Raw genomic sequence first — 56002 nt, 5'->3', positions numbered from 1 at the left:
GCCAAGGCCGAGACATCGCGCCCGACGCTGATTATCGTGCATTCGATCATTGGCTGGGGGTCGCCGCACAAGGCGGGCACGGCGGACGCGCATGGCTCGCCGCTGGGCGCGGAGGAAATCCGCGAGACCAAGAAATTCTATGGCTGGCCGGAGGACAAGAGCTTTTATGTCCCCGATGGCGTGCCGGAGCATTTCCAGGCCGGCATCGCAACGCGTGGCGCCGCGGCAAGCAAGGCATGGGATGCGCTGTTCGCAGCCTATCGCAAGGAATATCCCGAACTTGCGGCACAGCTTGACACTATCCTTGCCGGAAAGCTGCCCGAGGGATGGGACAAGGACATCTCCACGTTCCCCGCCGATGCCAAGGGCATCGCCTCGCGTGCCAGTTCGGCCAAGGTGCTGAACGAGGTTGCGGTGAATTTCCCGTGGATGATCGGCGGGTCGGCCGACCTGTCGCCGTCGACCAAAACCCATCTGACGTTTGATGGCGCGGGCGATTTCCAGCCGCCGCAGTGGGGCGCGACCTATGGCGGGCGCAACCTGCATTTCGGTGTGCGTGAACATGTCATGGGCTCGATCTGCAACGGCCTCGCGCTGGCGGGGCTGCGGCCGTACTGCTCGGGCTTCCTGATCTTCTCTGATTACATGAAGCCGCCGATCCGCCTGTCGGCGCTGATGAAGCTGCCGGTGCTGTATATCTTCACCCACGATTCCATTGGCGTGGGCGAAGACGGGCCGACCCACCAGCCGATCGAACAGCTGGCGCAGTTGCGTGCGACGCCGGGCGTCACCCTGATCCGTCCGTCCGACGCGAACGAGGTGGCCGAGGCGTGGCGCACGCTGATCCCGCTACAGGACCGGCCGTCCGTGCTGGTGCTGAGCCGGCAGAACCTGCCGACCATCTGCCGCAAGACCTATGCGCCTGCGTCGGGGCTGGCAAAAGGGGCCTATGTCCTTGCGGATGCCGATGGCACACCCGATGTCATCCTTATGGCGACAGGCAGCGAGGTCGGTCTGGTGGTGAAGGCGTACGAACAGCTCAAGGCCGAAGGCGTAAAGGCACGCGTCGTGTCGATGCCGTCGTGGGATCTGTTCGAAGCCCAGCCCAAATCCTATCGCGACAGTGTGCTGCCCCCCGGCATTACCGCCCGCGTGGCGGTGGAACAGGCGGCGCAGCTTGGCTGGGACCGTTATGTCGGGCTGGAGGGTGCGACCCTTGTCATGCATTCGTTCGGTGCGTCCGCCCCGGCGGAGGAGCTGGAGGTCAAGTTCGGATTCACCGTGGACGCCGTCGTGGCGGAGGCGCGCAAGCAGCTTGCCCGCAAGGCGTCATAAACCGTCATTCACAGCGCGACAGGGCCTGACGGCTCTGTTTCGCGTTTTTGTCAGGACCAAGGCGGATGGCCGCCGCGATGCAATATGCGCGCCATCCGTCCAAGATGAGGGGAATGCACAGAAATGAGTGTGCACGAAACAGGTAAGGACGGCGCGGCCAACCCGCTGAAGCAGCTTGCGAAATATGGGCAGTCGCCGTGGCTGGACTTCATCCAGCGCTCCTATACGGCGGATGGCAGCCTGAAGAAACTGGTGGATGAGGACGGGTTGAAGGGGGTGACCTCCAATCCCGCTATTTTCCAGAAGGCCATGGGGCAGGGCACGGATTACGACCCGCAGATCCGCTCCATCCTTGAACACCACATCGTCGATGCCGGAACCTTGTACGAGACGCTGGCCATCACGGATATCCGTGATGCGGCCAAGGTGCTGCATCCCGTCTATGAACAGACAAAGGGCGTTGACGGTTATGTCAGCCTGGAGGTCTCTCCCTATCTTGCCCGTGACACGCACGGCACCATTACGGAAGCGCGGCGCCTGTGGGCGGCGGTTGATGCCGCCAACCTGATGATCAAGATCCCCGGCACGGACGAGGGCACGCCCGCCGTGCGTACCGCCATTTCCGAAGGGATCAACGTCAACGTCACGCTGCTGTTCTCCAACGAGGCGTACAAGAAAGTCCTCGAAGCCTATATCGCAGGGCTTGAGGACCGTCTGGCCAAGGGGGAAAGTGTTGCGGGCATCGCCAGTGTCGCATCCTTCTTCGTCAGCCGCATCGATGTGAAGATTGATGGCGAAATCGACCGCCGCGTTGCCGCCGGCGACAAGGATGCCGCCGCCCTGAAGGCCCTGCGCGGCAAGGTCGCGATCGCCAATGCCAAGCTGGCCTATGAATACTGGCAGGGCGTGGTGAAAAGCGCACGCTGGCAGAAGCTGGCCGCGGCCGGCGCACGTCCGCAGCGCCTGTTGTGGGCCAGTACGGGTACGAAGGACAAATCCTTCAGCGACGTGCTGTATGTCGATGCCCTGATTGGCGAAGAAACGGTCAACACCATCCCGCCCAAGACGTTTGATGCCTTCCGCGACCATGGCACGGCTGCCCCCACGTTGACGGATGACGTCAAGGGCGCGCATGCCATCCTTGCCGAGGCAAAGCGCCTTGGCCTCGACCTCGACGGTGTAACCGGCGTTCTGGTCGATGAGGGGGTGAAGTCGTTCGAGGACGCATTCGACGACCTGCTTGGTTCCGTCGCGGCAAAGCAGGCGGCCTTTGTGGGCAAGAAAGTCACCACCACCACGCTGAACCTGCCCGCCGAGCTTGACACCGCCGTCAAGGCGGAGCTGGAGGCATGGCGCAAGGGAGGCAAGGTCCGTCGCCTGTGGGCGAAGGATGCCACCTTATGGACCGGCAAGGACGAAGCGAGCTGGCTGAAGTGGCTGACGATCGTTGACGATCAGGTGCAGGACCTGTCGAAGTTCGAGAAATTCCAGGCTGAGGTGAAGGCCCGCGGATTCCGCGACATCCTGCTGCTGGGCATGGGTGGATCGAGCCTTGGCCCCGAAGTCCTGTCGGAGACGTTTGGCAAGCATGAGGGCTTTGCGCACCTCTATATCCTTGACAGTACCGACCCGCAGCAGGTCAAGGCGTTCGAGGACAAGATCGACATTTCCAAGACGCTGTTCATCGTTTCGTCCAAGTCGGGCGGCACGCTGGAGCCGAACATCCTGAAGGCCTATTTCTTTGACGCGGCCAGGAAGGTGCTGGGTGAGAAGGCCGGGTCGCACTTCGTCGCCGTGACCGATCCCGGATCGCATATGGAAGCCGTGGCAAAGGCCGACGGGTTCTGGAAGATCTTCTATGGTGAAAAGCAGATCGGCGGGCGTTATTCCGTTCTGTCCGATTTCGGCATGGTGCCTGCCGCAGCAGCCGGCCTGCCGCTGAAGCTGCTGTTGGAATCGGCGCTGCGGGGCGAAAAATCCTGCGCGGCCTCTGTCCCCCCGGCGCAGAATCCCGGGGTCCTTCTCGGCAGTGTGCTGGGTGTGGCGGCAAGGTCGTTCGGACGTGACAAGGTGACGATCCTTGCCTCCCCCGCGATTTACGACATGGGCGCATGGCTGGAGCAGTTGCTGGCGGAATCCACCGGCAAGAACGGTCGCGGCCTGATCCCCATTGATGACGAGACGGCAGGCCCGGCCTCTGCCTATGGCAAGGACCGGCTGTTCGTCTATCTGCGCCTGGCGGAGAAGCCGTGCGCAAAGCAGGATGCGGCGTTCAAGGCGCTGGTGGCGGCGGGTGAGCCGGTCGTGACCATCGAACTGCATGACAGGCGCCAGATCGTCGAGGAGTTCTTCCGTTGGGAATTCGCGACAGCGGTGGCCGGGTCGATCATCGGCATCAACGCCTTTGACCAGCCGGATGTCGAGGCCTCGAAGATCGAGACCAAGAAAATCACCACCGCCTATAACGAGACCGGCAAGCTGCCGCCGTACGAACCCTTTGCCAAGGATGCAACGTTCTCTTTCTATGCCGATCCGAAAAATGCGGCGGCGCTGAAGGATGGCAAGACGGCCGAGGGTATCCTCAAGGCCCATTTCGCCCGTGCGAAGGCGGGGGATTATGTCGCGCTTCTGGCTTATATCGAGCGTGACACGGCAACGCGCGAATGGATCCAGACGGTACGTCTTGGCATCCGTGACACGCTGAAGCTGGCGACGGCTGCGGAATTCGGCCCGCGGTTCCAGCATTCCACCGGCCAGGCCTACAAGGGTGGGCCTGACACGGGCGTGTTCGTGCAGATCACGGCCGATGACGCGGTCAACCTGCCGGTTCCGGGGGAAAAATATACCTTCGGCATCGTGAAGGAAGCACAGGCCCGTGGCGATCTGGAGGTACTGGGCGAACGTGGCCGCCGCGCGGTGCGGGTGCATATCCATGGCGACCTGAAATCCGGCCTTGAAAAGCTGGGGCAGATCATCAAGGCGGCGGTCTGATCCACCGCAATGCGCTGTCGCGTCGCTGATTGTATCGGCGGTGCGGCAGATGCCCACGCCGTCGTTCGCGCCGCACATGCCGGCCGTGCGCGGTGGGGCGGGATTTTACATCAGGAGTATCAGTTATCATGCAAATCGGTATCGTCGGCCTGGGCAAGATGGGGGGGAACATCTCCGTCCGCCTGACGCGTCACGACCATGACGTGGTCCTTTTCGATCGTGACCCCGATGTGGTGTCCAAGGTGGGCGCCCGTGCCGAGGCGGGCAGGACCAAGCCCGCCACCGGCCTGAAGGACATGGTGGGAAAGCTGACGGCGGAACGCAGGATCATCTGGCTGATGCTGCCCGCCGGTGAGGTGACGGAGGCTGCGGTTACGGAGCTTTCGGGCCTGCTGGGCAAGGGTGACATCCTGATCGATGGCGGCAACTCGTTCTACAAGGATGATATTCGCAGGGCCGCGGAGCTGGCGAAAAAGGGCATCCATTATGTCGATGTCGGCACATCGGGTGGTGTCTGGGGGCTGGAGCGCGGGTACTGCATGATGTACGGCGGCACCAAGGATGCCACCGACCACATCGACCCGATCCTGCGGGCGCTGGCGCCGGGGCTGGGGGATGTCGTGCGCACGCCGGGCCGGGACAAGCCGGGCATGGACCCCCGTGCGGAACTTGGCTACCTGCATTGCGGTCCCGCCGGGTCGGGCCATTTCGTCAAGATGGTCCATAACGGCATCGAATACGGCATCATGCAGGCCTTTGCCGAAGGCTTTGACGTCATGAAGTCAAAGAACTCCACCGCCCTGCCAGAAGATCAGCGCTTTGAGCTGAACATGCCTGACATCGCCGAGGTCTGGCGTCGTGGCAGCGTGGTGTCGTCATGGCTGCTTGACCTGTCGGCGCAGGCGCTGGCGGGGAATCCCGACCTGTCGAACTATACCGGCGAAGTCGCGGATTCGGGCGAAGGACGCTGGACCATTGATGCCGCGATCGAGGAAGCGGTGCCTGTGCCTGTCATCACGGCGGCGCTGTTCACGCGCTTTCGCTCACGCACCGGCAACAACTATGCCGAGAAGATGCTCTCGGCCATGCGCTTCGGCTTTGGCGGCCACGTGGAGGGGACCAACAACTGACGCCTCGCGTCTGATCGCACGCCCGGCTGCCATGATCGAGACGGCAACAACAAGACCGCAGGCTGGCGGCCGGGTTTCTACTGGATGGAAACGGTTCATGGAGCAGCCTGATGGAAAATATCGTCGCATCGGCATCATCGCAGATTGCCGACGCGGGGCATGAAAATGCCCCGCGTCGCAGCCCCCCCGGAACATTTGTCATATTTGGCGGCGGCGGCGACCTGACACGCCGCCTGCTTGTCCCCGCGATCTACAACCTTGCCTGCGCGGGCCTTGTGGATGACCATTTCTCCATCGTGGCCGTTGACTGGACAGACATGTCCACCGGTCAGTTACAGCAGAATTTTCATGATGCGCTGAAGAACTTCGTCAACAGTCGCGGGACGGAGGCCGTAGCCCTGCGCGAGGACGTGTGGGCATGGATGAGTACGCGCATCCGCTATGTCCGTGGTTCGTTCGAGGACGAGGCGACCTATACCCAGCTTGCGGCGGAAGTTGGGGATGAAAACTGCATCTTCTACCTTGCGGTGGCGGCGCGTTTCTTTGGGGCCATCGTGGACCGGCTGGGCCATAGCGGCCTTGCACACGAGACGGATGGCATGTTCCGCCGCGTCATTATTGAAAAGCCCTTCGGCAGCGATCTGGCTTCCGCCGTGGCGTTGAATGCGCGCCTGCTCAGAAGCCTGCGTGAGCGCCAGATTTATCGTATCGACCATTATCTGGGCAAGGAAACGGTCCAGAACATTCTGGCGCTGCGGTTTTCGAACGGGTTCTTTGAACCGTTATGGAACCGTGACAATATCGACCACATCCAGATCACGGCGGCCGAGACGGTGGGCGTGGAACAGCGCGCCAAGTTTTATGAGGGCACGGGCGCGGTACGCGACATGGTGCCCAACCACGTCATGCAGCTTCTGGCGATGACGGCGATGGAGGCCCCGACATCCTTCGACGCCGACGCCGTGCGTGACGAGAAGACCAAGGTGCTCAAGGCCATTCATGCCGTCGGGCGCGAGGATGTGGTGCGCGGCCAGTATGGCGCAGGCACGATCAAGGGTGAACCGGTCGCCGGATACCGTGAAGAGCCGGGGATCAATCCGCAGTCACGCACCGAAACCTATGTCGCGATGAAGCTGCGGATTGATAACTGGCGCTGGGCCGGGGTGCCGTTTTATGTCCGCACGGGCAAGCGGCTGGCGGCGCGCAAGACGGAAATCGCCATCCATTTCAAATCCGCGCCCTATGCCCTGTTCCGCGATACGCCGGTGGAAAAGCTGACGCCGAACATCATGATGCTGCATATTCAGCCCACCGAAGGCGTGACGATGCAGTTTTCCGCGAAAATCCCCGGTCCCACGGTGCATCTGGGTGGGGTACGGATGAAGTTCGATTATTCCGAATGGTTCCGCGAGGGGCCAAGCACGGGGTATGAAACCCTGATCTATGACTGCATGATCGGGGATGCGACGCTGTTCCAGCGCGCTGACAATATCGAGGCCGGGTGGCAGGTGGTCCAGCCCGTTTTGGAATGGGAACGCGATCCGGGCTTCCTGCATTTCTATCCCGCCGGGTCGGAAGGACCAAAAGCCGCCGATGACCTGCTGGCCCGCGACCACCGGCACTGGCTCAAGATAGGGTCGTGACATACAGGATGACACACGCATGACAGTAAAACGCCCGCCGTCCGACAGGATACGTCTTGTGGTCTCGGATATCGACGGCACCCTCGTGCCCCAGGACAAGAGGGTGACGCCTGATGTGCTGGCGGCGGCGGCGGCCCTGCGCAAGGCGGGAATCGCGCTGTGCCTTGTCAGCAGCCGTGGCCCCGTGGGCATGCAGCCGTTCCTTGGCCCGCTGGGCATTGACCGCCCGATCGCGGCCCTGAATGGCGGGCTGATCTGCACCCCCGATGGCAAGATCATGTCGCGTCATTCGCTGGCGCCTGAGACCACGCGTGAAGCGGTGGAGGAACTGCTGTCGCGCGATGTCGATCCGTGGCTGTTCATTGATTATGACTGGCTGGTACGTGATGGCGATACTGCCCAGGTCCGGCACGAGGCAACGGTGGTCAAGACCGTCCCCGTCGTTGCCCCTGACCTGTCGCACCATTATGACGGTGTGGGCAAGATCATGGGCGTTTCCACCGATGTGGCGCAGTTGCGTACGGTGGAACGTGAACTGAGCGTGCAGCTTGCGGGGCGGGCGAATGTCCACCGTTCGTCTGAATGGCTGGTGGATGTCACCCATCCGCTGGCGAACAAGGGCCATGCCGCGCAGGAGCTTGCGGCCCTGATGGGGATTGAGATTCACGAAGTGGCCTGCATCGGGGACATGAACAATGATATCCCGATGCTGGATGTCGCCGGTGTGGCCATTGCGATGGGCAACGCCCCGGCAGAGGTGCAGAAACATGCCCATTTCGTGACGGATGCAAACACGCATGACGGCTGGGCGCGGGCGATGGAACGTTTCGTCCTGCCGCGTGCCTGACGCCTGATGATGCACAAGGAGAAGGTTATGCAACCAGTGGGGACACAGGCTGCGGGTTCGCGGGCGACACCGGCCACGGGCCAGCAGATACGCCTGGTACTGGCCGATGTCGATGGTACGCTGGTCACGAAGGACAAGATCCTGACACCGCGTGCGATCCGCGCGGTCGAACGCCTGCGTGAACGCGGGATCGTGTTTGCCATCACCAGCGGTCGCCCCCCCAAGGGGATGGAAATGCTGATCGGGCCGCTGAAGATTGACCAGCCGATCGCCGGTTTCAATGGCGGCATGATGGTTCGGCCCGATTTTTCGGTGATCGAGGCACGGACCCTGACGGCCGACGTCGCACGCACGGTGATCGGCATCATCCGCGATCACAAGGCCGACCCGTGGGTCTATAACGGCAATGACTGGATCGTTTCCGACATCAAGGCGCCGCATGTCGCGCGTGAACAGTGGACGGTGAAATTCCCGCCCAAGGTCGGCGTGATTGGCGAGGATCTGGACCAGGTGGTCAAGATTACCGGCGTCAGCGATGACCTCGACCTGATGAAGCGGCTGGAACATGACCTGCAGCAGGCGCTTGGCGATACCGCGTCCGCCGCGCTGTCACAGCCGTACTATGTCGATGTCACCAATCGCGATGCAAACAAGGGCGGCGTGGTCATGACGCTGGAGCGGTTGCTGGGCATCCCTGCGGTGCAGATGGTGACGTTGGGCGACCAGCCAAATGATGTGCTGATGTTCCGCAAGAGCGGGATGTCGATTGCGATGGGACAGGCCAGTCCCGAAGTGCAGAAACAGGCGACCCATGTCTCCACTTCGTGCGAGGAAGAGGGATTCGCCAACGGGATCGAGAAATTCGTGCTGGGGGATGCAGGCTGATGGCCGGACATGACGTCAAGACGGGCGAGATGATCGTCCTTGCCGATGGGGAAGCGATTGCCCAGTACATGGCGAAATGGCTGACGCAACAGGCGCTGGCGAAGAAAGACGGCCCGTTCGTCCTGGCCCTGTCGGGGGGATCGACGCCAAAGCGGCTGTACCAGATCCTGGCGTCGGAGGAATATGCCGAACGTTTTCCATGGGCGAACACGCAGTTCTTCTTTGGCGATGAACGTTTTGTCCCCGCCGATGACCCGGCCAGCAATTACAATATGGTCGAGACCGAAATGCTCGAACATGTGCCTGTGCCGATCCACAATATCCATCGCATGCCCACATCGGGTGATCCGGCGGCGGCGGCGGCGCAGTACCAGGCCGCATTGCAGAAGGTGTATGGCGCGGACACATTGCAGCCGGGGCGCCCGCTGTTTGATGTCGTGATGCTGGGGCTGGGCGATAATGGCCATACCGCCTCTTTGTTCCCGCGCCAGCCCGTGTTGCAGGAGCGTAAGCTGTGGGTTTCGCATTGCGTCCCTGATGATGCCCCACATACGCGCCTGACGCTGACCTATCCCGCCATCCATTCCAGCCGCCATGTTGTGTTCATGCTGGCAGGTGCGGGCAAGAAGGACGCCTTTGCAAAGGTGCGCGCGGGCGACCCGGCCGAACCGGCCAGCCATATCACCACAGAAGGCGCGCTCATCTGGCTTCTGGACAAGGCGGCCGCCGGGCAATAATCCAACCATGTCGTGCGTTCATGGATGCGTTCATTGGCGCACGGCACAACAATAACGAGGGGCCGCCGCACAGATGCGCAAACGGCCCACGCGGGGGGAGGAAACAGGGCAATGTCAAGCCAGAGTGGCGATCCGAGGGCGAAACTCAAGCGTCAGGCCGCGATTGAGGCCGCATCCATGGTACAGGAAGGTATGGTGGTTGGCCTGGGGTCAGGCAGCACATCGGCCTATATGATCGAGGAACTTGGCCGTCGCTGGGCGGAGGGGCTGCGATTCTGCGCCATCCCCACCTCTGAACATTCCGCCGAGCAGGCCCGCGCGCATGGCATAAAGCTTGTCACGTTCGCCTCCCACCCGCAGATCGACATCGACATTGATGGCGCGGACGAGGTGGAACTCGGCACGCTCAACCTCATCAAGGGGCTGGGGGGGGCGCTGTTTCGTGAAAAGATCGTCGCCGCCGCATCGCGCCGCTTTGTCGTTGTGGTGGATGAAAGCAAGCTGGTCGAACATCTGGGTCATCACGTGCCCGTCCCGGTAGAGGTCACGACCTTTGGCTGGGAAAGCACGGCGCGCCAGATTGAAGCCCTCGGCGCGCGCATCACACAGCGTCTGGACCGCAGCGGCAACCTGTTTGTGACCGATGGCGGGAACATGATCCTGGATTGCCATTTTGGCGCCATCACCGATTCGGTGGCCCTGTCGCGGCGGTTGCGCGCCATTGTGGGCGTCATTGAAACCGGCCTGTTCATCGGCCGTACGTCCGAGGTGATCGTGGCCGCGCATGATGGCCTGAAACATCTGGAGCCGTCATGACCTCCACCATTCTTCAGGATCAGGGTATCCGTCCGCTTGTTCTGGTGGTCATGGGGGTGTCGGGGTGTGGCAAGACCACGCTGGCGGCGGGCCTGCATAACCTGCTGGGCTGGCCGTATCAGGAGGGCGACCTCCTGCACCCCAAGGCGAACGTGGACAAGATGGCGGCGGGCATTCCCCTGACCGATGCCGATCGCCTGCCATGGCTGCAACGCTGCCACGACTGGCTGAAACAGCGCGTGGAATCGGGGCAGGGGGGGATTCTGACCTGCTCGGCGCTGAAGCGTTCCTATCGCGATATCCTGCGTGCCGGGGCACCGGGGATCGTGTTCGTCTATCTCCAGATCCCGCCAGATATCCTGCGTGCGCGGCTGGAACGGCGGCGCGGTCATTACATGCCGCCAAGCCTGCTGCCAAGCCAGCTTGCCACGCTGGAGCCGCCGACACCTGACGAGCATCCGGTGATTGTCACGCTGGAGGAAACGCCAGCGGACATGATCGCAAAGACGATTGGCATCCTGGCCGAACGTTACCCCGAAAAAGGCGCGCCTGCATCCGCCTGAAAAGGGGCATTGAGAGGTTTGGGGGCGTAGTGTTCCCAAAAATATCGCGGGACGCCGGATTTTTGTAAAAAGTCAGCGTCCCGCGATGTTGGTGTTCATGAAACTGGCATCGCCATGTCGCGGGGCACGCAAAACATGGAACATGGGGTTTCGGTCCTGTTTGTCTGCATGGGAAATATCTGCCGCTCCCCTCTGGCGGAGGCCGCGTTCCGGCAGGCGGCGGCACGACATGGGCTGGAGGTGCGGGTAGAGTCGGCAGGCACCGGCAACTGGCATGTGGGCGAGGCGCCGGATCCGCGTGCCCGTGCCATGGCGGCCCGGCATGGGGTTGATCTGGACCAGTATCGTGCCCGCGTCGTGACCGGGCAGGATTTTTACCAGTTCACGCATATCATCGCCATGGACCACGCGAATATGGCGCACCTGTCGCGGATGCGTCCTGTGAACGGTGTGTCGGAACTGTCGCTGTTGCTGGATTATGTGGCGCACCGGCATGGAACGGCGGTGGTTGATCCCTATTACGGCACGACAGAGGATTTTGCGGCCACCTGGCGTGATGTCAGCGAAGGGGCGGAGGCGCTGGCGTTATATTTGAAGAAGCAGGCCTGCTGACCCCTGATACAAAGAAAGCATTGGGTGTTTGGGTGGGGGCGCATCAGAAGCTTTTGGTAAAGGAGCTTCCCCATCAATACCTGCGACTATGTGAGAGATTGTCTGAAAACAACTCATTGATAAAAAACAGGAAAAGTTTTTGGGTGCCGCCTTTTTTGAAAAAGGCGGCGTCTTCTGAAGCTTTTTGGAAAAAGCTTCACCAAAAACCCTTTATAATTTCAGGATGTTATTGAGCCTGACTTTTTAAACAGCCCCTGAAGGAAGCTGTGCGGGGGCGGCCAGCGCCCCCCGTCATGATTGTTATTCTGAACGGTAACGCCCCAACCAGTGGGCATAGGGTTCAGGCAGCACATGGGCCGCGTCGGGCCGCCCCAGCGCCCGTGCGGCAGCATAGGGCCAGTGCGGGTTTTCAAGGAATGGCCGCCCCATCATCACAAGGTCCAGCGATTCATCGTGGATCAGGCCGTTGGCCTGGTCAGGCTTGCTGATGTACCAGCTTGTGGCTACGGGCAGGCCGCTTTCGTGGCGCACACGTGCGGCGATGGGGGCCATGAAGGCCGGACCCCAGGGAATCTTGGCTGTAGGTGTGGAAAAGCCGATGCTGACATCCAGGAAATCCAGCCCCAGCGTGCGGAAGTGACGCGCCAGCGTGATCGCATCCTCCAGCGTTTCCGTATCGCGGCCGTCGAATTCGATCATACCCAGACGTGCGCTCAGCGGCCTGTCCTCAGGCCAGACAGCGCGGACATCGCTCAGGGTTTCCAGCAGGAAACGCGCCCGGTTTTCAAGGCTGCCGCCATACAGGTCGGTGCGCTGGTTGGAATAGGGGGAGAGGAAACTCTGTCCCAGATATCCGTGCGCGAAATGCAGCATCAACCATTCGAACCCTGCGTCGCGGGCGCGAATGGCACTGGCGACGAAATCCTGCCGCACGCGGGTAATGTCCTCCGGCGTCATGGCGCGCGGTACCTTGGGCAGGTTGGCGCCGAATGCGATGGCGGACGGTGCGATGGTTTCCCATCCACGCGGGTCATCGGGGGCGATATGGTCATCACCTTCCCACGGGCGGTTCGCGCTGGCCTTGCGCCCGGCATGGGCAATCTGGATGCCAGGCATCGCGCCTGCATCACGGATGGCACGGGCGATGGGGCGCAGGGCATCGGCCTGGGCATCGTTCCACAGCCCCAGACACCCCGGCGTGATGCGTCCTTCGGGGGAGACGGCGGTCGCCTCCACCACTACCAGCGCGCTGCCCCCACGGGCGAGCGAGGCATAATGAACATTATGCCAGTCCCCCGCGACACCATCCACGGCAAGATACTGGCACATCGGGGAAACGGCGATGCGGTTGCGCAACGTGCGCCCCTTGAGGGTATAGGGCGTAAAGAGGTCAGGCATCCGGTCCTCTGGCGTATGGGAAAACAACAGAACACCATCCTGCCGCCGATGAGGGCACGATGCAATCAAAGCCATCCATCCGCCACGCATAACTGCGTATCCGGGATTGGCAGGTCATATATTTTCTGGAATGCACCGTGAAATGGCGCGAGTGACGGGGCTCGAACCCGCGACCTCCGGCGTGACAGGCCGGCGCTCTAACCAACTGAGCTACACCCGCATAAGCTTTCGGGAAGAAGAAACCCCGACAACCATTCGGTGGATGGGCAAATAACAGGGTTCGGCAGGTCTGGCAACGGCCATATGCAAAAAAACGGCATCTTTTTCATGAAGATGCCGTTTTTCGCCCGGATCAGGTGGCGGCAGGTGACTTGACCCCATCAAGGGCCACGGCCACGCCATGCACGGTCGCGGCGATGCGTATGGAGGTCTGGATTTGTTCTGTCGTCAGTCCCGCCTTGCGCAGGGCGTGTTCATGGCTTTCCATGCACATCCCGCATCCGTTGATGGCCGACACGGCAAGCGACCAGAGTTCGAAATCAACCTTTTCCACACCCGGCCGCCCGATCACGTTCATCCGCAACTGTGCCGGGATCTTGGCATAATCGCCGCCCACCATATGCACGAAGCGGTAATAGACATTGTTCATGCCCATGATGGCAGCAGCGGCCCGCGCGGCGTCAAGCGCCTCTGTCGACAGGGTATCGGCGAAATGCGTGCTTAGCAGTTCGGTGACAAGCGGGTTGCGCGATGCAATGGCGGAGGCCACGAATGTCCCTGCAAGCTGCTGCGGCGTCAGGGTAATGTCATGGGCGAGGGCGCCAAGGTTGAGCTTCAGGTCCTTGGCATAATCAGGCAGCAGGGATTTGAGTGTATCAAGCGACATGGACATATGCCTCAGCACGGGGAGACTGTTTGAAAACAACCCATTGGTACAGGAAGATGAAAGTTCCCGGGCGTCGCTTTTTCCCAAATCGGGACAACGTCATTTATGAAGCCCACAGGTAAAAAATCGCCAAAAACTTTCGTGATTTCAAAATGTTAATATACCGGGTTTTTCAAACGGCCTCAGGATGGGAAAAGCGGGTGAAATAATAGGGCACCCCGTCCCGATACGGCTGTCCTCCATGTGGGGGCATCGCAGGATGGTGGGGTGGCCCGTATGCCGGGATGTCGCGGGGTTACAGGCAGGGGGCACGGCATCCGGGTATGCGGAAACGCCACCCCGCATGCCGACAGACATGCGGGGTGGTGCCCAAGGCAGGTCAGGGCCGCTCAGGCCCGGATCAGGGAAAGATCATGCCTTGATGAAGGCATCCCCTTTCTTCCAGTTGCACGGGCACAGCTCATCGCTTTGCAGTCCGTCGAGGATGCGCAGGATTTCCTGCGGGTTGCGACCGACCGACAGGTCGTTGACGCTGACATGGCGGATGACGCCATGGGGATCGACAAGGAAGGTTGCGCGATAGGCAGCACCCGCGCCCTGCGACATGACGCCCACGCCTTCGATCAGCTCACGCTTGATGTCGGAAAGCATCGGAATTTCGAGGTTCTTCAGGTCCTCGTTGTTCAGGCGCCAGTTCAGGTGGACGAACGCGCTGTCGATCGACACGCCATACACGACGGCGTCGCGGTCCTTGAACTCTCCGGCCAGCTTGCCGAAGGCCACGATTTCGGTCGGGCAGACGAAGGTGAAGTCGAGCGGCCAGAAAAAGACGACCTTCCACTTGCCTTCGTTGCTTTCGTCCGAGATCTGGACGAACTCACCCTTCAGGCCCTCGGCCCCGCCGGGAACGGCCTGCAGGTTAAAGCTGGGGAACTTGTCACCGACTGTAAGCATTTGTGGAATCTCCCTTGATTCGGTTTGGGATCAGGCAGCCCGCCCGGTGGGGCGCGTCCGATGGGGTATATCTATGGTCCTGGTGCTGCTATCATGCCAGCGAATAATTTATATATTTATGATCGAATTAGTCGATGCTTCCCATGCCCTCCGCACAGCAGTTGCGCTATCTTGTGACCCTTGCGGAACTGCGTCATTTCGGCCGTGCCGCCAAAAGCTGCGCCGTCACGCAATCCACGCTTTCGGCCGGTATCCTCGCGCTGGAACGGCAGATGGACGTGCAGCTTCTTGATCGTGATGTCGGCAAGAAAGTGGTGTTTACCCCGCTGGGTAACGAAGTGGTCACGCGCGCGCGCCTTGCACTGGAATCGTTACAGTCGGTACTGGACGTGGCGGCGGCGTCGCATGAACCCATGAGCGGGCTTTTGCGGATCGGGGTCATCCCGACCATCGGCCCGTTTGTCGTGCCTGACCTGATCCGCAGGCTGCGACAGGGATTTCCGCGCATGCGCCTGTCGCTGAACGAGGATCTGACCCATCATGTGCTGGAGAAACTGGCGCTTGGGCGGTTGGATCTCGTGCTGCTGGCGATGCCGTGTGATTGCGCCGACAGCGAGACGTGGCCCCTGTGGCGTGATCCCTTCGTGCTGGTGATGCCGCAGATGCACCCGCTGTCAAAACTGTCCGCCGTGCCGGTTGAACGGATCGTGTCCCAGCGCATGATCCTGCTGGAGGACGGGCACTGCCTGCGGGACCAGACGCTGGCGCTATGCCGTCAGGTGCGGGGATGGTCCAGCCCGGAAGGGGCGGAGGAGGAATTTACCGTCACGTCCCTGCATACGCTGGTGGAAATGGTGGCTGCGGGACTCGGTGTGGCGTTGCTGCCGCAGATGGCGGTCCTGTCCGGCCTGCTGCGCGATCAGGCGGTTGTTGCGCGTCCGGTTACAGGGTGCCAGGCATGGCGCACGATCGGGCTGGCATGGCGGCCACGTTCCCCGCGGATGGGGGATTTCAGGACGTTGGCCCCATTTTTCATGCCGCCCGATGTCGGCCCGATGGCGGCGAATGCCCAGCAGGCCCCGGTTTTCGGGGATAAAAAGTAACGAAGATATATCGGCGGAGTTGACTCATCGCGCGGTCAGGGGTATTCGGGCGCCTCTTTGCGGTTATCAGCCGCCAGTCGAGGGTCGGATCATGAAAATCAGAAACAGCCTGAAGTCGGCCAAGGTTCGTGACAAGGACTGCCGTGTGGTCCGTCGTCGTGGCAAGGTCTATGTCATCAACAAGAAGAACCCGCGCATGAAGGCCCGTCAGGGCTGATTGCCGGACGGATTTGACCGTCAGGTTCCATATTGATGCGACACGGGGTCGCGTGACCGGTGGGGAAACCCTGCGGTTGCGCGGCCTTTTGTGTTTTTTCTGCCTTGTGGCCGCTCCTATTGTCCCGGCGATGCCCTGTGTCGCGGCGTCTGCCCCACCCCCCGTACCCGTCGCGTCACCGGCCCATGGCGCATCGTCCCCCGCCCCGGCCGGCAAGGGCGGGGAGACGAAGGAGCCTGGCATCCCCGAACTGCAGGACGAACTGCTGCACGCAAAGTCGAAGCAGGCGGCAAGCGACCTGCTGGCCCGGATCGAGACGTTGCGCCAAAAGGATATCACCCCCACCACCCACCTGCTGGTCCGGCGTGCGCAGTCCGACCTGGCGCAGCAGAAGGTCGGTGATGCGCAGGAAGACCTGAACGACGCCCTTGTCTTGCAGCCGGACGTTGAAATCCTGTGGCGTTTACGTGCGCAGGCGCGGTTGGCGGGGGCAGATGCTGATGGGGCGGTGGCCGACCTTGGCATCGCCTTGCACCATGACGGGCGCGATGTGCTGGCGTGGCAGATCCTGAGTGAGGCGGAAGGCGTGCGCGGTGACTGGGGTGCCGCGTGGAAAGCGTGGCAGCATGTCGTGACGCTGTATCCCCTGTTCCCCGGTGCTGCGCACCAGACGGAAGACCTGCGGCTCAAGGCATTCGGGCGTCCCACCTGAACCCTCTCATTGCGATTCGATGAGGGGAAGGGACGATGTCCTGATTTTCTGGGCACTGCCGGGAAACAGCCCAGAAAATATATTGGGGAATAAAGGTTTCTGGTGAAGCTTTTTTTTAAAGCCTTCAGAAGGCGCCGCCTTTTTTCAAAAAAGACGACGCCTTTGAAACGGGGTGTGGGAAAGTGTTGCCCGAAATCCTGGATGTTTATTCCCGTAATTGCCGATCAGTTGATTACCGGTCAGTCAGGCGGAATTCGATACGGCGGTTACGTGCGAAGGCTTCGGCTGTCGTGCCATTGTCCAGCGGTTGGAAATCGGCAAAGCCCGTGGCGGCAAGGTGACGCGGGCTGATCCCGTCGGCGATCAGCATCTTCACCACCGTTATCGCGCGTGCGGAGGACAGTTCCCAGTTGCTGGGGAAGGCTGTGTGGATCGGCAGGCGGTCGGCATGCCCATCCACGCGCAGTATCCACGGCACCGATGGTGGGATCTGCTGTGCCACCTGTTTCAGCGTCCGGCCCAGCACCTTGATTTCCTGTATGCCTTCTGGCGACAGGTCGGCACTGCCAACAGGGAACAGGACCTCGCTTTGGAATACGAACCGGTCGCCCACGACCTGTATCCCCTTGGTATCTTTCAGCACATCACGCAGGCGGCCAAAGAATTCGGAGCGATAGCGTTGCAACTGCTCCACCTTCTGCGCCAATGCGATATTAAGCTGCATGCCAAGGTTGTCGAGTTTGCGGTCGCGGTCATGCACCTCGTTCTGGCTGATCTCCAGTGCCGTGCTGACTGCGGCAAGCTGTGCGCTGAGCTGTGCAAGCTGGTTGTTAAGCTCGTCGGCCTGATGGCGCGCATCGTCGCGTTCAGCCGCCTGCTGGCTGACCTGCGCCGTAAGCGAGGTTGTCGTGGCCTCGTCGGCAGCATGTTCCTTCTGCAAGGTGGCTACCGACTGTTCGAGGGAGTGGTTATGACTTTGCTCCAAAGAGAGCATCTGGCTGAGATGCGCGACCTCGCGCTGAAGCTGGTCAAGGACCTGCTGGCGCTTGTTCAGCGCAACCGACAGGAATGCCTGCCCCAGCACGAAGACAAGCAGTACGAAGATGATGACCATCAGGAGTGTGGACAGCGCGTCCACATATCCCGGCCATGCATTCAGTTCAGAGGAGCGGGACTGGCGGCGGGATCGGCGGGCCATGACGGGAACTTTCTGTAGATCAGGAGGCCGGGCGTCCCGCACCCGGTGCGGCTGCGGCGATGGTGCGGGCCAGAAGGCGAAGGTCGCCACGGATTTCGCTGGAAATCTGCGTGCGTCCGGCTTCGGATTCCTGCACCAGGCGTGCCAGCAGGGCCTCGATATTCTGCAGGTGCTCGCTCCCGCGTGGGGCGGCCATCTGCGCCAGATGATCGTTCAGGGACGATAGCAGGTGCTGTTCATGCGCGCGCTGCTCCTCATTGCGTGACAGCAGGACCTGAAGTTTTTCAAGGTTTTCCGCCGTATGTTCCAAAAGCGCCTCGACATAGGCGGGGATCGTCGCTTCTTCACCGGTGGTGGAGATGTTGCCGCCCGACATCCGCGTGATGCTGGCCATCCATTCTTCAAGCTCGTTGAAGAAGCGGTTTTGCGCCTGTCCTGCCGTCAGGTCGAGGAACCCCAGCACCAGCGCGCCAGCCAGCCCGAACATGGAACCGGAAAACGCGGTGCCCATGCCATGCAGCGGCGCGGCCAGCCCGGCCTTGAGCTGATCGAACATGGCCGTCATGTCGCCCGACCCCACGGTCATGCTGCCGATGACATCCGCGACCGATCCCACCGTCAGCAGCAGCCCATAGAACGTGCCCAGCAGGCCAAGGAAGATCAGCAGCCCCGTAAGGTAGCGCGACAGTTCGCGCCCTTCGTCCAGTCGCGATGACAGGCTGTCGAGCAGCGATTGCGCCACGGGGGCCGACAGTGTCAGGCGCGTGCCACGTTCGCGCGTCGCCAGCATGGAGGCCATGGGGGCAAGCAGGCGCGGTGGCGGCGGTGTGGTCAGTCCTTCACGCGGGTGGCGGATGGTGTCGATCCAGCGCACCTCAGGGATCAGGCGCAGGACCATGGAGACATTCCACGCGATTCCCAGCGCCAGGATGCCCAGGATGAGGCCATCAAGGTAAGGATTATTGAAAAACGCCTGGTACAGCGTACTTCCCAGCATGGAGGCGACAATGCCCACAGCCAGAAGAAACAGGACGATTCGAAGGATATAGGTTGTCGGTCGCGTCACGCAGGGCTGCTCTCTTAGGAGGGAGAAGGACTCGACGCCACCACACCAGAGCGGGTCACGTCAATACAGTCCGGTGTTATTCCGATCTGATTTTCTGGTGGCTGCCCGATGGCACGTACGTAAATGCGTGTCGATGCGACCCCGGCATGGATCAGGACGGACCGTGCGGCAAGCCCGCGTGACAGCGCGATCCGGCGCGGGGTGGAGGCATCGTCGCCATTGCCTTCGCCATATGCGGCAATCATCACATGCTGTTCCGGCAGGCGTTGCATTACGCCCGCCAATGTCTGCAATGCCGCAATCATGCGCGGGTTCATGTCCGCGCTCTGGTCCCCGAAATACAGGCGTGTGCCACCAGGGATGCGCGCGGCATGGCCCTTGGCCGCGGGGTCGGGCTTTACTTCCGGTGGGGGCGGGGCGGGATGCAGGGGCACATGCACTTCTGGTGGGCGCAGGACGGGATTGGCCGGTGGCGTCGTCGCCACCTGCGGTATGGCAGCCGCAGGGGGGGCAGCAGGAGTGGCGGCAGCCGGATTCGCGCCATCGGGTGGGGCGCTGGCATGTCGGCCCATTTCGTTGCTGCCGACGACGGGGCGCGTGGCCGGTCTTGCAACGGCCGGGGTGGGCGGTGGCGCGCCAAGCGTGTTGAGCGCATCGGGATGGGTAATGACCTGCGCATGTGCCGCGCGGATGCCCGCCGGTGTGGCAAGCCCCGTCACCAGCGCCAGCGCGATGCGCGCATGGATGGCCAACATGGCGCGGGGGTGTGGGGACGGATGCGATATGAAAGGCGCCCTGCGGGGCGTGGGGGTCGGTTCATCTGACATGGTGCCGACACGCTAGACGAGGGGCAGGGCGCACTCAACATCCACGTGCGCCGGCGCGCGGATGGACCATGGTGCGGGACGCGCACCATGGTGGCGATGGTTACGACAATACGTGCGCCATCGGGGGCCGGAAGGGATCAGGAACGCGTGACGAGGCTGTTGGCGACAAGTTCGCGCAGGATGCCATGCATGTGCGCATTCCCCGCGACCGCATCCACCGAATCGGGGAAGTCATTGAGGTCCACGCCATTGGGGTCTGTGGCATAACCCCCGGCCTCACGCACCAGCAGCACACCGGCGGCGCAGTCCCATGGGCGAATGCCCAGTTCCCAATATCCCTCGTACCGGCCTGCCGCGACCCATGCAAGGTCGAGTGCCGCCGCGCCAAAACGCCGCACACCCGCGACCTGTGGCATCAGCGCGCCAAGCGTGCGGGCGAAGGACAGCCGGTTTTTGGCCGATACCTTTGCAAAGGGGATGCCTGTTGCGAACAGGGATTCATCCATGTTGCGCCGCGCCGACACGCGCAGGCGACGTTCGTTGAGGAACGCGCCAATGCCCTTTTCAGCCCAGAACATTTCGTTCCCGGCGGGATTATATACAAGGGCTGCGACCATTTCGATCGTACCGTCCGGCAGGCGGCGCTGCAGGCCGATGGAAATGGCCCAGTGCGGGATGCCATGCAGGAAGTTGGTCGTGCCGTCCAGCGGATCGACAATCCAGCGCCACGTCCATCCGTCGCCGCCAGATGCGCCGCTTTCCTCCATCAGGAAGGCATAGCCCGGACGCGCGCGGCCCAGTTCCTCGCGCAGGGTGGCTTCGGCGCGCAGGTCCGCCTGCGACACGAAATCGCCCGGTCCCTTGATGCTGACCTGAAGCTGTTCGACCTCATTGAAGTCACGCAGAAGCCGGCGCGCAGCTTTCTGCGCGGCGTTCTGCATGACCGTCATATGAGGGGAAAGTCGCATTGCCACGGTGATCGGTCCTGTCTGGTTCGGCGGTGAAGCGGGAATGATGGGGTGGGGACGGGAACGCGCCAGGCCGCCGACACCCGGGTGGGTGTCGCGGCGGCGCGGGGATCAGGACTTCGCCCGTTCGACGTAGGTGCTGTCCTCGGTGCGGACCACGATCTTTTCGCCCGCTTCGATGAAGGGGGGGACCATCGTCTTCACGCCGTTGGACAGGCGCGCGGGCTTGTACGACGAACTTGCCGTCTGGCCCTTGACGACGGGATCGGCCTCCACGACCTCAAGCGTCACCTGGCTGGGCAGGACAACGCCCACCGGATCGCCTTCGACAAGGTTGAGGATCAGCGTCATGTTGTCCTGCAGGAACGGCGCCTGATCGCCAAGCAGGTCAAGCGGCAGCAGCAACTGTTCGAACGTTTCCGGGTCCATCAGGACGATGTTGTCGCCGTCCATATAGGAATAGGTATATTCCTTTTCCTCGGTCATCAGGCGTTCGACGGTATCCGCCGTGCGCCAGCGTTCGTTCGTCTTGTTGCCGGTCTTGAGGTCGCGCATCTCAACCTGGATGAAGGCGCCGCCCTTGCCCGGAGTGATGATCTGCTGCTTCAGGACCGTCCAGCGACGGCCGTCATGCTCGATGACCTGTCCGGCACGGATCAGGTTCGCCTGCTGTTTCATTGGGGTCTCTGTCTGAACTTGTGGGAATGTCTTGCAAGGATGGGCTTCTACCTTCCCCGGCGCGGAAGGGCAAGGTTTGCGCGCTAACCTTCTTCCACGCGATGTGGCCTGCCCTGTGGATCGCGCACCTGCATGCCCATCCCCTCAACCGTGTCGAGATAGCCCGGGCCGATCGGCACCTTGCCATGCCCGCCGGGGATGTCGAGCACATAGGTCGGCCATGCCAGCCCCGTCACACGCCCGCGCAGGGCCGCCAGCAGGCGCTGTCCCTCGGCAATGGGCACGCGAAAGCGTGACGTGCCGGGCGCGGGGTCGAGCTGGTGCAGGTAATATGGCTTGACCCGTGCGGCGACGAGGGCGCGCAGCAGGTCCTCAAGCGCCTGTGGCGTGTCATTGACCCCGCGCAACAGGACAGATTGCGCGATGACGGGGATGGCCTGCGCCTGCATGCGGCGGATGGCCTTGCGTGCCTGGGGGGTCAGTTCGCGGGCATGGTTGGCATGTATGACCATCCACAGGCTGCATGTGGTGTCGAGGGCGGCCATCATGTCTGCCGTCACGCGTTCGGGGTCGGCCACGGGCACGCGGGTATGGATGCGGATGGTGTGGACGTGGGGCATCGCCTCCAGCGCGCGGATGATGTGGCCCATGCGTCGGGGCGACAGCATCATCGGGTCGCCCCCGCTCAGGATCACTTCGCCAATGGCCGGATGCGCGCGCAGCCAGTCCAGCGCACGTTCCAGCGCCGCATCATCCAGCACGCCGCCATCAGGGCCGACATGTTCGCGCCGGAAGCAGAACCGGCAATAAAGCGGGCATATCAGCAGTGGCTTGAGCAGTGCGCGGTCGGCATAACGATGCACAATTCCCGGCACGGGTGACAGTGCGTCATCGCCGATCGGGTCGGAACGTTCCTCTGTCGTGGTGTGCAGTTCCGCCGGGTTGGGAATGACCTGCAGCCCGATCGGGTCATCGGGATGTTCGATCAGTGCGGCAAAGGCGGGGGGGATCGCGGTGGCATAGTCATGCGCCACAGCCTCCAGCGCGGGTTGCGCGGCCTGCGACACCAGCCCTGCTTCCACCAGGTCGCGGACGGTGCGTAACGTGCGCGCAGGGGCGGGGCGTGTGGTGTCTGGCATGGGGGTGCCTCATAACGGATGGATCAGGGTTGGGAAAGTTTCCGGGGGGCGACTTTTTCAGGAATGCACCGCTTTTCGAAAGCGTCTTGGGAGAAAACTTCACCAAAAACGGCTTTGCGAGAGGCAGGGGGCATAAAGGGGTTGACCAGAGGGGAGACTGCCGCGCTGTACTGCGCGCCGCTTGTTCCTGCAACCGGAGTTTTGTGCCCCCATGTCCAGAAAGGGTATCGGATCTGGCGATCCTGACCGCATTGCCGAACGCCTTGCCCTGTTGCGGCGCCGTGGGCTGGTGGTGCGCGGTGTGCGTGCGTTTTTTGAGGGACGCGGGTATCTGGAGGTCGAAACCCCCTATGCCGTGCCGACGCCGGGGGAGGAAGTGCATCTGAAGGTATTTCGCACCGAGCAGCATCGCCCCGATGGGACGGTGCGTCCGCTGTTTTTGCACACCAGTCCCGAATTCGCGATGAAGCGTATCGTGGCCGCAACCCACCTGCCGGTGTTCCAGATGGCACGGGTCTGGCGCAATGCGGAAGGCAGCCGCCTGCATGCGCATGAGTTCACGATGCTGGAATGGTATCGCCCCCATGCCAGCCTGTCTGACCTGATGGATGAGACCGAGGCCCTGTTGCGCGCCATTTTGCCGCCGGTCCTGCCGGGTGCGGCATCACGGGTTGCAATGACCCCCCCGTTCGAACGCCTGACGATGGCCGATGCCTTTGCACGGTATGCCGGGCTTGACCTGTTGGCGACGGGCGACGACGCGACTGCGCTTGCGCAGGCCGCGCGATGTGACCTGCGTGCGGGGGAAAGCTGGGAAGACCTGTTTTTCCGCCTGCTGATGGAACGTATCGAGCCGCATATCGGGCGCACATGTCCGACCTTCCTGACCCACTGGCCCGCCAGTCAGGCGGCCCTGGCGCGGCGTGATCCCGCGGACCCGCGCGTGGCGCTGCGTTTCGAACTGTATGCCGATGGGATCGAACTGGCCAATGCGTTCGAGGAGCTGACCGACCCGGTGGAGCAGGAGGCACGTTTTATGGCCGATCGCGCCCGGCGGGCCGACCTGTATGGCGATGACCCGCAGGCGACATGGCCAATGGACCATGCGTTCCTTGCAGCAGTGGGGAACATGCCATCCTGTGTTGGGATTGCGCTGGGTCTGGACCGTCTGGTGATGCTCGCGGCGGGGACGCGACGGATTGAGGATGTGCTCTGGCTGTCGGGGGAGTGAAGGTAAAAGATTGTGGGAACTGGCCGAAATCTATGAAATTTTCGGTGAAGCCTTTTCCCGCAGGGATCAAGGTTCAGGTCATGGTGCTGACACCAAGGGCAGCCTTTGCGGGCATCATGGGCATTTTTGATAACGAATTGAAAATAAGTGATTTTTCAAGAGGCTGTTTGAAAAAGTCAGGCTCGATAACATCCTGAAATTATAAAGGTTTTTGGTGAAGCTTTTTCCAAAAAGCTTCAGAAGACGCCGCCTTTTTCGATCAAAAGGCGGCACCCAAAAACTTTTCCTGTTTTTTATCCAATGAGTTGTTTTCAAACACTCTCCAAGCGCCAGTATCCTGAGGCAAGGCTTTTTGAAAATTTCACTGAAAGTTATATTATTTCAGTGGGTTATTTGCCCTGTCTGTACAAATGCGCTGTGGGCGTTGTGGCATGTCCCGTCCCGACGCGCTTCAGTCGATCGCGTCGCTTGCCCTGTCCATTGCGGCGTTCATCGCCCGCACCCCTGCGTCGGGTCCATCGGGGTGGGACCAGACCGCACTGATGACCGCCAGGAAATCAGCGCCGGCATGTACCAGAGGCCCGCAATTTTCGGGGGTGATCCCCCCGATGGCGACAACAGGCAGTTCCATCATCGTACTCCACCATGCCAGCAGGTCGGTGCCTGCGCGCACGCTGGTTTCCTTGGAGGGGGAGGGAAAGAACGCGCCGAATGCGATGTAATCCGCCCCGCCTTCGCCTGCATGCATGGCCATGTCACGACTGTCATAGCACGAGACCCCAAGTTGCAGGTCATCGCCCAGCATGCGGCGTGCATCTTCCACCGACATGTCATCCATGCCGACATGCGCACCATCACAGCCGGTATCGCGGGCAAGGTCGGGCCGGTCATTGAGGATGAAGGCCACGTCGCGTTCATGCGCCGTCGGGCGCAGCACGTCGATCGCGCGGCGGATCGTGTCGTCTGGCACGTCCTTCAGCCGTAGCTGCACCGCAGCCACAGGCCCGGCGTCCAGCGCGCGTGCGAGCAGGGGGGCGAATTGCGTGGGGTCGAGCGACTCGGGCGTCACAAGATAGAGCTGGCAATCGGTCATGGTGGCCCGATCATATGGCGCACATGCGCCGTGGGGAACAGTCCCCCTGTTTCTGGGCGCGCCTTGGCCGGGATATGAAAATCACATTCAGGCAAAGAATCGAAAGCTGCCATCGGTCCGGGGAAAAGATCAGGAGCCAGATTTTATCGTTTGATAGGAGCCTATTATAAAAATCCTGGCGATTTATGGCTTGTGGGGAAACCGGCTGTGCGGGGTGTGGCGCAGGTAGTTCCGTATGCCCCCCGCCGGGTCATCCCCCGTGATGACATGCGCGTCCGGCCGTCCACGCAGGCACCATCCCCCCGTCACCTGTGCCAGTATGCCGAGTGCCATATGCTGGGTGCAGGCATGGTCGATGATGACCCCCGCCAGTCCCGCACGCAGCCCTTCGGCCGCGCGCCCCGCCGACATGCCACAGTCCAGGAACGCAGGGACGGGCATGTGCGCCGTCAGCGCCCGCCACCATCCCACCCCCATGAAACACCCCGCATCGGGAGGGGACAGTAGCGCGCATGCCGGGAGGGGGGCGTGCATGTCGCTTTCGTTCAGGATGGCGCGCAGCAACGTGGCCTCGTCATGCGTGGACATGACGATGAAATGACGCGGATACGCAAAATTGTCATGATTAGCGATCATGCTTGACGTTCAGACGTCACCGGGCGATCTGTTGCAAGGGACCAGGGCAGGAAATTATGAAGGATGAACGTGTCCAATACTGACACAACGCAGGCGGGGCGGGAAGCATCCGTATCCGCGCATGACGGGGCGCGCGATCCCGCCGACCGGCTGGAACAGGCGCTGACGCGTATCGCCTTTGCCATTGAATGTCGCGAAGAAGGAACCTGGCCGCCGGCTGGTTCCGTGCCGTCCCCCACGACGCAGCCCACCGATCCGGGGATCGACCTGCAGGCGTTGGCCGCGAATATTGACGCCCTGATCGCACGGGTGCGCGACGCGCTGTCCGATGGGGGGGCGGCAACCGTGATTGCGGACATAAAGGGCAAATGACGATGGGACAGGTCACAGTACGCATCAACGGCTATTCCTACAGCGTCGGGTGTGAAGAGGGGCAGGAACAGCACCTGCAGGCCATGGCGCAGGAAGTGGAGCGTCGAATCGACCGTATCCGTGCGATTGGTGGGCATAGTGGCGAAGGACGGCTGCTTGCGCTGGCGGCGTTGCTGATGGCGGACGAGATCCATGACCTGACGGCGGAAAAGATGTCCGCCGATACCGCCCACCAGCTTGCGCAGGGACGTCAGGCCAGGATCGAGAACGAACGCCGTCGCGATCAGCTTGAACATCTCGTGGAACGTGCGGAAAATATTGCAGCCGCCCTCGAACATGACTAGATAGCAGGTGCGGGGCTGCCGGATGCGTCAGGCAAAAATCAACCCCTGGGCCGATAAGCACTTCCTAAGGGGGCTGGCACTGTCGTGATCGTGGTCACGTTACCTGGCACCCACCTGCACCTGCAGGTCCGGGAGGGCTGATAAGGCCAACGGTCATGGTGGCTCCGTAATTCTCATGACGATACCGCACGATACCGATCCCCCCGCGCTTGCGGGGGCCAAGGCCCGGTTGCGCCAGCACTGCCGTGCGATGCGCGAAGGTGCATCCCCCACCATGGCGCAGGAACAGGCATTGCGGGCGGGGATCGCGGCACGGGTCGATACCTTGTCACCCGGCAGTGCTGTCGCGCTGGTCTGGCCCTTGCCCGGTGAACTTGACCTGCGTCCGCTGTTTGGCGTGTTGCATGGGCGGGGGTACCGCGTGCTTTTGCCCTTTACGCCGCCTCGGGGGCAGCCTCTTTCCTTTCATCACTGGCATCCGGGCGTGACGATGTGCAATGGCCGGTTTGCAACAAGGCATCCCGATGGCCATGCCTATGTGCCCGACATGGTGTTTGTGCCGCTGCTGGCCTTTGACCGGCGGGGCGGGCGGCTGGGATATGGTGGGGGATATTATGATCGCACGCTGGCGCGCCTGCCCCATGCGGTTGCGATCGGTTATGGACTCGCCGCGCAGGAGGTCGCGCAGATCCCCATGGGCGTGCATGATGTGCCGCTGTCGGGCATTGTCACGGATCGTGAATGGATCAGGTACATCGCGGGTCATGTGGATGGACCGGCGCGGGATTGAATGGAAGAAAAGGTCAGGTTTTTTGAGGATACTGTTTCTGGGCGATATCGTGGGCCGCGTCGGGCGCGAAGCGGTCATCAGCCGCCTGCCGGGATTGCGTGCCGAACTGTCGCTGGACCTTGTGGTGGTTAACGGGGAAAACGCCAGCCATGGCTTCGGCCTGTCACCCGCCATCGGACAGGACCTGTTCAATGCCGGGGCGGATGTCATCACGTTGGGCAACCATAGTTGGGACCGGCGGGACATGATCGGCCATATCGACGCCGAACCGCGCATCATCCGTCCCGCCAACTATCCCCCCGGCACGCCGGGACAGGGCAGTGTGGTCGTTCCACTGGTCAACGGGCACAAGGCACTCGTCATCAGTGTCATGGGACGTCAGTTCATGGATGCGATGGATGACCCGTTCCGTGCCGTGTCGGACATTCTGTCGCGCCATCGCCTTGGTGTTACGGTGCAGGCCATCATTGTCGATGTCCATGCCGAGGCGACGAGCGAGAAATGGGCCATGGGGCATGTCTGTGATGGTCGCGTGTCGCTGGTGATCGGCACCCATACCCATACGCCCACGGCCGACCATCGTATCTTTCCCAAGGGCACGGCCTTTCAGACCGATGCGGGGATGTGCGGTGATTATGACAGTGTGATCGGCATGGGCAAGGATGCCGCCATCGCACGTTTCGTGCGTAAGATGCCCGGCGAACGCCTGCAACCGGCAGAAGGTGACGCCAGCATCGCGGGCATGATGGTGGAAACCGACGACGCCACCGGTCTGGCGCGGCGGATGGCCCCGGTGCGGTTGGGTGGTCATCTGGCGCAGACCATGCCGGATTTCTGATACGAAACAAAAATATTAGAGAGTGTTTGAAAACAACATACCGATTAAGGAATGGAAAAGTTTGGGGTGTGATTTTTCGCGGGGCTTTGAAAGCCGTTGCCTTTTCGACAAAAGATGCACCCCAAAACTTTATGAGGCTGTTTGAAAAGTCAGACTCGATAACATACGGAAATCATAAAAGTTTTTGGTGAAGCTTTTTCCAAAAAGCTTCGAAAGACGCCGCCTTTTTCGATCAAAAGGCGGCACCCAAAAACTTTTCCTGTTTTTCAAACACTCTCTATGAGTCCAGACGTTTGCGAACCCCATATTTCAGGCAGCCACCTGACAGGGCGCGCAAGGGGCGGCGTCATTGCTGCCAAGGTGGTACAGGATAACCGCACGGGGATCCATTAACGAAAGGCCGGTTCGTCAAAGCCACGCAGCTTGCGCGAATGCAGTCGGTCGACGCCCTGCGCGCGCAATTGCCGCATGGTTTCGATCCCCACGATCAGGTGCTGACGCACGCGTTCGCGGTAGAAGGCATTGGCCATGCCACGCAGCTTCACCTCCCCATGCAGGGGTTTGTCCGATACGCACAAAAGCGTGCCATAGGGGACGCGAAAACGGAAACCGTTGGCCGCGATGGTGGCTGATTCCATGTCCACCGCAATGGCCCGTGTCATGTTGATGCGCGTGAACAGTGCTTCGAGCCGGAGTTCCCAGTTGCGGTTGTCCGTGGTCATGACCGTGCCGGTGCGCAGCCGGGTCTTGAGTTCCGCATCATGCAGGCCCGTCACCCGTTCGGCCACGTCCTGCAACGCCATCTGGACTTCCGCGATGGGGGGGACGGGCACCCATGGGGGCAGATCCTCGTCCAGTACATTGTCATCGCGCAGATAACCATGCGCCAGCACATAATCGCCCAACCGCTGTGTCCGGCGCAGCCCGGCGCAATGGCCCACCATCAGCCAGCAATGCGGGCGTAGTACGGCCAGATGGTCGGTAATCGTTTTCGCATTGGCCGGCCCGACCCCGATATTGACCAGCGTGATGCCATCGCCATCCGGGCGACACAGGTGATAGGCCGGCATCTGCGGCAGGCTGCCTGCGCCACCGGGGGCGTCAGGTGTGCCGCCCTTGTGATGGGTGACGCCGCCGGGTTCGACAAAGGCGTCATATTCCCCCCCTGAATCGACCTGTGCGTGCCCATAATCGCGAAAGGCGTCCACATAACGCTGGTAATTGGTCAGCAGGATGAAACGCTGGAAATGGCGGGGGGCGGTGCCGGTATAATGATGCAGCCGGGCCAGAGAATAATCGGTGCGTTCGGCGGTGAACAGCGCCAGCGGACGCGGTGTGCCCGGACGCGGCACCTGTTCACAGTTGGCGATCGAATCGTCCGTCATCCACAGGTCGGGCAGCGCGAAATGCTGTTGCAGCCAGGCCATGTCCCCTTCGGTCAGGGAGGTCACGGCATCTTCCATGACATAGGACAGGGGGATGGGCCGCCGCGAACGCCCCACCAGCACGGGCTGGTGATAATGGCGCAGCAGGATGTCGATCTGTTCGCGCCAGTACTCGCGGTACAGGTGGGGATGTGTCAGCGTCGTGCCATAAAAACCGCTTTCAAGCACGATATCAAAGGGCGGACGCGGCATGTCGGCCGACAGCCCCCCTTCCTGCGCAAAGGCGAGATAGGGGTAAACCCCTTGCGCAAGGTGGCTGGTATCGCGCGCGGCAAAAGCATCGCGCAGCAATTGCGCCGCCGCATCATACAGTTCGGTAATCCGTGCAACGGCGGCGTCCGCGTTGTCAAAGCTTTCGAAATCGGTTCCGACTTCGTCAAGCAGGCGCATCGTCGTGGGCGTCATGGCGGCGTTTTTCCCTTCCATCTTATGGAAACTATGAAGAGGACGGAAAAAACAATCAACTAACGCGCAGGCATGCAGGCCGGAGGGGAGCATGCCCTATTGGGTATCGCCGTTTTGAAAGGGGGGGGGGCGTGCTGGGGGCCGTTTCACCAAGGGCTTTTATCTTTGGCACGCTGTTCGGAAATGCCCGGTTGGGAAGGAATGGAAAAAAACTCTTGGGATGTGTGCTTTTTAAAAAGATGCTGTCTTTCGAAATTCGGGGGGATAAAGCGTCGTCAGGAAATTTCATGAATCCAGCAGGTTGCCGGTTCTGTCCTTTCAAGACGTCCCCGATGAAATTATCGCTGAAAACAGTCGGTTAGAGAGTGTTTGAAAACAAGTCATTGATAAGAAAGAGAAGTTTTTGGGTGTCGCCTTTCGATCGAAAAAGGCGGCGTCTTCTGAAGCTTTTTGGAAAAAGCTTCACCAAAAACCCTTATAATTTCAGTATGTTATCTATCCTGACTTTTCAAACAGTCTCTTAATGGCGAATCAGGATATAATTGATCGTCAGGTCGATATCGAAATGGTCGCCCGACATATCTGGTGGCACAGGGGGAAGCTGCGCATTGCGGAACATCCCCGTGGTTGCGGCATCAAGATAGTACGATCCTGACTGCCCCGTCAGGCGTACTTTCGCCACCTGCCCATTGCGATCCAGCACCACATGCACCGATGACGGCCCTTCCTCGCCCGCGCGGGCGGCGTCTTCGGGATAGTACATATGGCTGCGTATCCACTGGTCAAGTTCAGAGGCGTAATCGTCGCTTACGCCATGGATCTGCGTATTGGTGGAGTACGGGGCATTGATCCTTCCGTTGCTGACCAGTGGGCCGACGGACAGGTCGATGGGCGATCCCGAACCGCCCGCGCGGCCATGGCGGGTGCGGTGTGGCAATGGTGATGGTGCGAATGATAGGTCCATGGGCGAATGCAGCGATGAATGCGACTTGCTGGCGGACTGATGGCGTGGCTGCGGTGCCGGGTGGCTGGAATGGCCAGGACTCTGCATGCCGGGATTGAACTGCTTTTGCTCCTGCGACTGGGGCACGGACAGGTCGGATGGCGCCTGCGTCAGCGGTGGCGAAGACGGGGTCTCTGGCGTCGGGATGTTTGGCGCGGGGGACGAATCCTCGCTCTGGTCCTTGGCGGCTGTGGCACTTTCGGATGCGCTGTGCTGGCTTTCCTGCTTTGGTGCGTCCGCACCCCCCGCCATGTCGGGCGAGGATTGCCCCTCCATCCCGCTGGAGGAAGGGGGGGAAAACACCATTTCCACCTGTGGGGATTCAGAGGAGGAGGACGGATCGCCATGCGGGTTGTGATGGGCTGAGCTGATGATGATCGCCGCCAGCAAGGCCGCATGCAGCATCGCGGATACGGCCGAGGCCTTGACCGCCCCCGGTTCTTCAAGCGTATCGGGGCGGATCAGGCCGGACGTGACAGGATGAAGGTTGCGATAGCCCGTCGGACGCGGGACGACCTCACGCGATTCAAGGCGTTCATTTTCGCGGCTGTTCGGACGGGACGGCGCGGCAGGCGGCGGGGCGGCAGGACGGTCCGATCCGTCCCCGCGCGGGATCAGTACGGGTTCCACGGCATGGCGGTACCGGGAAGAAGGACTGAGTGTCACCGTCATGAAAGGGCGCGTTTCTCCGCCTTGGGGATGTCATGGTCGCAACGACAGGTGGCCGTCACTATCGTGCCATGACCTGTCCCAGCTTGTCAGCATAACTGCGGGGACAGGTCACGATGTCAAGAGCGATGCCGCACATCGCGCGCCATTGGTGGCTTTTCAATACGATCCGACAAAATTTTCGAGCAGTTCGGCAAAGCGTCCGGGATTTTCGACATGCAGCCAGTGTCCGGCTTTCTCAATCAGTTCCAGGCGGTAATTCGGGAACAGTCTGCGCATCGTCATGAAATGTTCTGGGCGGATATAGGGCGAATTCTCCCCCGCTAGGAACAGCGTCGGCCCAGGATAGCTGTAGCCTTCGGGGATATAGGGCCAGCTTTCGACATTGGGCATCGAGTCCACGATGTCACGCAGCCCGATAGACCAGCCCGGGTTTTCGCCCACGCGGATGTTTTGCAGCATCAGCGCACGGACATCGGCGTTGGGAATGTAATGCTGCAACAGCAGGTCCGCCCCGGCACGATTCAGGAAGGGCGGGAAGGCGACATGCAGCATCTGTTCGCCAAGCCCGAACTGCCCATGGCCGGTACGCGCGGGTGGGATATCCGCGACAAGCAGGCTGTGGACCATTCCCGGCCGCATCAGCGCCAGCGTCATCGCGACCTTGCCCCCCATGGAATGACCCACCAGCGTCGCGGGCAGCGCATTATGATGGGCCAGTGTTTCCAGCAGGTCGGCCGACATCGTATTGTAATCCATCGCCCCGTGCGGGCTTTCGCCATGATTGCGCAGGTCGATCGCCAGCGTGCGGCGCGTGCGCGCCAGCCTGCGCTGGAAAAAACCAAGGTTGCGTGCCCGTCCGAACAGTCCGTGCAGCAGAACGACCGGCGGTCGCCCCGCATCCTGTCCCGATGCTTCCTCCGGACCGCGTTCAATCACATTCAGTAGCACCGCGATTACCTTGTCCTGGTTCAAGAGGTCTGGAGATTCAGGATGATTTTCCCGGAATGCGTTCCATTTTCCATCAGCTTATGGGCATCCACGACCTGCGCAAAGGGGAAGGTGGCGTGGATCAGCGGGCGGATGGTCTTTTTTTCCAGAAGTGGCCACGCATGCTGGTGCAATTGCCGTGCGATTTCCGCCTTATACGCCGTATCGCGTGGACGCAGTGTCGTGCCCGTCACCACTAGCCGCCGCGTCATGATACGGGCCAGCCCCACATTTTCCGCCCGTGCGCCGCCCTGTAAAGCAATGATGACCAGTCGCCCATCCGGTGCAAGGCAGCGCAGGTTGCGTTCAAGATAGGCGCCCCCGACCATATCAAGGATGATATCCACCCCACGCCCGTCAGTCAGTTCAGCGATACGGGCGACGAAATCGTCCTCATGATAATTTATGGCCGCCTCGGCCCCGATGGTGGTGCATAATTCGCACTTTGCCGCTGTGCCTGCCGTGACATAGGGAATGCCCCCCATCTGACGCACAAGCTGTATGGCCACGGTGCCGATGCCACTGCTGCCGCCATGGACCAGTACCCGATCGCCTGCGCGCAGATGCGCGGTCATGAACAGGTTGGACCAGACGGTGAAGAATGTTTCCGGCAGGGCGGCGGCGTGGAGTGCATCAAACCCCACCGGCCATGGCAGGCACTGTCCGGCTGGCACCACGCAGTACTGCGCGTACCCACCCCCGTTGGACAGGGCACAGACGCGTGCGCCAATGGCGGGAAAGGCGTCATCGGCAATGCCGGGGCCACGGGCGATGACTTCGCCCGCAATCTCCAGCCCCAGCAGCGGGCTTGCCCCCGGGGGTGGGGGATACAGCCCCTTGCGTTGCATGATGTCGGGACGGTTGACACCGGCGGCCATGACACGCACCAGCACTTCGCCCCTGCCGGGCGTAGGGGTGGGCACCTCGCTGATTGCCATGACATCGGGGGGGCCGGGTTCGGCATAGGTGACGGCCTGCATCATGACCGGAAGGGTGGGGTTCATGGTCGTCCTTTCGTCCGTATCGTACGCATGGCAGGAAACGCACCCCGGTGACAGCCTGGTCTGAAACGGGCGCAACAGGGATGTGCATCCGCACGGCAGCCATCGGGGAATATCCCTGTGGGGGATAGCATATCGTGCGCCGGTATTATGCCCCGATCACGCCCCCGCCCGATGACATGTCCGCGTGCAGGGTGACTGCCCCCATCTTTGGCCGTGTCGTTCTGTGTGACGCATAACGCTGTGTCCGCAGGTGGGTTCGTGCAGGGGGGCAGGGGGCAGCGATGTTCAGGATGGGGCCTTCGGCAAAGGGCGTGCTGATGGTGTGTCTCAGTGCTCTGCCCGGAAACCCGCCAGAGGATATTGCCCCTTGGGAACCATGATCTGTTCCTGACAACAGGGGGCAGGATGTTATTTAAGATAACATACTGAAAATAATACAATTTCTGTGAATATTTTTCAAACAGCTTCGAGAAGCACCGGTTTTCCGAACATAGGCGAGCTGTGGCAAAGACGATATCTGGAAACCTCAGAGACTGTTTGAAAAGTCAGGCGCGATAACGCACTGAAATTATAAAGGTTTTTGGTGAAGCTTTTTCTAAAAAGCTTCAGAAAGACGCTGCCTTTTTCGATCAAAAGGCGGCACCCGAAAACTTTTCCTGTTTTTTATCAAGGATTTGTTTTCAAACACACTCTCTCAGTGTCGCATCCAGCGGTTCGCAGCGATTCCCAATGGTGCGCATGAAAAAAGGCGCCGGGATCGTGTGATCCCGACGCCTTTTGCATCACGTCGCGGCAGGTGCGCGCCGTATGGTCATCAGACCGAGTAGTACATCTCGAACTCGGCCGGGTGCGGGGTGTGTTCGAACTTGAACACTTCTTCCCACTTGATCGTGCAATAGCTTTCGATCTGGTCCTTGGTGAACACGCCACCGGCCAGAAGGAATTCGTGGTCTTCTTCCAGTGCCTTGAGCGCATCACGCAGCGAACCGGCAACAGTCGGGATCTGCTTCAGTTCCTCGGGGGGGAGGTCATACAGGTCCTTGTCCATCGCGTCGCCCGGATGGATCTTGTTCTTGATGCCGTCGATGCCCGCCATCAGCATGGCCGCGAACGCAAGATAGGGATTCGCGGTCGGATCGGGGAAGCGGACCTCGACGCGCTTGGCCTTCGGGCTGGTCGCATACGGGATGCGGCACGATGCCGAACGGTTACGCGCGGAATAGGCCAGAAGCACGGGGGCTTCGAAGCCGGGGATCAGGCGCTTGTAGGAATTGGTGGACGGGTTCGTGAACGCATTGAGCGCCTTGGCGTGCTTGATGATGCCGCCGATATAGTACAGCGCCTCGTCCGACAGGTCGGCATAACCATTGCCAGCAAAGGTCGGCTTGCCTGCTTTCCAGATCGACTGGTGGACATGCATGCCCGACCCGTTGTCGCCATAGATCGGCTTCGGCATGAATGTTGCCGTCTTGCCATAGGAATGGGCGACGTTATGCACGCAGTACTTGTAGATCTGCATGAAGTCGGCCGAACGGACCAGCGTGTCGAACTTGGTGCCCAGCTCATGCTGTGACTGTGCGACTTCGTGGTGGTGCTTTTCGATCGGCAGGCCCATTTCGCCCATCGTGGTCAGCATTTCGGCGCGCAGGTCGCCTTCGCTGTCCACCGGGGCAACCGGGAAATACCCGCCCTTGACACCCGGGCGGTGGCCCATGTTGCCTTCGGGATAGTCCTTGAGCGACGCGTCGGGGCCTTCGATGCTTTCAAGCTCGTACTTGCCATAGTTCGGGCCGGTGCCGAAGCGCACGCTGTCGAAGATGAAGAATTCGGCTTCGGGGCCGAAGAACGCCGTATCGCCCAGGCCGGTGGACTTCAGGTACTGTTCCGCCAGCTTTGCCGTCGCGCGCGGGTCGCGGTTATAGAACTGCCCGGTGGAGGGTTCCACGATGTCGCAGATCAGGATCAGTTGCGGCTTGGCCGAGAACGGGTCCATGACCGCCGTCGTCGGGTCGGGCAGCAGGATCATGTCGCTTTCGTTGATGGCCTTCCATCCCGCGATGGACGAACCGTCGAACATGAACCCTTCGCGGAAGGTATCTTCCTCGATGGTGGTGACATACTGGGTGGTGTGATGCCACTTGCCGCGCGGATCGGTGAAACGCAGGTCCACCATCTCGACAGCGTTTTCCTTGATCAGGCTGAAGACCTTGGCGACTGCTTCAGCCGAAACGTCGGAGGTCGGGGAAGAAGGGGTACCCGATGCTTTTTTTGGCATTGTTCTCTACCTGCCTATGGTGAACGGTCCCGCAAGAAATGATGCGGACACCGAAACGGTTACGAAAAAGGGATGCCTGTGTCGAGGGGGCCGTGCCGTTGCGCATAACGGCACCGGCACGGACGTGTCAGACAGCATCCTCGCCATGTTCGCCTGTACGGATACGGATCACGTCCTCGACGGGGGAGACGAAAATCTTGCCATCGCCGATGCGGCCCGTGCGTGCCGCGGCGATGATGGCATCAATCGCGCGATCCGCCAGATCGTTCGAGCACACGATTTCCAGTTTCACTTTCGGAAGGAAATCGACGATGTATTCGGCACCACGATACAGTTCGGTATGACCTTTCTGCCGGCCGAAACCCTTGGCTTCGGTCACGGTGATCCCCATCAGGCCGATTTCGTGAAGGGCTTCCTTCACCTCATCAAGCTTGAAGGGTTTTATGATGGCCTCGATCTTTTTCATGCCGCGTCGTCAATCTCCAGTCTTGCGGACCGGCGGCATTCCGGTACCGGATCGTATTCCTGCGGGAACGGACGCAGATGCCGTGCCAGGTTCTTTTCGTCTACAGGTTTGCACGGGTTGGGATTTCAGGCAATCGGATGGTATTGCAAAAATCACAACCTTGGCGTCAGTCATTGCCGCATTATGGACAGGATGGCAGGTATGAAACCCGCAAATGCGATGCTGTCGGCGTTGCCGACGACTATTTTTTCCGTCATGTCGGCACTGGCTGTTGAACATGATGCCGTCAATCTCGGGCAGGGGTTCCCCGATACCGAGGGGCCGGCGGATCTGGTCGATGTTGCCGCCGCCGCCCTGCGCGATGGCCGCAACCAGTATCCGCCGCTGGCGGGGGTGCCGGAACTGCGCACGGCGGTGGCGTCTGCCAACCTGCGTTTTTGTGGAATCGAGGTCGATCCCGCGACCGAGGTTGTGGTGACATGTGGCGCGACGGAGGCGATCACCGCATCGCTGATGGCATTGGTCAATCCGGGTGACGAGGTCGTCGTCTTCGAACCGCTTTATGATACCTATCTGCCGGTGTTACGGATGCTGGGTGCGGTTGTGCGCCCCGTGCGCCTGCTGCCCCCGGACTGGTCCGTGCCGCGTGCGGAACTGGCGGCGGCGGTCGGCCCGCGTACCAAGGCCATCTTGCTCAACACCCCGATGAACCCGACCGGCAAGGTCTTTACGCGTGCGGAACTGGAATTCATTGCCGATCTCATGACGCGCCACGATGTCTATGCCGTGTGTGACGAGGTGTACGAACACCTGACCTTTGCACCGGTGCGTCATGTCGCGCTGATGTCCCTGCCGGGGATGAAGGCGCGGACCATCCGTATCGGCAGCGCGGGCAAGAGTTTTTCCATGACGGGATGGAAGGTCGGGTATGTGACCGCGCCCGCCCCGCTTGCGGCATTGGTGGCAAAGGCGCACCAGCTCCTGACCTTTACCGTTGCGCCGAACCTGCAACGTGCCGTGGCGGTCGGGCTGGAAAAGGATGGCGCATATTTCCTCCAGCTCTCTGAAAGCATGCGTCGGTCGCGCGATATGCTGGTCCGTGGCCTGCGGGATGCCGGATTCGATGTCCTGCCCTGCGATGGCAGCTATTTCGTGATTGCTGATTTCGCCCCGCTGGGCTTTGCCGGGGATGATGTCGCCTTCTGTCAGGCGATGACGCGCAGGCTGGGCGTGACGGGCATTCCCGTTTCCGCCTTTTATGATCCCGACAGCGCGCCGGGGCCGCGGACACTTGTGCGCTTTGCGTTCTGCAAGCGGCCCGAAGTCATCTCCGAAGCCGTGCGGCGGCTGCGTGGGGTGGGGGAATTGCAGGGATGAGGCGTAACCGGGGGGAGCAGCGCCCCCCGAAACGCAACATGGCGTAAAAAGGGTTATTGACGCGCCGCATCAGAGCCTCTAAATCACCCCTCGTTGCGGCGGATGTAGCTCAGTTGGTAGAGCGCCAGGTTGTGGTCTTGGATGTCGCGGGTTCGAGCCCCGTCATTCGCCCCATCATTTCCCTTAGAGACTGTTTGAAAATTCAGGCTTGATAGCATCCTGAAATCATAAAAGTTTTTGGTGAAGCTTTTTCCAAAAAGCTTCAGAAGACGACGCCTTTTTGAAAAAAGGCGGCACCGAAAAACTTTTCCTGTTTTTTATCAATGAGTTGTTTTCAAACGCTCTCTTAAAATATTGCGTCCTCATGATGCGCCAAGAAATTGGCGCAATCCCTCGTCCAGGGTGCGTGGTGTAAAGCCCAGCGCCGCACGCATGGGGGTGATGTCGAACGCCTTGTCCTCTGTCAGGCGACGGATTTCCGCCGGGGTGACATGCGGCAGGCCGGGCAGGCGCGCCGCCACGTGGCACATTCCCATCAGCACCGGTGCGGGTATGCCAAGGACAGGACGCCGCCGCAGGCCCGCATGGCGCGCCACCAGCGCGACAAGGTCGCGGTACGCAACGGCCTGCCCCCCCGCGATCACCAGCGCATGTCCCCCATGCCAGTCGCGCGCCAGCGCGGCCATGAGCGCGCGCGTCACGTCATCTTGGAAAATGGGTTGCACCAGTGCGCGACCGCCCGATGGCAGCGGCAGGACCGGCAGCCGCCGGATCAGCCCCAGCAGGCGGCGGATATTGTTTTCGCCCTGTGCCCCGTAAATCATCGTGGGGTGTAAAATCACGCCGTTACGGCCGGAAGACAGCAACGCCTGCTGCCCCCGTGCGACACCCATGCCATGTGCATCGGGCCAGCGTGTGAACATGCGTGTGCTGCCCAGGCAGACCAGGGATGCGGCTGGCGGGGCGGCGGCCAGGATGGCCCCGACATGGCGTGCATGCGCGGTTGATACGATGCGCCGGGCATCGTGCAGTGCGCATGCAATATCGGCGGCAGGGGATGTGAGGTCGATGCACCGCGCCACCCCCGGCAGGCCAGTCGCGCGCCACCGTGCGGGATCGCGCACCAGTGGCACATAGGCGATACCCGCCCGCACCAGTGCCGCGCACAGGGCGCGGCCCGAGCGGCCCGATGCCCCGATCACATGGACGGGGGTATCAGGTGCCGGGGGCGTGGGCATCAGGCAGGCACGTTTATGGTGTGGAAATCGTCAGCCCCAGCGGGGCGGCGATGGATGGATCGCTGGCCATCGAGATGGCAATGCCGATCATCATCAGGTTCACCGGCTTCATCGGCCGCAGCGCAAGTTGCAGCGGATGGTCGGCAGGGGACTGCAAGAAGCGGCCCAGTGCGCGCATGGAGGCATCGTCCGACGCGGCCAGACCGGACAGCAGCGTCCGGCGGTACTCATCCACCGGCACGTTCCGGCTCCGCGCAAGGCTTTCGATCACATGCCCGGCAAGCGAACGGTCGTCCCACGTGATGGCGGCGGAGACGACGCGCGCCGTTTCCGGAATGACCGTCATGTCGTCAAAGGGGATCTGGTCCAGTTCCGCAATCACCGTCAGGTTGCCCATGTCCGGCGACTCCACCGACAGGGGTTCCAGCCGCAGATGCCCCGCCGTGCGGTCGCCCGCGCTGACGACATGGACATTCCCCATGAAATGGTCATAGCCGAACGCATTGAGCAGCGACGAACTGTCGGTGCCGGTGGACCAGACCGCAAGGTTGGTCAGGCGCGTATCCATCTTGTCCTCTACCTCGGTAGAGGTGCGCGAGGATACCAGCTTGTCCACCTGCAACAGGGGGTGGGAACTGTCGATCGCGCCTTTCGTCAGCGTCAGCGTATAGGGATGGGTTTCATGGATCAGGTGTCCCGACTGCGTCAGGCTTGCGACCTGTCCGGCGAAATCCGGGCCATCAAGCTGCATGTGGTCCACCGTGATGCGTCGGGTGGGGGTCAGGTTGATCTGCGTCGCAAGGTGATCAAGGACAAGGTGCGATGCCAGCCCCAGCCCGTAATCGCTGACCCGCATGTGGGCAACCGTCATGTCCGTCTGTGTCGCAGGGGCGGCAATGTGCAGGTTGGTGAAGTCCCCTTCGCCCAGAACCAGCGAATCGAAGCCCAGTGACTGCGGTGTGTCACCGGCAGGTCGCGCACCATTGGGCAGCGTCAGGTCCGACAGGTCCACTTCATCAAGGGAAAATGTGTTGCCCCATGCCATGACCTGCACCTTCTGCAGGATCACGCGGCCGATCTTTTCGCCTTGTACATTGTTCCCCTTCATCCCGCCGAGCCGCACGCTCGCGGCGGTAAGCGTCATGGCGGGATTGTGGTAGGTAACGGCGGTAAAACGGGCCCCGCGTGCAAGGGTGCGTGGCTTTGCCGTGGCATAGCTGAAGCTGGCGTCCGGTCCGATGGCGGCGCGGAAATCGGCGATGCCGGCCTCCAGCCTGCGCTGGGCAAAGTGATGGAGGCCCCAGCCACCCACCACAAGGACAAGTGCAACCATCGGTAAGGCGGGAAATATTTTCTTCACGAGTGCGGTGTCCACAGTGATCTCTTGCATGTCAGCTATATCATTCACAGGGGGCGGGGCAATCTTCTGGTGGCAAATATTGTGGTATCATATTACCACAAGGCGATTTTCTCCGGGAAAGTGCGGAAAAATGGCATTGTCCTCTTGACGTTCGCATCGCATCCGATGATAACGCGCCACCCGTTACCGCTCATATCAAGACGGAACACTGAATCCATGAAGACCACACTTTCCCTGAAACCTGCCGAGGTGACACGGGGCTGGACCCTGATCGACGCCGAAGGCCTGGTCCTGGGCCGGCTGGCCGCCATTGTCGCGCAGCGCCTGCGCGGCAAGCACAAGCCGCAGTTCACCCCGCATGTTGATTGTGGCGACAACATCGTCATCATCAACGCCGAGAAGGTTCGCCTGACTGGCAACAAGGTGGCGCAGAAGCTGTTCCATTATCACACCGGTTATCCGGGTGGGATCAAGCAGCGCACGATCACCCAGCGCCTTGAGGGCAAGAATCCCGGCCATGTCGTGCGCAAGGCTGTCGAGCGCATGATCACCCGTGGCCCGCTGCAGCGCGCGCAGATGAAGCATCTGTATGTCTATGCAGGCAGCGAGCATCCGCATGATGGCCAGAAGCCGCAGGTTCTCGACGTTGCGGCGCTGAACCGCAAGAATTCCGTCTCCAGCCACCAGAACGGGGCCTGATCACCATGTCTGAAACCCAAGAACGTACAGGCACGCTGGCCGACCTGCAGGGAGCAGTCGCGTCGGGTCAGATCGAAGCCTCGCAGAACGCTGCACCGGTTTACGAAGCCAAGCGCGATGCGCAGGGCCGTTCCTATGCCACGGGCCGTCGCAAGGACGCTGCCGCACGCGTGTGGATCAAGCCGGGCAAGGGTGACATCATTGTCAACGGACGTCCGGTCGGCACGTATTTTGCCCGCCCCGTCCTGCGCATGCTGATCACGCAGCCGTTCCTGGTTGCCGATCGCTATAACCAGTTCGACGTCTACTGCACCGTGACCGGTGGTGGCCTGTCGGGTCAGGCGGGTGCAGTCCGTCATGGCATCAGCCGTGCGCTGACGCATTATGAACCGGCCCTGCGTGGCATCCTGAAGGCTGCGGGCTTCCTGACGCGTGATCCGCGTGTTGTCGAACGCAAGAAGTACGGTCGCGCCAAGGCACGTCGTTCCTTCCAGTTCAGCAAGCGCTGAGTGCATTTCCTGTCGTCTTTCCCCGGCATCGGCTGGGGGAGGCGGTGGGTCAGGCGATTTTCGGAAAACGGGGTGGGCCAGTTATGGTCCGCCCCGTTTCGGCGTTTGGGGATGATGCGCGTGGTGTTTGTTCCGCCACTGCCCTTAAAGAGTGTTTGAAAACAACTCATTGGTAAGAGATTGTTTGCAAACAAATCCTTGATAAAAACAAGAAAAGTTTTTGGGTGCCGCCTTTTTTCAAAAAGGCGGCGTCTTCTGAAGCTCTTTAGAAAAAGCGTCACCAAAAACATTTGTAATTTCAGGATGTTATTGAGCCTGATTTTTCGAACAGCTTCTTACATGAACGGGTTATCCACCTTTCCGCCCTTGTGCGAAGGTGGCTTGATGGCGGCAGGCAGGTCCGGCGTCGATGCCAGGCAGTTCACAACCGATTGTAGAAATGCCAGCAGGTCCTGTGCCGTGCGCAACCCCGCACGGTCGCGGGTCAGGTTCGCCTGCCCATAGAACGCGATGCTGTCGGTACCATTTTCGATTGTGATCCCGCCAAGCGTGCAGGATGCGCTGTCATCAGCAAAGGGGATCATGGCCGGGGGGGCAGGCTGTTTCATGTCTCTCGGGTCCTTGGTTGGGGCGGGGGAGTATCATTCCCGCCAGTAATGGCGGACGCGGTGTGTGCGATATCGTGACGTGGTGTGCCGGACGGTCCGCAGGGGCAGGGTAATGTATGTCTGTTTCAGCGCGGACGGTAGCGCGGGAAACGGATCGACGCCCACCGTGTGGATCAGGACATTGATCGTGACGCGGTTGCATCCTGGATTACGCAATGCATTGCGACAGACATAAACGCCCGCAGCCTGCCTGCGTGGATCGTAAATGGCCTTCCATGTTGATGTCGGGACCAGCACCCTATCATGCCCGATGCTGGAAAGGCGGCGGGCGTGAAATGCCGGGCCGGTAACGACATAAACTTCGCCATCCCGCAGGGCCAGACGTCGGACCGCGCTTTCTATTTCCTCCCACTTCCCCCGGTTGAGTGCAGCGCTTTGCGGCACGACATTCGACAGGCGGAAGCTTTCTGCCTGTGTGGCCTCATCAGGCATGTCGCCCGAAGGGGTCATATGGCCCCGGTCATACCCCGAATGAACATAATCCGTCAGTTGCGCGCCTTCACCCGCGGGCAGGCGTTCATCGGGCTGGAATTCACCACGGCGCGGTGTGGCTTCGGCCTGGCGGATGGCTTGTGCCGTCAGGTGTTCGGCGGACCAGACGGGTTCATGCGCAAGACCTGAATGCAGGACGGCAAAGGCCGTATTGCATAACAGGCGCGCCTGTATGGAAAGTTTTTCATTGGTCAGGGCAGGCAGATGATCTTCCGGCCCCATGGAATCGCACGATGCGGCCCGTGCCCCTGATATCAGCGCCGCCACCATCAGCATCATGCATGCCAGAGGGAACAGGGCATCCAGAAGGGCGACCGTGTGCTGGCGATGGGTGAACATATGGTGGTGGAATCCTGTCATGTCTGTTAATCACGGCGGCAGAAATTAAGGGAGGGTGAGTGACATGACGGACGATTCCCCGCATGTACGTTACGTGCAGGCCCCCGACCCGAACAAGGTGATCCTGCGACGGCGTGAAAAGCCGCTGACCCCGATGCAGCGGAAATTATATGTCGGCATCCGTGTTGTGGTCGTACTTCTGGCCTGCCTTGCGGTGGGTGACATGTTGCTTAACTGGTTGCGTGGTGCCTGACGCAGGCGCTGTGATTTAGTGAATGGGCGTGTTTAAAGCAACGAATTGATAAAGATAGAAGTTTTTTGCAAAGAGGTGCGAAAGACATTGTTCTTCAGGCGGCAGGCACGCCCCGGAATATTGAGAGGGCACCTAGAAAGGCAGGAGCAGCCGCCGACTGGGATCATGAATTTCTTGGAAAATCTTTGACAGAAATTGCCTTTTTAAAAATAAAATAATACCCACAGGCTTCTGTTGTTCTTTTTTGATGAATTTCTTTCAAATTCTCTCTTTTTTTGCTGCCGTGATTTCCTTTTTAAATGATGCCCTGAGAGACCGTTTGAAAAGTCAGTCCAGATAACATGCTGAAATTATAAAGATTTTTGTGAAGCTTTTTCCAAAAAGCTTCAGAAGATACCGCCTTTTTCGATCGAAAGGCGGCACCCAGAAACTTTTTTATTTGTTTTCAAACACGCTCTGATACTGCGTTTCAGGGGGAGCCCGCATCGTCGTGGGCAAGCGCTATGGTAATGTCGAGTGTCTCTTCATTAACCTGTGCATCGAATAAGGGGTCCGTGCGTACGGCGTCCTCGCTTGCGATCATGTCCCCGAATCTGATTTGGGGCCAGTTGATCCGGTCATGCGCGGGACGTGTGAATTCAAATGACACCATGGGATGCGACACCAGTCCCCCCGATGGGCCGGGCGCGACATAATCCCACGTGAAACGGCATCGCGCCGGTGCGCCCGCCTGCATGAACAGGGCATGGACAAAGCCCGGGCTGATGTCCGTCTGCAACACATTCATCAGGTAATGCGGCGTCTGCTGGATCAGGTCGGATGTCAGGCGGGTGCTGAAGATACCAGCGGCGATCATTTGCGGCATCTGCGTGATGAAGCGTGTCTGGTCGATGGTGGCCTGCACGATGCAGCCATGTCCCGTTGTGTCGATCCGGACGCTGACCCCCCAAGCCTGCGCGGTGGAATTGGGCGGCAACAGCGCAGCGGGATAGGGGGCGGCATGGGCCATCCCGGTGACAAGGAGCATGGACGCCGCAAGGCCGAGCCTGCGTGCAGACCCATCGAATCGGGCGGCAAAAGACATACGGAAATGTTCGGATAGGAACGAAAACGAGCAAATTCGCATTAAATTTTTTCTTAAACTTTCTGGCGGACCATTCTGGACGGACCGATTGTTGCGTCATGCCATGATTAAAAGTCCAGCACCGTGCAGGCAAAATCACGCCTGTGGGACGTGGCGCGGTGCAGGGTTCGTAAAAAAGCCCCCGTCACCCTCCCACCCTGCCGCAGGCCATGGGGGGACACTCTCTTTTCTTGGCTGTTTTGATGTGCCAAAGCGAAGTCATGGCATATATTACCACAAACCCCTACACCAACGAAGTGGTCGCCCGCTTTGCTGACCTTGAGGACGCCCAGCTTGAGGCCCTTGTCACGCAGGCGGCCGATACTTTTGAAAAATGGTCACGCACTTCCTTTGCGGAACGTCGTGCCATCATGAAAAAGGCGGCTTCCCTGCTGCGTGCGCAGGCGGATGATTACGCTGCCCTGCTGACGCTGGAGATGGGCAAGCTTGCGCGCGAAGCACAAGGCGAGGTTAAGCTGTCGGCTGATATCCTTGATTACTATGCCGACAATGCGGAACGTTTCCTTGCCCCGGTCCCGCTGAAGGAAGCCGAGACCGAGAATATGCGCCCGATGATCGTCAGCGACCCTATCGGCGTTCTGCTGGCGGTGGAGCCGTGGAATTTTCCGTACTATCAGCTTGCGCGCGTCGCGGGTCCGCAACTGATGGCGGGCAATACCGTGGTTGTGAAACATTCGTCCATCGTGCCGCAATGCGCCGCCGCCTTTGACAAGCTGTTCCAGGATGCGGGGGCTCCGGCCGGTGCCTATACAAACCTGTTCGCCACGCGTGACCAGCTTAATCGCCTGATCGAGGACCCGCGCATTGCGGCGGTGTGCCTGACGGGCGGTGAACGTTCCGGCGGGTCGGTCGCATCCCGTGCGGGTAAGAGCCTGAAGAAGACGACGCTGGAACTTGGCGGGGCCGATGCATTCATCGTGCTTGATGATGCGGACCTCGACAAGACGGTCAAATGGGCCGTCTGGGGGCGCCTCAATAATGGCGGACAATGCTGTGTCGCGTCCAAGCGTTTCATCGTTGCCGATTCCATTGCCGATGCATTCATCGCAAAGTTCAAGGTGGCACTCGATGCGCTGGTCGCGGGCGATCCGCGCGATGCGGCCACCACCCTGCCGCCCATGTCTTCCCAAGGGGCTGCCGACGAACTGAACGAGCAGGTCCGTCAGGCCGTCGCCCATGGTGCCCGTCCGCTTTATTGCGGGGCGGAAGTGCCAAAGCAGGGCGCGTTCGTCCGTGCGACCATCCTGACGGATGTGGCACGTGATAACCCGGCTTATTTCCAGGAATTCTTTGGTCCGGTGGCCATGGTTTTCCGTGTGGGCAGTGATGAGGAAGCGATTGCGCTGGCGAACGATTCCGAATTTGGCCTGGGTGGTTCTGTCTTTACCCGTGACGAGGCGCGCGGCGTGGCCGTGGCCCGTCAGGTACGCACTGGCATGGTGTTCATCAACCACCCGACATGGACCGCCCCCGAACTGCCGTTCGGTGGGATCAAGAAATCGGGTTACGGGCGCGAGCTTTCGGGCCTTGGTATTGATGAATTCGTCAACAAGAAGCTGATTAACGTCGTGAATATCGACGCACCGTAATCAGGTTACATCACGGGTGGGGTCTGGTCCCGCCCGTGAGATACGGATGGTTGCACATGGCGGTCTGTTTCGTGGTCGTCATGAAGTAAAAGAAATAAAGAGACATAAAAAAGACATAATATTCCACTTTTGGCACATGTGTTTCAAAAGTATATCTTTAATGTTATTTAAAAATTCACATCAAAATATTGTTTTTCTGATTGAATGCAGCCCTGTGATAGGCAATATGCGTTGTCATGTCCGCAGGCAGGAAGGCGCAGAGGCGTTTTGCAGGTCGGTGGATATGTAAATCAGGGGTATGCGGGCAACGATCCCGTAATGCCAATGACGACAATAAGAAAGATGTACCGGCAACCAATGCTGCGGCAGGTGAGTGGGACAGGGTGTTCCATCTTTTGGCCTGCCGGGTCAGGTCCAACCGGTTGCAAGAAGGCAGGATACCATGCTTGGTTCACAAATTATTGAAATAGATGGGATCTTCGTGGGCACGGCGATCCTGGTGGACAGGAACCAGACCCACCGTTTTTATGCCACCCACGACAATGTACGCTCACTTCACAACATGATCGTGCCCGACATGACGGCGCTGAAGCATCGTGTGGCGCAGACATTTCGCCGTATGGCGCGTTGTGATGTGGGGGCGCTTGGTCGTTTGCGCCCACAGGGGCAGGCATGAGAAAATGTCCCATATGAGTGAACGCCCTGTTTGCCACAAAGACATCGTTCTTGTGCAACAGGCGACACGCACAAACCATTAAGGGACTGTTAATCCCCCTTTGGTTGCTTGGAATCTTCCCCATATCACAAGGATATACCAAAGGGAGGGAGCGGGCATTTCCATAAATGACCTGCGCATCACGGATTGAAGCGGTTCGCCCAGAAGGGAGGGCGCCGCTGCATGCCCTGCGGCGCATGATAACAGCGACATTCTGGCGTCATGACATTGCGTCGTGCGATGCCATGTTTCTATCCGTCAGGCGAAGTGTGACGTATGGGAGTGCCCTAGCAGGCTGTCGGATTGGGAATTTTTGCGTAACAGCATTGCTTAATATTATGAAAATAATAGACTTTTCGACACAAAGAACAGAAATATGTTTTCATACGTTATGAATGATGTCTATTTTAGCGCCCAATCCAACAGCCTGCTAGAAACTGTTTAAAAGTGCAGGCGCGATAACATCCTGAAATTATAAAGATTTTTGGTGAAGCTTTTTCTAAAAAGCTTCAGAAGATGCCGCCTTTTTCGATCGAAAGGCGGCACCCAGAAACTTTTCTTATTTTTCAAATAATCTCTTGGTCTTTGGCAGGACGATCCTGATCTTGGCGTGGGTTTCTTCGTTTACTGCCATGAGTATTATTATATATATTTCTTAATGGAAGTTTGAATAATAATTGTCTACACCAACTGAATGGATACGACGGTATCCTAGTGACACAAGAAAAGCATCGATCTGTGCATGTTTTTCGACATCATCATCATTGAATATCAGTGCTTCGATTTGCAAAACGCAATTATTATTACATAAAATGTTATGCATTCCACGCAGTACAGCGAACTCAGCACCTTCTACGTCAATTTTAGCGAGTATTATATGGCCTGAGAGATCTAGGAGACTATCCAGTGCGCGTGTAGAAACCTTTACGCAATTAGTATGATCTTGATTTTCAGGAACAATACCGACGCCCCCGCGATTTTTACCGGGATGCAGTTTTGAGGGGAAGAAAAAAGTTTCCCCATCTTTGTCTGAAAGAGCAAAGTTATGTGTCTTGATAAAAAATTCTGGATCATTGAGAAGTAGATTTGCCTGAAGTTGACGATGATTTATTTCGTCCACCTCAAATGCAATAATTTGATCAAAAACATTTATTCGGGACATATGAAGGGAATACAAACCGAAATAGGAACCAATATCAAGAAATACCTTTTTTGATGTATTTCCATGAAATCCGGATGCAATTCCTTTCATATAATTTAACTGTCCTTGTTCCCAAGCTCCATTATAAATAATATCATGATCGACTAATGACTCTTCATCCAGCAGCAGATTCAGTCCGTCTCGCTGATAAATCTTAAAATTTCGACCTGTATTTGGAATGGATGTCGCTATAGCTGTTGTGTGCGCATAATCGGCTTGACGCTGTAGAGTGATACTGTCGATCCGAATGCGCGATCCTGCTGCGGTAGATACGCGAAATTCAACCTTGATATTTGTGGTGGGGTTTGAAAACTCGATCTCTGCAATTTTTCCTGTGCCTGGGCACAGGGCAGATGTCCCTAGGGTAAATAGGCCCATCTCTGTGGAGACATCACATGTAGATTCATTTTCTCCGGCTTCGAACATGCCATTGAACACAACTTTCCAAGATCCGGAAGGTATATCCACGTATGGTCCCCACAGTAACGTGGCGGACTGTTCGATGTTAGTGCCGTTTTTTATTTTATCTATATCAATATATGAGTGAAAATCATCAGAAAGATCGAAAGAAATAGTCGTTTTAATTTCCATAATATTCACATTATCCAGATGTTATCCAGATTTTATCTGGATCTGTGATTGTCTTGTAAATATTTATGGCTTTTTTTTACAAAAAGCAACATTCGCCCGCCGTGCAGGTTGTGAACCTGCACGGCGGGTTGTGCCTTATGGGCTGTCTGCATTCAGCGTAGCCCAATCATAGCGCATGCGAGGTGGACGAAGCCCATGAAGGCCGTGAGTGTCTTTTCGCACCGCAGGGCGCTTCTTCGGAAATGTTTGAGTTTATTGAAGAAGCACTCGATCTGATGGCGTTCTTTGTAGAGTCTCCACTCTATTGGCGGAACGATAGCGCGACTGGGATTGGCCCTGATCTGAGCGGTTGCACCGAGTTCATCAGCAATGAAGGCGCGCAGAGGATCAGCCTCATATGCGGCGTCGGCGATGACGTGGCCGACGATGCCCTGCAAACCAGACAGGAGCGTCTCTGCCTGCGGTTGATCGCCATATTGTCCCGGCGTCGGATGAATGCGTAGCGGCAGGCCGATCGCATCGACGGCGGCGTGCAGCTTGGTCGTCAATCCGCCATGCGAACGACCGATGGCGGCAGCTTCAGCCCCCCTTTTGCGCCCGTTGCATCAGCGTGGACTTTCGAAATCGTGCTATCGATCAGGACATATTCAAAGTCGGGCGTATCGGCCAGGGCATGAAATAGCCTCCCCCAGACGCCCGCATGTGACCAGCGCCGAAAACGGGAGTGGATTGTGGCCCATTTGCCAAAAACCTTTGGTAGATCGCGCCAGTGGACCGCATTGCCGGCCATCCACAGGATCGCATCTAACGAACAGCCGATTATCGACCCCACTCCGCCCAGGCAGTCCGATCCGGCCGGGAAGATGGTTTTTGATCCGGCTCCATTGCTCGTCTGTCAGTGTCCGTCTGCTCAAGGCTCGCCCTCCATAGACAGCCTTGAATCAGAACTTCAATCCAAGTGGAATTCCTGAATGTAGACAGCCCCTAACGAATGATGCGACGGCGCAACTGCGCCACGTCGCGCACCGCACCATGCGACGCACTGGTGGTCAGTGCGGCATAGGCCTGCAACGCGGTGGACACGACACGGTCGCGGTTTGGCTGCCATGCCTGTTCGTCCCGCTCTTCCATGCGTTCGCGGCGTGCGGCCATTTCGGCATCACCCACTGTGGTGCGCAGAACGCGTGCGGGGATGTCGATTTCGATGGTGTCGCCTTCCTCCAGCAGTCCGATCAGGCCACCTTCCGCCGCCTCGGGGGAGATGTGGCCGATCGACAGGCCCGAACTGCCGCCCGAAAACCGCCCGTCTGTAATCAGGGCGCATTTTTCAGCCAGCCCCTTGGACTTCAGATAGCTGGTGGGATACAGCATTTCTTGCATGCCCGGACCGCCCTTGGGCCCTTCGTAACGGATGACGACCACGTCGCCCGGCTTGATCCGGTCGCCAAGGATGGCGGAAACGGCGTCGTCCTGGCTTTCGAAAATACGTGCGGGACCGGTAAAGGTCAGCAGGTTCGCCGCAACGCCCGCTGTCTTCACGATGGCCCCGTCCTCGGCGATATTGCCGAACAGGACGGCAAGCCCGCCGTCACGGCTATAGGCATGTTCGCTGTCGCGGATCGCGCCTGTCGCGCGGTCGGTGTCCAGTTCGGTGTAGCGGCTTGCCTGTGAAAATGCCTGTGTCGTGCGTACACCGCCGGGGGCGGCGCGAAACAGGGTGCGCGCGGCATCGTCCACGTCCGGATTGCCAATGTCCCATTTCGACAGTGACGTGCGCAGGTTGGGGGCATGGACGCTTGGCACGTCATCATGAAGCAGGCCCATGCGCATCAATTCGCCCATGATGGCCGGAATGCCGCCTGCGCGATGCACGTCCTCCATATGGATGTCAGAGCGCGAGGGCGCGACCTTGCACAGGTTCGGCACCCGGCGCGACAGGCGGTCGATATCGGCCATGGTGAACGCGACCTTGCCTTCATGCGCGGCGGCAAGCAGATGCAGCACCGTGTTGGTCGACCCCCCCATTGCGATATCGACGGACATGGCATTTTCAAAGGCAGCCAGGGTCGCAATCCCGCGTGGCAGGGCGGTGGCGTCATCATGTTCGTACCATTGCCGCGCCAGTTCGACGATGCGTCGCCCGGCCTGAAGGAACAGGTCGCGCCGGTCGGCATGTGTCGCAAGCAGGCTGCCATTGCCGGGCAGGGCAAGGCCGAGCGCCTCGGTCAGGCAGTTCATGGAATTGGCAGTGAACATGCCAGAGCACGATCCGCAGGTCGGACAGGCAGAGCGTTCGATCTGCTGTGACTGGTCATCGCTGATGCGGGTATCCGCCGCCGCGACCATGGAACTGATGAGGTCTACGCGCCGCTCGACGCCTTCGTTCAGGATCTTTCCTGCTTCCATCGGCCCGCCAGAAACGAAGATCGTGGGGATGTTCAGCCGCATCGCCGCCATCAGCATGCCCGGCGTAATCTTGTCGCAGTTGCTGATACAGACCAGTGCGTCGGCGCAATGCGCGTTGACCATATATTCCACCGCGTCCGCGATCAGTTCGCGCGACGGCAGGCTGTAGAGCATTCCGCCATGGCCCATGGCGATGCCGTCATCCACGGCGATGGTGTTGAATTCCCGTGCGACCCCCCCGGCTTCGGCCACTGCACCGGCGACAAGCTGGCCAAGATCCTTCAGATGGACATGACCGGGCACGAACTGTGTGAACGAATTGGCCACCGCGATGATCGGTTTGCCGAAATCCTGGTCCTGCATGCCGGTCGCACGCCACAGGCTGCGCGCACCGGCCATGTTGCGGCCATGTGTCGTGGTGCGGGAACGATAGGCAGGCATCGGTAAACCTTTCTGCGGTATGTGGGACAGCCAGTGACGATATGGATATGACTACACGGCAATTACAGGACCGCACAGTTCCACGCCACCCCGTTGTTTCACGCGGTGCGTGTGGTGCGAAAGGGGGTGGGGGGACGTGTCCCGCAACTCTGTGCAATGGCAGGCGTTTCGGATCAATCCGGAAGAAAGGGCAGGCATGACCGATACAGGCAATCGAATCGTACGCACACAGCCATCCCCCCCATCCCGTCAGGGGCGTGCGGTGCCTCCCGTGCGTGCGATCCTGGCCGGCAGCCTGTGTGTCGCGGTGCTTGCGTTGGTCATCTTGTGGTCATGGGACTGGTTCATCCCGCTGGTTGAACGCCGGGCGGGGGCTGCGATTCATCGCAAGGTCACGATCGCGCATCTGCATGTCCATCCCGGCCGGGTCATTCGGGTCGGGGCGGATGATGTGCGCATCGAACAGCCTGCGGGTTTTGACGACCTGCCGCCATTTGCCACGGCGCGGCGTCTGGATGTTTCCATCCGCTGGTGGCCGCTGTTGTGGGGGGGCGGTCTGGATCTGCCGCTGATTGCGCTGGATACCCCGGTGGTGGAAATCCGCGAACGCGCGGATGGCAGCACGAATTACGATTTTTCTGCCCCCGACACAAAACCCGATCCCGGCACAAAGGTGACGAAAACGCCAGATGCGGCATCAGCGGCAGTAACGGCAACAGGGACAACGGGGACGTCAAAGGCGGATGGCACCACATCAACCACCACCGCACAGCCGGACGCCATGACAGGAGGGGGCACGCCGTCAAAGGGGGCGTCGGCCACCACGGATGGCGACGCCACGACAATCCCGTGTATCGGCGCGATCCGTATTGCCAACGGGCAACTGCATGTCGTGCATGCCGGATTGCATACCGACATGCGGGGGGCGGTCCGCACGACCGACCCCGCCAATGGACAGGATGCCCGCCTGCTGGTGGATGCGCAGGGTACCTATGTCCGGCAGGCGATAACCGGGCATTTTTCCGGCGGGACACTGGTATCGTTGCAAAATCGCACGCAGCCTTATCCGGTTGACCTCGATATACGCCATGGCGCAACCCGCCTGACCCTGCGTGGAACCATTGATGATCCGCTGACCCTTGCCGGGGCGCGCCTGCGGCTGTCCCTCGCCGGACCGGATATGTCGCTCCTATATCCTCTGACGGGGGTGGTCATCCCGCAGACCCCGCCCTATCGCGTGGTGGGAAACCTTGATTACAGTGCCGCGCATATCCGTTTCCGCGACCTTGACGGGCATGTCGGCTCCAGCGATCTGGGCGGCAACCTGTCGATTGACCCGCACCAGGCGGTGCCGTTCGTGGATGCTGACCTGCATTCGCGACGTGTGGACCTTGCTGACCTTGGTGGTTTTTTCGGTGCGACGCCGGGGGACAGGCCTTCCACCGCGCAGCAGCAGGCAGAGGCCCGCGCCCATGCCAGCAGTAATGCCGTGTTGCCCAGCACGCCGATCAACATGCCAAGGCTGCGTGCGACGAATGTGCATTTCGCCTATCACGGGGATCATATCGAAAACCGGCATACGCCGTTGGACAATATCGATGTGCTGGCTGATATCCGTGACGGCGTCATTGATGTCCACCATCTGAATTTCGCGGTGGGGTCAGGCACTCTGGCCAGCAATGGCACCTTTACCCCACATGGTGACGCGGTGGAGGCACGGATCGGCATCGACCTTGTGCGTATCAACCTGTCGCGCCTGATGCAGGCTGCCGGACGGTTCCAGGGGAGCGGCATCTTTGGTGGTCATCTTGCGATTCATGGGACGGGGACCTCGCTTGCGGGTATCGTCGCCAATGGCGATGGCGGCATGACGGTCGCGCTTGACCAGGGGGGAGATATTTCCGCCGTGCTGCCGGATCTGCTGGGACTGGAACTTGGCAAGGCGTTGCTGTCCATTCTTGGATTGCCTGCCAAGACCGACCTCAAATGCATGGTCGCGGATATGCCGTTGCGGCAGGGGGTGCTTGATACGCGCACCTTCCTGATCGAGACGGGCGACACCCGCACGGTTGGCAAGGGAAGCCTCGATTTCCGCAACAATACGATTGATTATGCCCTCAGCACGGATTCACGCCATTTCGCGGTGGGCTCCTTTCCGGGGACCCTGCATATTACCGGTCTGTTGAAAAAACCTTCCATCGTGCCGGGCACGGAAACGATCGCCCGTGCGGTGGGGTCTGTCCTGCTTGGCGTGGTGACGCCGGTGGCGCTGCTGCCGACGATTGAGGCCGGGGTTGGCAAGCAGTCATTGTGCGCGCAGGCCATCCGGCAGATGCAGGACAATCCTGCGGCGGGCAAGGCGCCAGTTGCGGGGCGTCCGCAGGCCGCAAGACGCCATCAGGCCGCTGTGGGCCGACGTGGCACGGGTAAACAGGCGACAGCCACACGGGCAACAGGCATACGGGGGGCGGGGCAACTGAGTGCTGCCGAACGTGCCCGGATCCGGGCGGTCTGGGCCGCGCGCCTGAAGGCAGGGCATTGATCCATGATGGTATGGAATCCCTGCTTGACCATACGTGGCGATATAGGCAAAAAGAACGCCATGGCCCCATCGCGGGCCGGACAATGGGGCGGCACATGGTCGTTCCCATCGTGACACTGCCCTGTCCCCAGGGTCAGTCGCCGGGTTAGCACAGTGGTAGTGCAGCGGTTTTGTAAACCGAAGGCCGGGGGTTCAAATCCCTCACCCGGCACCATATTTTCAAAAAACAAGATCGCTCGTGCGGATTTCGCGCCCAAGAGACTGTTTGAAAAGTCAGGCTCGATAACATACTGAAATTATAAAGGTTTTTTGGTGAAGCTTTTTCTAAAAAGCTTCAGAAGACGCCGCCTTTTTTAAAAAAAGGCAGCACCCAAAAACTTTTCCTGTTTTTTATCAAGGACTTGTTTTCAAACACTCTCTAACGTGTCGCCAGCATCATCGCTGTCGCGGCGGGCTGCCCGTTGTTGGAAGATCAAGGTTCCCAAGGGACGAATTTTTCAAAATTCGCAGCGAAGGGGGGCGCGGGATCAATGATGTCGTTCGTCGCTTCTGGGAACAGGCATCATCAAAAATATCCTGATGATCTGCTATGGTTGGGGAATGACAAAAATCTGGTTCACGTCCGATCAGCACTTTGGTCATGCGGGCATTCTCACATACTGTTCCCGCCCCTTTGCGGACGTGCAGGCGATGGATACCGCCATGGTGCAGCAGTGGAATGACCGGGTTGGCCCGATGGATGAGGTCTGGTGCCTTGGTGATTTCTGCGCCGGCAGGGATGCCGGGCATTATGCGCGCCACCTGAACGGGCGCAAACACCTGATTGTCGGCAATCATGACCGTCACGCCCGTAAATGGCAGGGCTGGGCCTCCATCCATGACTATCATGAAATGTCTGTTGCCGGCAGGCGGGTCGTCCTGTTCCATTATCCCATGCGGGTGTGGAATGCGTCCCATTACGGGTCGATCCACCTGTATGGGCATATGCATAATGCCCTGCCCCCCACGGCGCAGTCGTGCGATGTCGGGGTGGATGCCTGGTCCTTTGCCCCCGTTGGTTTCGATCAGATCACGCATCGCATGGCGCAGGCAACCTGATGCCCGCGCGTCCGAACCGTTTGGAAAATATCAAGGAGCCATAACATGTCTGGCATTTCCGCATCCCCTCATGTCGATCCACTGGTCTGGGGGCATGGTCCCCGCCTGTTCGAGATTTTCGTGGAACCAACCTGCCCGTTTTCGGTCCGGGCCTTGGGTAAGCTGGATGCGTTGCTCCGGCAGGTGGGGGAGGAGCGGATTACGGTCCGTATCCTGTTTCAGTCGCAGCCATGGCATATGTTTTCAGGTGTGATCGTGCGTGCCATTCTTGCCGCCTCCACGCTGAAGGGCGGCAAGGAGACCGCGCGTCGGGTCATGGATGCCGTCGGTGCGCACCGCGAGGAATTCGAGTTCACCAATCATTGCGCCGGCCCCAATATGGACGCGACGCCCAACGACATCATCCGCCGCATGGAACAATATAGTGGCGTAGCACTGGAGGAGGCCTTTGCCCTGCCGGACCTGCAGTCAGCCATCAAATGGCACTGCAAATACGCACGCCAGAATGGCATCCATGTCTCCCCCACCTTTATGGTCGATGGCTTGATTGATCCCGCCATCAGCAGTGGGGACAGCGTGGATGCATGGATTGAACGGATTTTTTCCTGATCCCGGATCATATCCGCAAATGCGGGCTGTGATCTTTGAACCCTGCTGAAAAAGACAGGAAGAAGTTTCTGATGAAGCTTTTTCCTGCACAGCATCCAAAAGACAGATCGTAGGCTTCTGCGCCTGTCATCATGCCGATGCTGCCCGAGCAGACTGACAGGGGCAGGATCATCAACAGGTTTTTTGTGAAAAACATGACCGTGGCGGAGAGAGTGGGATTCGAACCCACGGTACGCTATTAACGCACACACGCTTTCCAAGCGTGCGCCTTAAGCCGCTCGGCCATCTCTCCAACCGGTCAGTAACGGGACGCTAATCCTGCCTGACGGGTGCGGAACATAGCAGCAATTCGTCCAAGCGCAAGGGGAAAACGGCACGATTATTCCACTGATTCACGGGATAATCGTGCGGTGCCGCGTCGTGTGTCAGTGATCCATCTTCAGCGCGGCAAGGAACGCACTCTGC

The 56002-nt window shown here is 59.9% G+C and carries 54 protein-coding genes, 4 tRNA genes, 1 other RNA gene and 1 pseudogene (2 of these 60 cut by a window edge); 31 read left to right on the top strand and 29 right to left on the bottom strand.

Annotated elements, in window-relative coordinates; all coding sequences use genetic code 11:
• The 10 genes from tkt to IFJ82_RS15185 all read left to right on the top strand — a co-directional run.
• Positions 1-1335, top strand: the 3' portion of a protein-coding gene (gene tkt, locus IFJ82_RS15230) for a transketolase (protein ID WP_040510373.1). Its footprint begins 783 nt before the window's first position; 1335 of the gene's 2118 nt are visible here — the last part of the coding sequence; the start codon falls outside the window, past its left edge; the stop codon is at positions 1333-1335.
• A gap of 123 nt (positions 1336-1458) precedes the next feature.
• Positions 1459-4326 (top strand): bifunctional transaldolase/phosoglucose isomerase, encoded by a 2868-nt coding sequence (locus tag IFJ82_RS15225; protein ID WP_003617298.1) that lies wholly within the window; start codon positions 1459-1461, stop codon positions 4324-4326.
• A 128-nt stretch (positions 4327-4454) separates the two neighbouring features.
• Positions 4455-5456, top strand: a complete 1002-nt coding sequence (gnd, locus tag IFJ82_RS15220) for a phosphogluconate dehydrogenase (NAD(+)-dependent, decarboxylating) (RefSeq protein WP_003617300.1) — start codon at positions 4455-4457, stop codon at positions 5454-5456.
• A gap of 110 nt (positions 5457-5566) precedes the next feature.
• On the top strand, positions 5567-7099 hold the full coding sequence (gene zwf, locus IFJ82_RS15215) for a glucose-6-phosphate dehydrogenase (protein WP_003617301.1): 1533 nt from the start codon (positions 5567-5569) through the stop codon (positions 7097-7099).
• A 19-nt stretch (positions 7100-7118) separates the two neighbouring features.
• Entirely contained in the window at positions 7119-7946 is an 828-nt protein-coding gene (locus tag IFJ82_RS15210) for a Cof-type HAD-IIB family hydrolase (protein WP_075595659.1), read from the top strand.
• A gap of 27 nt (positions 7947-7973) precedes the next feature.
• Positions 7974-8831, top strand: coding sequence for a Cof-type HAD-IIB family hydrolase (locus tag IFJ82_RS15205; RefSeq protein ID WP_192265106.1), 858 nt, complete (start codon positions 7974-7976; stop codon positions 8829-8831).
• Complete coding sequence (gene pgl, locus IFJ82_RS15200; RefSeq protein WP_062808502.1) at positions 8831-9568, top strand: 6-phosphogluconolactonase; 738 nt, start codon at positions 8831-8833, stop codon at positions 9566-9568. The genes IFJ82_RS15205 and pgl overlap by 1 nt, the downstream gene beginning before the upstream one ends.
• A 111-nt stretch (positions 9569-9679) precedes the next feature.
• Entirely contained in the window at positions 9680-10384 is a 705-nt protein-coding gene (rpiA, locus tag IFJ82_RS15195) for a ribose-5-phosphate isomerase RpiA (protein WP_003617308.1), read from the top strand.
• Positions 10381-10947 carry a gluconokinase gene (locus IFJ82_RS15190; RefSeq protein WP_062808504.1) on the top strand — a complete coding sequence of 189 codons (567 nt, stop codon included), beginning with the start codon at positions 10381-10383 and terminating at the stop codon, positions 10945-10947. The genes rpiA and IFJ82_RS15190 overlap by 4 nt, the downstream gene beginning before the upstream one ends.
• Before the next feature lie 114 nt (positions 10948-11061).
• Positions 11062-11559 (top strand): low molecular weight protein-tyrosine-phosphatase, encoded by a 498-nt coding sequence (locus IFJ82_RS15185; RefSeq protein ID WP_275403444.1) that lies wholly within the window; start codon positions 11062-11064, stop codon positions 11557-11559.
• A 300-nt stretch (positions 11560-11859) separates the two neighbouring features.
• On the opposite strand, the gene IFJ82_RS15180 is transcribed toward IFJ82_RS15185, so the two are convergent.
• The 4 genes from IFJ82_RS15180 to IFJ82_RS15165 all read right to left on the bottom strand — a co-directional run bounded on the left by IFJ82_RS15180 (position 11860) and on the right by IFJ82_RS15165 (position 14797).
• Positions 11860-12957, bottom strand: a complete 1098-nt coding sequence (locus IFJ82_RS15180; protein ID WP_003617314.1) for an NADH:flavin oxidoreductase/NADH oxidase — start codon at positions 12955-12957, stop codon at positions 11860-11862.
• Between the two features lie 143 nt (positions 12958-13100).
• Positions 13101-13177: transfer RNA gene (locus tag IFJ82_RS15175), tRNA-Asp, on the bottom strand.
• 132 nt (positions 13178-13309) lie between these two features.
• Positions 13310-13843, bottom strand: a complete 534-nt coding sequence (locus IFJ82_RS15170) for a carboxymuconolactone decarboxylase family protein (RefSeq protein ID WP_192265104.1) — start codon at positions 13841-13843, stop codon at positions 13310-13312.
• A gap of 411 nt (positions 13844-14254) precedes the next feature.
• On the bottom strand, positions 14255-14797 hold the full coding sequence (locus IFJ82_RS15165; RefSeq protein ID WP_003617318.1) for a peroxiredoxin: 543 nt from the start codon (positions 14795-14797) through the stop codon (positions 14255-14257).
• 134 nt (positions 14798-14931) lie between these two features.
• Here IFJ82_RS15165 and IFJ82_RS15160 point away from each other — a divergent pair, with 134 nt between their 5' ends.
• The 3 genes from IFJ82_RS15160 (at position 14932) to IFJ82_RS15150 (ending at position 16829) form a co-directional block, all read left to right on the top strand.
• Positions 14932-15900, top strand: coding sequence for a hydrogen peroxide-inducible genes activator (locus tag IFJ82_RS15160; protein ID WP_062808507.1), 969 nt, complete (start codon positions 14932-14934; stop codon positions 15898-15900).
• A gap of 91 nt (positions 15901-15991) precedes the next feature.
• A complete protein-coding gene (gene ykgO, locus IFJ82_RS15155) occupies positions 15992-16117 on the top strand; it encodes a type B 50S ribosomal protein L36 (protein WP_003617324.1) in 126 nt (41 codons plus the stop codon).
• Between the two features lie 13 nt (positions 16118-16130).
• A complete protein-coding gene (locus tag IFJ82_RS15150; RefSeq protein ID WP_062808508.1) occupies positions 16131-16829 on the top strand; it encodes a tetratricopeptide repeat protein in 699 nt (232 codons plus the stop codon).
• Positions 16830-17061: 232 nt separating this feature from the next.
• On the opposite strand, the gene IFJ82_RS15145 is transcribed toward IFJ82_RS15150, so the two are convergent.
• The 6 genes from IFJ82_RS15145 to IFJ82_RS15120 all read right to left on the bottom strand — a co-directional run bounded on the left by IFJ82_RS15145 (position 17062) and on the right by IFJ82_RS15120 (position 22705).
• Entirely contained in the window at positions 17062-18027 is a 966-nt protein-coding gene (locus tag IFJ82_RS15145) for a peptidoglycan -binding protein (protein WP_003617327.1), read from the bottom strand.
• A 19-nt stretch (positions 18028-18046) separates the two neighbouring features.
• The gene (locus IFJ82_RS15140) at positions 18047-19093 is read right to left on the bottom strand and encodes a hypothetical protein (RefSeq protein ID WP_003617329.1); all 1047 of its coding nucleotides are present in this window, start codon (positions 19091-19093) and stop codon (positions 18047-18049) included.
• Between the two features lie 14 nt (positions 19094-19107).
• Positions 19108-19848, bottom strand: coding sequence for an OmpA family protein (locus IFJ82_RS15135; RefSeq protein ID WP_225578709.1), 741 nt, complete (start codon positions 19846-19848; stop codon positions 19108-19110).
• Between the two features lie 209 nt (positions 19849-20057).
• Positions 20058-20888, bottom strand: a complete 831-nt coding sequence (locus tag IFJ82_RS15130; RefSeq protein ID WP_003617334.1) for an inositol monophosphatase family protein — start codon at positions 20886-20888, stop codon at positions 20058-20060.
• Positions 20889-20999: 111 nt separating this feature from the next.
• Positions 21000-21566 carry an elongation factor P gene (gene efp / locus IFJ82_RS15125; protein WP_003617336.1) on the bottom strand — a complete coding sequence of 189 codons (567 nt, stop codon included), beginning with the start codon at positions 21564-21566 and terminating at the stop codon, positions 21000-21002.
• Between the two features lie 83 nt (positions 21567-21649).
• Positions 21650-22705, bottom strand: a complete 1056-nt coding sequence (locus IFJ82_RS15120; protein WP_192265101.1) for a lysine-2,3-aminomutase-like protein — start codon at positions 22703-22705, stop codon at positions 21650-21652.
• A gap of 211 nt (positions 22706-22916) precedes the next feature.
• Between IFJ82_RS15120 and epmA the strand changes: the two genes are divergently transcribed.
• On the top strand, positions 22917-23936 hold the full coding sequence (epmA, locus tag IFJ82_RS15115; protein ID WP_003617340.1) for an EF-P lysine aminoacylase EpmA: 1020 nt from the start codon (positions 22917-22919) through the stop codon (positions 23934-23936).
• A 44-nt stretch (positions 23937-23980) separates the two neighbouring features.
• On the top strand, positions 23981-24133 hold the full coding sequence (locus tag IFJ82_RS15110) for a hypothetical protein (RefSeq protein ID WP_192265099.1): 153 nt from the start codon (positions 23981-23983) through the stop codon (positions 24131-24133).
• Positions 24134-24387: 254 nt separating this feature from the next.
• Here the strand turns inward: IFJ82_RS15110 and thiE are convergent, their stop codons facing one another.
• Positions 24388-25029 (bottom strand): thiamine phosphate synthase, encoded by a 642-nt coding sequence (gene thiE / locus IFJ82_RS15105; protein ID WP_192265097.1) that lies wholly within the window; start codon positions 25027-25029, stop codon positions 24388-24390.
• 183 nt (positions 25030-25212) lie between these two features.
• Positions 25213-25665 (bottom strand): hypothetical protein, encoded by a 453-nt coding sequence (locus IFJ82_RS15100; protein ID WP_062808509.1) that lies wholly within the window; start codon positions 25663-25665, stop codon positions 25213-25215.
• Between the two features lie 63 nt (positions 25666-25728).
• Here IFJ82_RS15100 and IFJ82_RS15095 point away from each other — a divergent pair, with 63 nt between their 5' ends.
• The 5 genes from IFJ82_RS15095 (at position 25729) to IFJ82_RS15075 (ending at position 28009) form a co-directional block, all read left to right on the top strand.
• Entirely contained in the window at positions 25729-26037 is a 309-nt protein-coding gene (locus tag IFJ82_RS15095) for a hypothetical protein (protein WP_003617351.1), read from the top strand.
• Positions 26038-26039: 2 nt separating this feature from the next.
• On the top strand, positions 26040-26381 hold the full coding sequence (locus IFJ82_RS15090; protein ID WP_040511332.1) for a cell division protein ZapA: 342 nt from the start codon (positions 26040-26042) through the stop codon (positions 26379-26381).
• Positions 26382-26390: 9 nt separating this feature from the next.
• A non-coding RNA gene (gene ssrS / locus IFJ82_RS15085) (6S RNA) lies at positions 26391-26550 on the top strand.
• Between the two features lie 6 nt (positions 26551-26556).
• Positions 26557-27171: a 5-formyltetrahydrofolate cyclo-ligase gene (locus IFJ82_RS15080; RefSeq protein ID WP_192265095.1), complete on the top strand. Its 615-nt coding sequence runs from the start codon at positions 26557-26559 to the stop codon at positions 27169-27171.
• Positions 27172-27193: 22 nt separating this feature from the next.
• Positions 27194-28009, top strand: a complete 816-nt coding sequence (locus tag IFJ82_RS15075) for a TIGR00282 family metallophosphoesterase (RefSeq protein ID WP_003617356.1) — start codon at positions 27194-27196, stop codon at positions 28007-28009.
• A 389-nt stretch (positions 28010-28398) separates the two neighbouring features.
• Here IFJ82_RS15075 and IFJ82_RS15070 read toward each other — a convergent pair whose 3' ends face one another.
• The 6 genes from IFJ82_RS15070 to IFJ82_RS15045 form a co-directional block, all read right to left on the bottom strand.
• The gene (locus IFJ82_RS15070) at positions 28399-29859 is read right to left on the bottom strand and encodes an AMP nucleosidase (protein WP_225578708.1); all 1461 of its coding nucleotides are present in this window, start codon (positions 29857-29859) and stop codon (positions 28399-28401) included.
• A 520-nt stretch (positions 29860-30379) separates the two neighbouring features.
• Complete coding sequence (locus IFJ82_RS15065; RefSeq protein WP_192265093.1) at positions 30380-31534, bottom strand: energy transducer TonB; 1155 nt, start codon at positions 31532-31534, stop codon at positions 30380-30382.
• Positions 31535-31690: 156 nt separating this feature from the next.
• Entirely contained in the window at positions 31691-32482 is a 792-nt protein-coding gene (locus IFJ82_RS15060; RefSeq protein WP_040511335.1) for an alpha/beta fold hydrolase, read from the bottom strand.
• A gap of 20 nt (positions 32483-32502) precedes the next feature.
• Positions 32503-33525 carry an NAD(P)H-quinone oxidoreductase gene (locus tag IFJ82_RS15055; RefSeq protein ID WP_003617363.1) on the bottom strand — a complete coding sequence of 341 codons (1023 nt, stop codon included), beginning with the start codon at positions 33523-33525 and terminating at the stop codon, positions 32503-32505.
• An 814-nt stretch (positions 33526-34339) separates the two neighbouring features.
• Positions 34340-35800, bottom strand: a complete 1461-nt coding sequence (gene glnA, locus IFJ82_RS15050; protein ID WP_003617364.1) for a type I glutamate--ammonia ligase — start codon at positions 35798-35800, stop codon at positions 34340-34342.
• A 127-nt stretch (positions 35801-35927) separates the two neighbouring features.
• On the bottom strand, positions 35928-36266 hold the full coding sequence (locus IFJ82_RS15045; RefSeq protein ID WP_003617366.1) for a P-II family nitrogen regulator: 339 nt from the start codon (positions 36264-36266) through the stop codon (positions 35928-35930).
• 201 nt (positions 36267-36467) lie between these two features.
• On the opposite strand from IFJ82_RS15045, the gene IFJ82_RS15040 reads away from it, so the two are divergent.
• Together IFJ82_RS15040 and IFJ82_RS15035 are read left to right on the top strand one after the other, a co-directional pair.
• On the top strand, positions 36468-37643 hold the full coding sequence (locus IFJ82_RS15040; RefSeq protein WP_075632558.1) for an aminotransferase: 1176 nt from the start codon (positions 36468-36470) through the stop codon (positions 37641-37643).
• A gap of 98 nt (positions 37644-37741) precedes the next feature.
• Positions 37742-37817: transfer RNA gene (locus IFJ82_RS15035), tRNA-His, on the top strand.
• 188 nt (positions 37818-38005) lie between these two features.
• Here the strand turns inward: IFJ82_RS15035 and IFJ82_RS15030 are convergent.
• Together IFJ82_RS15030 and IFJ82_RS15025 are read right to left on the bottom strand one after the other, a co-directional pair.
• Entirely contained in the window at positions 38006-38881 is an 876-nt protein-coding gene (locus tag IFJ82_RS15030) for an NAD(P)H-binding protein (protein ID WP_192265092.1), read from the bottom strand.
• Positions 38882-38894: 13 nt separating this feature from the next.
• Complete coding sequence (locus IFJ82_RS15025) at positions 38895-40271, bottom strand: hypothetical protein (RefSeq protein WP_003617372.1); 1377 nt, start codon at positions 40269-40271, stop codon at positions 38895-38897.
• A gap of 186 nt (positions 40272-40457) precedes the next feature.
• Here IFJ82_RS15025 and rplM point away from each other — a divergent pair, with 186 nt between their 5' ends.
• Complete coding sequence (rplM, locus tag IFJ82_RS15020) at positions 40458-40940, top strand: 50S ribosomal protein L13 (RefSeq protein WP_003617376.1); 483 nt, start codon at positions 40458-40460, stop codon at positions 40938-40940.
• Between the two features lie 5 nt (positions 40941-40945).
• Positions 40946-41449, top strand: coding sequence for a 30S ribosomal protein S9 (rpsI, locus tag IFJ82_RS15015; RefSeq protein WP_003617378.1), 504 nt, complete (start codon positions 40946-40948; stop codon positions 41447-41449).
• A 335-nt stretch (positions 41450-41784) separates the two neighbouring features.
• On the opposite strand, the gene IFJ82_RS15010 is transcribed toward rpsI, so the two are convergent.
• Positions 41785-42057: a hypothetical protein gene (locus tag IFJ82_RS15010; RefSeq protein ID WP_003617379.1), complete on the bottom strand. Its 273-nt coding sequence runs from the start codon at positions 42055-42057 to the stop codon at positions 41785-41787.
• A 33-nt stretch (positions 42058-42090) separates the two neighbouring features.
• The gene (locus tag IFJ82_RS15005; protein ID WP_192266600.1) at positions 42091-42888 is read right to left on the bottom strand and encodes a DNA/RNA non-specific endonuclease; all 798 of its coding nucleotides are present in this window, start codon (positions 42886-42888) and stop codon (positions 42091-42093) included.
• 124 nt (positions 42889-43012) lie between these two features.
• On the opposite strand from IFJ82_RS15005, the gene IFJ82_RS15000 reads away from it, so the two are divergent.
• Positions 43013-43201 carry a hypothetical protein gene (locus IFJ82_RS15000; RefSeq protein ID WP_003617382.1) on the top strand — a complete coding sequence of 63 codons (189 nt, stop codon included), beginning with the start codon at positions 43013-43015 and terminating at the stop codon, positions 43199-43201.
• A 469-nt stretch (positions 43202-43670) separates the two neighbouring features.
• On the opposite strand, the gene IFJ82_RS14995 is transcribed toward IFJ82_RS15000, so the two are convergent.
• Positions 43671-44285 (bottom strand): hypothetical protein, encoded by a 615-nt coding sequence (locus IFJ82_RS14995; protein WP_225578707.1) that lies wholly within the window; start codon positions 44283-44285, stop codon positions 43671-43673.
• A gap of 260 nt (positions 44286-44545) precedes the next feature.
• On the opposite strand from IFJ82_RS14995, the gene IFJ82_RS14990 reads away from it, so the two are divergent.
• Together IFJ82_RS14990 and IFJ82_RS14985 are read left to right on the top strand one after the other, a co-directional pair.
• Entirely contained in the window at positions 44546-45934 is a 1389-nt protein-coding gene (locus tag IFJ82_RS14990; protein WP_192265088.1) for an NAD-dependent succinate-semialdehyde dehydrogenase, read from the top strand.
• Positions 45935-46376: 442 nt separating this feature from the next.
• Positions 46377-46610: a hypothetical protein gene (locus tag IFJ82_RS14985; protein WP_003617387.1), complete on the top strand. Its 234-nt coding sequence runs from the start codon at positions 46377-46379 to the stop codon at positions 46608-46610.
• 694 nt (positions 46611-47304) lie between these two features.
• On the opposite strand, the gene IFJ82_RS14980 is transcribed toward IFJ82_RS14985, so the two are convergent.
• The 3 genes and pseudogenes from IFJ82_RS14980 to ilvD all read right to left on the bottom strand — a co-directional run bounded on the left by IFJ82_RS14980 (position 47305) and on the right by ilvD (position 51288).
• The gene (locus IFJ82_RS14980) at positions 47305-48441 is read right to left on the bottom strand and encodes an FkbM family methyltransferase (protein ID WP_192265086.1); all 1137 of its coding nucleotides are present in this window, start codon (positions 48439-48441) and stop codon (positions 47305-47307) included.
• A 152-nt stretch (positions 48442-48593) separates the two neighbouring features.
• Positions 48594-49355: pseudogene (locus tag IFJ82_RS14975) on the bottom strand (IS5 family transposase).
• Positions 49356-49425: 70 nt separating this feature from the next.
• Complete coding sequence (gene ilvD, locus IFJ82_RS14970; protein ID WP_075594850.1) at positions 49426-51288, bottom strand: dihydroxy-acid dehydratase; 1863 nt, start codon at positions 51286-51288, stop codon at positions 49426-49428.
• Between the two features lie 196 nt (positions 51289-51484).
• Here ilvD and IFJ82_RS14965 point away from each other — a divergent pair, with 196 nt between their 5' ends.
• The 4 genes from IFJ82_RS14965 to IFJ82_RS14950 all read left to right on the top strand — a co-directional run bounded on the left by IFJ82_RS14965 (position 51485) and on the right by IFJ82_RS14950 (position 55537).
• Positions 51485-53830: an AsmA family protein gene (locus IFJ82_RS14965; RefSeq protein ID WP_225578706.1), complete on the top strand. Its 2346-nt coding sequence runs from the start codon at positions 51485-51487 to the stop codon at positions 53828-53830.
• Positions 53831-53969: 139 nt separating this feature from the next.
• Positions 53970-54044: transfer RNA gene (locus IFJ82_RS14960), tRNA-Thr, on the top strand.
• 386 nt (positions 54045-54430) lie between these two features.
• Positions 54431-54928 (top strand): metallophosphoesterase family protein, encoded by a 498-nt coding sequence (locus IFJ82_RS14955; RefSeq protein ID WP_003617408.1) that lies wholly within the window; start codon positions 54431-54433, stop codon positions 54926-54928.
• Positions 54929-54973: 45 nt separating this feature from the next.
• Complete coding sequence (locus IFJ82_RS14950; protein ID WP_062808518.1) at positions 54974-55537, top strand: DsbA family protein; 564 nt, start codon at positions 54974-54976, stop codon at positions 55535-55537.
• Between the two features lie 7 nt (positions 55538-55544).
• Here the strand turns inward: IFJ82_RS14950 and IFJ82_RS14945 are convergent, their stop codons facing one another.
• The 3 genes from IFJ82_RS14945 to lepA all read right to left on the bottom strand — a co-directional run.
• Positions 55545-55766, bottom strand: a complete 222-nt coding sequence (locus tag IFJ82_RS14945) for a hypothetical protein (RefSeq protein ID WP_192265082.1) — start codon at positions 55764-55766, stop codon at positions 55545-55547.
• A tRNA-Ser gene (locus IFJ82_RS14940) sits at positions 55739-55829 on the bottom strand. Before IFJ82_RS14940 ends, IFJ82_RS14945 begins: the two co-directional genes overlap by 28 nt.
• Positions 55830-55962: 133 nt before the next feature.
• Positions 55963-56002, bottom strand: partial view of a translation elongation factor 4 gene (gene lepA, locus IFJ82_RS14935; RefSeq protein ID WP_003617413.1) — the 3' end only. 1766 nt of this gene lie beyond the right edge of the window; 40 of the gene's 1806 nt are visible here — the last part of the coding sequence; its start codon lies off the right edge, out of view — the gene reads right to left on this strand; it ends in the stop codon at positions 55963-55965.

It is taken from the genome of Novacetimonas hansenii, from assembly GCF_014843995.1.
GTDB classification, from domain to species: Bacteria; Pseudomonadota; Alphaproteobacteria; order Acetobacterales; family Acetobacteraceae; genus Novacetimonas; species Novacetimonas hansenii.
This window is presented reverse-complemented; position numbering and strand designations above follow the sequence as displayed.

Excerpts from the sequence above, each read along its gene's own strand:
- IFJ82_RS15225 (WP_003617298.1), top strand. The coding sequence starts at position 1,459 with ATGAGTGTGCACGAAACAGGTAAGGACGGCGCGGCCAACCCGCTGAAG.
- gnd (WP_003617300.1), top strand. The coding sequence starts at position 4,455 with ATGCAAATCGGTATCGTCGGCCTGGGCAAGATGGGGGGGAACATCTCC.
- zwf (WP_003617301.1), top strand. The coding sequence starts at position 5,567 with ATGGAAAATATCGTCGCATCGGCATCATCGCAGATTGCCGACGCGGGG.
- IFJ82_RS15210 (WP_075595659.1), top strand. The coding sequence starts at position 7,119 with ATGACAGTAAAACGCCCGCCGTCCGACAGGATACGTCTTGTGGTCTCG.
- IFJ82_RS15205 (WP_192265106.1), top strand. The coding sequence starts at position 7,974 with ATGCAACCAGTGGGGACACAGGCTGCGGGTTCGCGGGCGACACCGGCC.
- pgl (WP_062808502.1), top strand. The coding sequence starts at position 8,831 with ATGGCCGGACATGACGTCAAGACGGGCGAGATGATCGTCCTTGCCGAT.
- rpiA (WP_003617308.1), top strand. The coding sequence starts at position 9,680 with ATGTCAAGCCAGAGTGGCGATCCGAGGGCGAAACTCAAGCGTCAGGCC.
- IFJ82_RS15190 (WP_062808504.1), top strand. The coding sequence starts at position 10,381 with ATGACCTCCACCATTCTTCAGGATCAGGGTATCCGTCCGCTTGTTCTG.
- IFJ82_RS15185 (WP_275403444.1), top strand. The coding sequence starts at position 11,062 with ATGTCGCGGGGCACGCAAAACATGGAACATGGGGTTTCGGTCCTGTTT.
- IFJ82_RS15180 (WP_003617314.1), bottom strand. The coding sequence starts at position 12,957 with ATGCCTGACCTCTTTACGCCCTATACCCTCAAGGGGCGCACGTTGCGC.
- IFJ82_RS15170 (WP_192265104.1), bottom strand. The coding sequence starts at position 13,843 with ATGTCGCTTGATACACTCAAATCCCTGCTGCCTGATTATGCCAAGGAC.
- IFJ82_RS15165 (WP_003617318.1), bottom strand. The coding sequence starts at position 14,797 with ATGCTTACAGTCGGTGACAAGTTCCCCAGCTTTAACCTGCAGGCCGTT.
- IFJ82_RS15160 (WP_062808507.1), top strand. The coding sequence starts at position 14,932 with ATGCTTCCCATGCCCTCCGCACAGCAGTTGCGCTATCTTGTGACCCTT.
- ykgO (WP_003617324.1), top strand. The coding sequence starts at position 15,992 with ATGAAAATCAGAAACAGCCTGAAGTCGGCCAAGGTTCGTGACAAGGAC.
- IFJ82_RS15145 (WP_003617327.1), bottom strand. The coding sequence starts at position 18,027 with ATGGCCCGCCGATCCCGCCGCCAGTCCCGCTCCTCTGAACTGAATGCA.
- IFJ82_RS15135 (WP_225578709.1), bottom strand. The coding sequence starts at position 19,848 with ATGTTGGCCATCCATGCGCGCATCGCGCTGGCGCTGGTGACGGGGCTT.
- IFJ82_RS15130 (WP_003617334.1), bottom strand. The coding sequence starts at position 20,888 with ATGCGACTTTCCCCTCATATGACGGTCATGCAGAACGCCGCGCAGAAA.
- efp (WP_003617336.1), bottom strand. The coding sequence starts at position 21,566 with ATGAAACAGCAGGCGAACCTGATCCGTGCCGGACAGGTCATCGAGCAT.
- IFJ82_RS15120 (WP_192265101.1), bottom strand. The coding sequence starts at position 22,705 with ATGCCAGACACCACACGCCCCGCCCCTGCGCGCACGTTACGCACCGTC.
- epmA (WP_003617340.1), top strand. The coding sequence starts at position 22,917 with ATGTCCAGAAAGGGTATCGGATCTGGCGATCCTGACCGCATTGCCGAA.
- thiE (WP_192265097.1), bottom strand. The coding sequence starts at position 25,029 with ATGACCGATTGCCAGCTCTATCTTGTGACGCCCGAGTCGCTCGACCCC.
- IFJ82_RS15100 (WP_062808509.1), bottom strand. The coding sequence starts at position 25,665 with ATGATCGCTAATCATGACAATTTTGCGTATCCGCGTCATTTCATCGTC.
- IFJ82_RS15095 (WP_003617351.1), top strand. The coding sequence starts at position 25,729 with ATGAACGTGTCCAATACTGACACAACGCAGGCGGGGCGGGAAGCATCC.
- IFJ82_RS15090 (WP_040511332.1), top strand. The coding sequence starts at position 26,040 with ATGGGACAGGTCACAGTACGCATCAACGGCTATTCCTACAGCGTCGGG.
- IFJ82_RS15080 (WP_192265095.1), top strand. The coding sequence starts at position 26,557 with ATGACGATACCGCACGATACCGATCCCCCCGCGCTTGCGGGGGCCAAG.
- IFJ82_RS15070 (WP_225578708.1), bottom strand. The coding sequence starts at position 29,859 with ATGACGCCCACGACGATGCGCCTGCTTGACGAAGTCGGAACCGATTTC.
- IFJ82_RS15065 (WP_192265093.1), bottom strand. The coding sequence starts at position 31,534 with ATGACGGTGACACTCAGTCCTTCTTCCCGGTACCGCCATGCCGTGGAA.
- IFJ82_RS15055 (WP_003617363.1), bottom strand. The coding sequence starts at position 33,525 with ATGAACCCCACCCTTCCGGTCATGATGCAGGCCGTCACCTATGCCGAA.
- glnA (WP_003617364.1), bottom strand. The coding sequence starts at position 35,800 with ATGCCAAAAAAAGCATCGGGTACCCCTTCTTCCCCGACCTCCGACGTT.
- IFJ82_RS15045 (WP_003617366.1), bottom strand. The coding sequence starts at position 36,266 with ATGAAAAAGATCGAGGCCATCATAAAACCCTTCAAGCTTGATGAGGTG.
- IFJ82_RS15040 (WP_075632558.1), top strand. The coding sequence starts at position 36,468 with ATGAAACCCGCAAATGCGATGCTGTCGGCGTTGCCGACGACTATTTTT.
- IFJ82_RS15030 (WP_192265092.1), bottom strand. The coding sequence starts at position 38,881 with ATGCCCACGCCCCCGGCACCTGATACCCCCGTCCATGTGATCGGGGCA.
- IFJ82_RS15025 (WP_003617372.1), bottom strand. The coding sequence starts at position 40,271 with ATGCAAGAGATCACTGTGGACACCGCACTCGTGAAGAAAATATTTCCC.
- rplM (WP_003617376.1), top strand. The coding sequence starts at position 40,458 with ATGAAGACCACACTTTCCCTGAAACCTGCCGAGGTGACACGGGGCTGG.
- rpsI (WP_003617378.1), top strand. The coding sequence starts at position 40,946 with ATGTCTGAAACCCAAGAACGTACAGGCACGCTGGCCGACCTGCAGGGA.
- IFJ82_RS15010 (WP_003617379.1), bottom strand. The coding sequence starts at position 42,057 with ATGAAACAGCCTGCCCCCCCGGCCATGATCCCCTTTGCTGATGACAGC.
- IFJ82_RS15005 (WP_192266600.1), bottom strand. The coding sequence starts at position 42,888 with ATGATGCTGATGGTGGCGGCGCTGATATCAGGGGCACGGGCCGCATCG.
- IFJ82_RS15000 (WP_003617382.1), top strand. The coding sequence starts at position 43,013 with ATGACGGACGATTCCCCGCATGTACGTTACGTGCAGGCCCCCGACCCG.
- IFJ82_RS14995 (WP_225578707.1), bottom strand. The coding sequence starts at position 44,285 with ATGTCTTTTGCCGCCCGATTCGATGGGTCTGCACGCAGGCTCGGCCTT.
- IFJ82_RS14990 (WP_192265088.1), top strand. The coding sequence starts at position 44,546 with ATGGCATATATTACCACAAACCCCTACACCAACGAAGTGGTCGCCCGC.
- IFJ82_RS14985 (WP_003617387.1), top strand. The coding sequence starts at position 46,377 with ATGCTTGGTTCACAAATTATTGAAATAGATGGGATCTTCGTGGGCACG.
- IFJ82_RS14980 (WP_192265086.1), bottom strand. The coding sequence starts at position 48,441 with ATGGAAATTAAAACGACTATTTCTTTCGATCTTTCTGATGATTTTCAC.
- ilvD (WP_075594850.1), bottom strand. The coding sequence starts at position 51,288 with ATGCCTGCCTATCGTTCCCGCACCACGACACATGGCCGCAACATGGCC.
- IFJ82_RS14965 (WP_225578706.1), top strand. The coding sequence starts at position 51,485 with ATGACCGATACAGGCAATCGAATCGTACGCACACAGCCATCCCCCCCA.
- IFJ82_RS14955 (WP_003617408.1), top strand. The coding sequence starts at position 54,431 with ATGACAAAAATCTGGTTCACGTCCGATCAGCACTTTGGTCATGCGGGC.
- IFJ82_RS14950 (WP_062808518.1), top strand. The coding sequence starts at position 54,974 with ATGTCTGGCATTTCCGCATCCCCTCATGTCGATCCACTGGTCTGGGGG.